The 57,671-nt window shown below is 32.2% G+C and carries 62 protein-coding genes and 1 pseudogene (1 of these 63 running past the window's edge); 19 read left to right on the forward strand and 44 right to left on the reverse strand.

Annotated features, from left to right (window positions below):
- Positions 1 to 587: 587 nt before the first annotated feature.
- From QZU75_RS04475 to QZU75_RS04485, 3 genes are all read right to left on the reverse strand, one after another.
- A complete protein-coding gene (locus QZU75_RS04475; protein WP_296881821.1) occupies positions 588 to 1,625 on the reverse strand; it encodes a TIGR01177 family methyltransferase in 1,038 nt (345 codons plus the stop codon).
- A 29-nt stretch (positions 1,626 to 1,654) separates the two neighbouring features.
- A complete protein-coding gene (locus tag QZU75_RS04480; RefSeq protein ID WP_296881822.1) occupies positions 1,655 to 2,707 on the reverse strand; it encodes a PH domain-containing protein in 1,053 nt (350 codons plus the stop codon).
- A gap of 145 nt (positions 2,708 to 2,852) precedes the next feature.
- Positions 2,853 to 4,118 carry a proteasome-activating nucleotidase gene (locus QZU75_RS04485; RefSeq protein ID WP_394350232.1) on the reverse strand — a complete coding sequence of 422 codons (1,266 nt, stop codon included), beginning with the start codon at positions 4,116 to 4,118 and terminating at the stop codon, positions 2,853 to 2,855.
- 153 nt (positions 4,119 to 4,271) lie between these two features.
- Between QZU75_RS04485 and QZU75_RS04490 the strand changes: the two genes are divergently transcribed.
- Positions 4,272 to 4,769 carry a multiprotein bridging factor aMBF1 gene (locus QZU75_RS04490; RefSeq protein ID WP_296881823.1) on the forward strand — a complete coding sequence of 166 codons (498 nt, stop codon included), beginning with the start codon at positions 4,272 to 4,274 and terminating at the stop codon, positions 4,767 to 4,769.
- Here the strand turns inward: QZU75_RS04490 and QZU75_RS04495 are convergent, their stop codons facing one another.
- The 11 genes from QZU75_RS04495 to QZU75_RS04545 form a co-directional block, all read right to left on the reverse strand.
- The gene (locus QZU75_RS04495; protein WP_296881824.1) at positions 4,770 to 5,201 is read right to left on the reverse strand and encodes a DUF356 domain-containing protein; all 432 of its coding nucleotides are present in this window, start codon (positions 5,199 to 5,201) and stop codon (positions 4,770 to 4,772) included.
- Between the two features lie 37 nt (positions 5,202 to 5,238).
- Positions 5,239 to 6,504: a hypothetical protein gene (locus QZU75_RS04500; RefSeq protein WP_296881825.1), complete on the reverse strand. Its 1,266-nt coding sequence runs from the start codon at positions 6,502 to 6,504 to the stop codon at positions 5,239 to 5,241.
- The gene (locus QZU75_RS04505) at positions 6,501 to 6,944 is read right to left on the reverse strand and encodes a hypothetical protein (RefSeq protein WP_296881827.1); all 444 of its coding nucleotides are present in this window, start codon (positions 6,942 to 6,944) and stop codon (positions 6,501 to 6,503) included. The genes QZU75_RS04500 and QZU75_RS04505 overlap by 4 nt, the downstream gene beginning before the upstream one ends.
- Before the next feature lie 77 nt (positions 6,945 to 7,021).
- Positions 7,022 to 8,452, reverse strand: coding sequence for a Mur ligase family protein (locus QZU75_RS04510; protein WP_296881829.1), 1,431 nt, complete (start codon positions 8,450 to 8,452; stop codon positions 7,022 to 7,024).
- Between the two features lie 23 nt (positions 8,453 to 8,475).
- Complete coding sequence (locus QZU75_RS04515; protein ID WP_296881970.1) at positions 8,476 to 9,558, reverse strand: glycosyltransferase family 4 protein; 1,083 nt, start codon at positions 9,556 to 9,558, stop codon at positions 8,476 to 8,478.
- A 63-nt stretch (positions 9,559 to 9,621) separates the two neighbouring features.
- Positions 9,622 to 10,716: an acetyl-CoA carboxylase biotin carboxylase subunit family protein gene (locus QZU75_RS04520; protein ID WP_296881830.1), complete on the reverse strand. Its 1,095-nt coding sequence runs from the start codon at positions 10,714 to 10,716 to the stop codon at positions 9,622 to 9,624.
- Complete coding sequence (hycI, locus tag QZU75_RS04525; protein WP_296881831.1) at positions 10,713 to 11,198, reverse strand: hydrogenase maturation peptidase HycI; 486 nt, start codon at positions 11,196 to 11,198, stop codon at positions 10,713 to 10,715. The genes QZU75_RS04520 and hycI overlap by 4 nt, the downstream gene beginning before the upstream one ends.
- Before the next feature lie 5 nt (positions 11,199 to 11,203).
- Entirely contained in the window at positions 11,204 to 11,977 is a 774-nt protein-coding gene (locus QZU75_RS04530; protein WP_296881832.1) for a 50S ribosomal protein L11 methyltransferase, read from the reverse strand.
- A gap of 15 nt (positions 11,978 to 11,992) precedes the next feature.
- Positions 11,993 to 12,445, reverse strand: coding sequence for a nickel-responsive transcriptional regulator NikR (gene nikR / locus QZU75_RS04535; RefSeq protein WP_296881833.1), 453 nt, complete (start codon positions 12,443 to 12,445; stop codon positions 11,993 to 11,995).
- Between the two features lie 117 nt (positions 12,446 to 12,562).
- Entirely contained in the window at positions 12,563 to 13,030 is a 468-nt protein-coding gene (locus tag QZU75_RS04540) for a hypothetical protein (protein ID WP_296881834.1), read from the reverse strand.
- Between the two features lie 56 nt (positions 13,031 to 13,086).
- Positions 13,087 to 13,731 carry a hypothetical protein gene (locus tag QZU75_RS04545; protein WP_296881836.1) on the reverse strand — a complete coding sequence of 215 codons (645 nt, stop codon included), beginning with the start codon at positions 13,729 to 13,731 and terminating at the stop codon, positions 13,087 to 13,089.
- 76 nt (positions 13,732 to 13,807) lie between these two features.
- On the opposite strand from QZU75_RS04545, the gene QZU75_RS04550 reads away from it, so the two are divergent.
- The 3 genes from QZU75_RS04550 to QZU75_RS04560 all read left to right on the forward strand — a co-directional run bounded on the left by QZU75_RS04550 (position 13,808) and on the right by QZU75_RS04560 (position 15,781).
- Positions 13,808 to 14,362 carry a DUF2115 domain-containing protein gene (locus QZU75_RS04550; protein WP_296881838.1) on the forward strand — a complete coding sequence of 185 codons (555 nt, stop codon included), beginning with the start codon at positions 13,808 to 13,810 and terminating at the stop codon, positions 14,360 to 14,362.
- A 9-nt stretch (positions 14,363 to 14,371) separates the two neighbouring features.
- A complete protein-coding gene (locus QZU75_RS04555) occupies positions 14,372 to 14,899 on the forward strand; it encodes a TIGR00730 family Rossman fold protein (protein ID WP_296881839.1) in 528 nt (175 codons plus the stop codon).
- Between the two features lie 204 nt (positions 14,900 to 15,103).
- The gene (locus QZU75_RS04560; protein WP_296881841.1) at positions 15,104 to 15,781 is read left to right on the forward strand and encodes a hypothetical protein; all 678 of its coding nucleotides are present in this window, start codon (positions 15,104 to 15,106) and stop codon (positions 15,779 to 15,781) included.
- Here QZU75_RS04560 and QZU75_RS04565 read toward each other — a convergent pair.
- Positions 15,771 to 16,235, reverse strand: a complete 465-nt coding sequence (locus QZU75_RS04565; RefSeq protein ID WP_296881843.1) for a HEAT repeat domain-containing protein — start codon at positions 16,233 to 16,235, stop codon at positions 15,771 to 15,773. The genes QZU75_RS04560 and QZU75_RS04565 overlap by 11 nt on opposite strands.
- 168 nt (positions 16,236 to 16,403) lie before the next feature.
- Here QZU75_RS04565 and aksF point away from each other — a divergent pair, with 168 nt between their 5' ends.
- Both aksF and QZU75_RS04575 read left to right on the forward strand, forming a co-directional pair.
- A complete protein-coding gene (gene aksF, locus QZU75_RS04570) occupies positions 16,404 to 17,393 on the forward strand; it encodes a homoisocitrate dehydrogenase (RefSeq protein WP_296881845.1) in 990 nt (329 codons plus the stop codon).
- Positions 17,394 to 18,863, forward strand: a complete 1,470-nt coding sequence (locus QZU75_RS04575; RefSeq protein ID WP_296881847.1) for a class I adenylate-forming enzyme family protein — start codon at positions 17,394 to 17,396, stop codon at positions 18,861 to 18,863. It begins immediately after the preceding gene.
- A gap of 84 nt (positions 18,864 to 18,947) precedes the next feature.
- On the opposite strand, the gene argB is transcribed toward QZU75_RS04575, so the two are convergent.
- A complete protein-coding gene (gene argB, locus QZU75_RS04580; protein ID WP_296881849.1) occupies positions 18,948 to 19,811 on the reverse strand; it encodes an acetylglutamate kinase in 864 nt (287 codons plus the stop codon).
- Between the two features lie 100 nt (positions 19,812 to 19,911).
- On the opposite strand from argB, the gene QZU75_RS04585 reads away from it, so the two are divergent.
- Positions 19,912 to 20,586 (forward strand): reductive dehalogenase domain-containing protein, encoded by a 675-nt coding sequence (locus QZU75_RS04585; RefSeq protein WP_296881850.1) that lies wholly within the window; start codon positions 19,912 to 19,914, stop codon positions 20,584 to 20,586.
- 50 nt (positions 20,587 to 20,636) lie between these two features.
- Here QZU75_RS04585 and QZU75_RS04590 read toward each other — a convergent pair whose 3' ends face one another.
- The 4 genes from QZU75_RS04590 to QZU75_RS04605 all read right to left on the reverse strand — a co-directional run bounded on the left by QZU75_RS04590 (position 20,637) and on the right by QZU75_RS04605 (position 23,391).
- Entirely contained in the window at positions 20,637 to 20,885 is a 249-nt protein-coding gene (locus QZU75_RS04590) for a hypothetical protein (protein ID WP_296881851.1), read from the reverse strand.
- Positions 20,886 to 21,392: 507 nt separating this feature from the next.
- Entirely contained in the window at positions 21,393 to 21,980 is a 588-nt protein-coding gene (locus QZU75_RS04595; RefSeq protein ID WP_296881852.1) for a DUF998 domain-containing protein, read from the reverse strand.
- 2 nt (positions 21,981 to 21,982) lie between these two features.
- On the reverse strand, positions 21,983 to 22,918 hold the full coding sequence (locus QZU75_RS04600) for an SAP domain-containing protein (protein ID WP_296881854.1): 936 nt from the start codon (positions 22,916 to 22,918) through the stop codon (positions 21,983 to 21,985).
- A gap of 215 nt (positions 22,919 to 23,133) precedes the next feature.
- Positions 23,134 to 23,391 (reverse strand): hypothetical protein, encoded by a 258-nt coding sequence (locus QZU75_RS04605; protein WP_296881855.1) that lies wholly within the window; start codon positions 23,389 to 23,391, stop codon positions 23,134 to 23,136.
- A 48-nt stretch (positions 23,392 to 23,439) separates the two neighbouring features.
- Between QZU75_RS04605 and QZU75_RS04610 the strand changes: the two genes are divergently transcribed.
- Entirely contained in the window at positions 23,440 to 23,604 is a 165-nt protein-coding gene (locus QZU75_RS04610; protein ID WP_296881857.1) for a hypothetical protein, read from the forward strand.
- Between the two features lie 55 nt (positions 23,605 to 23,659).
- Here the strand turns inward: QZU75_RS04610 and QZU75_RS04615 are convergent, their stop codons facing one another.
- On the reverse strand, positions 23,660 to 23,986 hold the full coding sequence (locus QZU75_RS04615) for a hypothetical protein (protein WP_296881859.1): 327 nt from the start codon (positions 23,984 to 23,986) through the stop codon (positions 23,660 to 23,662).
- Positions 23,987 to 24,176: 190 nt separating this feature from the next.
- Here QZU75_RS04615 and QZU75_RS04620 point away from each other — a divergent pair, with 190 nt between their 5' ends.
- Positions 24,177 to 24,701, forward strand: coding sequence for a hypothetical protein (locus tag QZU75_RS04620; RefSeq protein WP_296881861.1), 525 nt, complete (start codon positions 24,177 to 24,179; stop codon positions 24,699 to 24,701).
- Here the strand turns inward: QZU75_RS04620 and QZU75_RS04625 are convergent, their stop codons facing one another.
- Genes QZU75_RS04625 through QZU75_RS04635 form a run of 3 tightly spaced genes read right to left on the reverse strand, consistent with a single transcriptional unit; the run spans position 24,702 to position 27,016 of the window.
- A complete protein-coding gene (locus QZU75_RS04625) occupies positions 24,702 to 25,718 on the reverse strand; it encodes an alcohol dehydrogenase catalytic domain-containing protein (protein WP_296881862.1) in 1,017 nt (338 codons plus the stop codon).
- A complete protein-coding gene (locus QZU75_RS04630) occupies positions 25,711 to 26,421 on the reverse strand; it encodes a 2-C-methyl-D-erythritol 4-phosphate cytidylyltransferase (protein WP_296881864.1) in 711 nt (236 codons plus the stop codon). The genes QZU75_RS04625 and QZU75_RS04630 overlap by 8 nt, the downstream gene beginning before the upstream one ends.
- 4 nt (positions 26,422 to 26,425) lie before the next feature.
- Positions 26,426 to 27,016 carry a class I SAM-dependent methyltransferase gene (locus QZU75_RS04635; RefSeq protein WP_296881866.1) on the reverse strand — a complete coding sequence of 197 codons (591 nt, stop codon included), beginning with the start codon at positions 27,014 to 27,016 and terminating at the stop codon, positions 26,426 to 26,428.
- Positions 27,017 to 27,184: 168 nt separating this feature from the next.
- Between QZU75_RS04635 and QZU75_RS04640 the strand changes: the two genes are divergently transcribed.
- Positions 27,185 to 28,369, forward strand: coding sequence for a coenzyme F420-0:L-glutamate ligase (locus QZU75_RS04640; protein ID WP_296881867.1), 1,185 nt, complete (start codon positions 27,185 to 27,187; stop codon positions 28,367 to 28,369).
- 81 nt (positions 28,370 to 28,450) lie between these two features.
- On the opposite strand, the gene QZU75_RS04645 is transcribed toward QZU75_RS04640, so the two are convergent.
- The 7 genes from QZU75_RS04645 to QZU75_RS04675 form a co-directional block, all read right to left on the reverse strand.
- Positions 28,451 to 29,041, reverse strand: coding sequence for a class I SAM-dependent methyltransferase (locus QZU75_RS04645; RefSeq protein ID WP_296881869.1), 591 nt, complete (start codon positions 29,039 to 29,041; stop codon positions 28,451 to 28,453).
- Positions 29,042 to 29,351: 310 nt separating this feature from the next.
- Positions 29,352 to 30,575, reverse strand: a complete 1,224-nt coding sequence (gene argJ, locus QZU75_RS04650) for a bifunctional ornithine acetyltransferase/N-acetylglutamate synthase (protein WP_296881870.1) — start codon at positions 30,573 to 30,575, stop codon at positions 29,352 to 29,354.
- Positions 30,576 to 30,587: 12 nt separating this feature from the next.
- On the reverse strand, positions 30,588 to 31,070 hold the full coding sequence (locus QZU75_RS04655; RefSeq protein ID WP_296881871.1) for a hypothetical protein: 483 nt from the start codon (positions 31,068 to 31,070) through the stop codon (positions 30,588 to 30,590).
- Positions 31,071 to 31,091: 21 nt separating this feature from the next.
- Positions 31,092 to 32,294 (reverse strand): hypothetical protein, encoded by a 1,203-nt coding sequence (locus QZU75_RS04660; RefSeq protein WP_296881873.1) that lies wholly within the window; start codon positions 32,292 to 32,294, stop codon positions 31,092 to 31,094.
- Entirely contained in the window at positions 32,287 to 33,312 is a 1,026-nt protein-coding gene (locus QZU75_RS04665; RefSeq protein ID WP_296881875.1) for a Zc3h12a-like ribonuclease, read from the reverse strand. Before QZU75_RS04665 ends, QZU75_RS04660 begins: the two co-directional genes overlap by 8 nt.
- Before the next feature lie 73 nt (positions 33,313 to 33,385).
- Positions 33,386 to 34,129 (reverse strand): metallophosphoesterase, encoded by a 744-nt coding sequence (locus QZU75_RS04670; protein WP_296881876.1) that lies wholly within the window; start codon positions 34,127 to 34,129, stop codon positions 33,386 to 33,388.
- 5 nt (positions 34,130 to 34,134) lie between these two features.
- On the reverse strand, positions 34,135 to 34,485 hold the full coding sequence (locus QZU75_RS04675) for a nascent polypeptide-associated complex protein (RefSeq protein ID WP_296881877.1): 351 nt from the start codon (positions 34,483 to 34,485) through the stop codon (positions 34,135 to 34,137).
- A 107-nt stretch (positions 34,486 to 34,592) separates the two neighbouring features.
- On the opposite strand from QZU75_RS04675, the gene QZU75_RS12740 reads away from it, so the two are divergent.
- The gene (locus QZU75_RS12740; protein WP_363139638.1) at positions 34,593 to 34,697 is read left to right on the forward strand and encodes a hypothetical protein; all 105 of its coding nucleotides are present in this window, start codon (positions 34,593 to 34,595) and stop codon (positions 34,695 to 34,697) included.
- Here QZU75_RS12740 and QZU75_RS04680 read toward each other — a convergent pair.
- A pseudogene (locus QZU75_RS04680) lies at positions 34,656 to 35,720 on the reverse strand (aldo/keto reductase); the annotation flags it as partial. The gene QZU75_RS12740 and the pseudogene QZU75_RS04680 sit on opposite strands and share 42 nt — an antisense overlap.
- A 199-nt stretch (positions 35,721 to 35,919) precedes the next feature.
- Between QZU75_RS04680 and QZU75_RS04685 the strand changes: the two are divergent.
- Positions 35,920 to 36,456 carry a DNA-3-methyladenine glycosylase I gene (locus QZU75_RS04685; protein ID WP_296881880.1) on the forward strand — a complete coding sequence of 179 codons (537 nt, stop codon included), beginning with the start codon at positions 35,920 to 35,922 and terminating at the stop codon, positions 36,454 to 36,456.
- 175 nt (positions 36,457 to 36,631) lie between these two features.
- Here the strand turns inward: QZU75_RS04685 and QZU75_RS04690 are convergent, their stop codons facing one another.
- The 3 genes from QZU75_RS04690 to modA are packed head-to-tail and all read right to left on the reverse strand — an operon-like array spanning position 36,632 to position 39,247.
- Positions 36,632 to 37,669: a sulfate/molybdate ABC transporter ATP-binding protein gene (locus QZU75_RS04690; protein WP_296881881.1), complete on the reverse strand. Its 1,038-nt coding sequence runs from the start codon at positions 37,667 to 37,669 to the stop codon at positions 36,632 to 36,634.
- A gap of 25 nt (positions 37,670 to 37,694) precedes the next feature.
- Positions 37,695 to 38,369: a molybdate ABC transporter permease subunit gene (modB, locus tag QZU75_RS04695; RefSeq protein WP_296881883.1), complete on the reverse strand. Its 675-nt coding sequence runs from the start codon at positions 38,367 to 38,369 to the stop codon at positions 37,695 to 37,697.
- Between the two features lie 53 nt (positions 38,370 to 38,422).
- Positions 38,423 to 39,247 (reverse strand): molybdate ABC transporter substrate-binding protein, encoded by an 825-nt coding sequence (gene modA / locus QZU75_RS04700; RefSeq protein WP_296881884.1) that lies wholly within the window; start codon positions 39,245 to 39,247, stop codon positions 38,423 to 38,425.
- 272 nt (positions 39,248 to 39,519) lie between these two features.
- Here modA and QZU75_RS04705 point away from each other — a divergent pair, with 272 nt between their 5' ends.
- Positions 39,520 to 39,933 (forward strand): pyridoxamine 5'-phosphate oxidase family protein, encoded by a 414-nt coding sequence (locus tag QZU75_RS04705; RefSeq protein ID WP_296881886.1) that lies wholly within the window; start codon positions 39,520 to 39,522, stop codon positions 39,931 to 39,933.
- 14 nt (positions 39,934 to 39,947) lie between these two features.
- On the opposite strand, the gene QZU75_RS04710 is transcribed toward QZU75_RS04705, so the two are convergent.
- From QZU75_RS04710 to QZU75_RS04720, 4 genes are all read right to left on the reverse strand, one after another.
- Positions 39,948 to 40,667, reverse strand: coding sequence for a carboxymuconolactone decarboxylase family protein (locus QZU75_RS04710; RefSeq protein WP_296881887.1), 720 nt, complete (start codon positions 40,665 to 40,667; stop codon positions 39,948 to 39,950).
- A 72-nt stretch (positions 40,668 to 40,739) separates the two neighbouring features.
- Positions 40,740 to 40,853 (reverse strand): symporter small accessory protein, encoded by a 114-nt coding sequence (locus QZU75_RS12745; protein ID WP_363139637.1) that lies wholly within the window; start codon positions 40,851 to 40,853, stop codon positions 40,740 to 40,742.
- The gene (locus QZU75_RS04715) at positions 40,853 to 42,463 is read right to left on the reverse strand and encodes a sodium:solute symporter (protein WP_296881888.1); all 1,611 of its coding nucleotides are present in this window, start codon (positions 42,461 to 42,463) and stop codon (positions 40,853 to 40,855) included. Before QZU75_RS04715 ends, QZU75_RS12745 begins: the two co-directional genes overlap by 1 nt.
- A gap of 102 nt (positions 42,464 to 42,565) precedes the next feature.
- Positions 42,566 to 43,357, reverse strand: a complete 792-nt coding sequence (locus QZU75_RS04720) for a lipopolysaccharide assembly protein LapB (protein ID WP_296881890.1) — start codon at positions 43,355 to 43,357, stop codon at positions 42,566 to 42,568.
- Positions 43,358 to 43,572: 215 nt separating this feature from the next.
- Between QZU75_RS04720 and QZU75_RS04725 the strand changes: the two genes are divergently transcribed.
- Together QZU75_RS04725 and QZU75_RS04730 are read left to right on the forward strand one after the other, a co-directional pair.
- A complete protein-coding gene (locus QZU75_RS04725) occupies positions 43,573 to 44,874 on the forward strand; it encodes a phenylacetate--CoA ligase family protein (RefSeq protein WP_296881892.1) in 1,302 nt (433 codons plus the stop codon).
- Between the two features lie 8 nt (positions 44,875 to 44,882).
- Positions 44,883 to 45,314 (forward strand): amino acid-binding protein, encoded by a 432-nt coding sequence (locus QZU75_RS04730; protein ID WP_296881893.1) that lies wholly within the window; start codon positions 44,883 to 44,885, stop codon positions 45,312 to 45,314.
- A gap of 108 nt (positions 45,315 to 45,422) precedes the next feature.
- Here QZU75_RS04730 and QZU75_RS04735 read toward each other — a convergent pair whose 3' ends face one another.
- The 5 genes from QZU75_RS04735 to QZU75_RS04755 form a co-directional block, all read right to left on the reverse strand.
- Positions 45,423 to 45,701: a hypothetical protein gene (locus tag QZU75_RS04735; RefSeq protein WP_296881909.1), complete on the reverse strand. Its 279-nt coding sequence runs from the start codon at positions 45,699 to 45,701 to the stop codon at positions 45,423 to 45,425.
- A gap of 54 nt (positions 45,702 to 45,755) precedes the next feature.
- Positions 45,756 to 46,340: an indolepyruvate oxidoreductase subunit beta gene (locus QZU75_RS04740; RefSeq protein WP_296881910.1), complete on the reverse strand. Its 585-nt coding sequence runs from the start codon at positions 46,338 to 46,340 to the stop codon at positions 45,756 to 45,758.
- 4 nt (positions 46,341 to 46,344) lie between these two features.
- Entirely contained in the window at positions 46,345 to 48,237 is a 1,893-nt protein-coding gene (gene iorA / locus QZU75_RS04745; protein ID WP_296881911.1) for an indolepyruvate ferredoxin oxidoreductase subunit alpha, read from the reverse strand.
- A gap of 237 nt (positions 48,238 to 48,474) precedes the next feature.
- Positions 48,475 to 50,094, reverse strand: coding sequence for a right-handed parallel beta-helix repeat-containing protein (locus QZU75_RS04750; protein WP_296881913.1), 1,620 nt, complete (start codon positions 50,092 to 50,094; stop codon positions 48,475 to 48,477).
- Positions 50,075 to 50,452 carry a right-handed parallel beta-helix repeat-containing protein gene (locus tag QZU75_RS04755; protein WP_363139639.1) on the reverse strand — a complete coding sequence of 126 codons (378 nt, stop codon included), beginning with the start codon at positions 50,450 to 50,452 and terminating at the stop codon, positions 50,075 to 50,077. Before QZU75_RS04755 ends, QZU75_RS04750 begins: the two co-directional genes overlap by 20 nt.
- Before the next feature lie 1,279 nt (positions 50,453 to 51,731).
- Here QZU75_RS04755 and QZU75_RS04765 point away from each other — a divergent pair.
- From QZU75_RS04765 to QZU75_RS04780, 4 genes are all read left to right on the forward strand, one after another.
- Positions 51,732 to 53,570, forward strand: coding sequence for a YhgE/Pip domain-containing protein (locus tag QZU75_RS04765; protein ID WP_296881917.1), 1,839 nt, complete (start codon positions 51,732 to 51,734; stop codon positions 53,568 to 53,570).
- A 50-nt stretch (positions 53,571 to 53,620) separates the two neighbouring features.
- Positions 53,621 to 55,114 carry a hypothetical protein gene (locus tag QZU75_RS04770; protein WP_296881918.1) on the forward strand — a complete coding sequence of 498 codons (1,494 nt, stop codon included), beginning with the start codon at positions 53,621 to 53,623 and terminating at the stop codon, positions 55,112 to 55,114.
- A gap of 262 nt (positions 55,115 to 55,376) precedes the next feature.
- Complete coding sequence (gene tfrB, locus QZU75_RS04775) at positions 55,377 to 56,855, forward strand: fumarate reductase (CoM/CoB) subunit TfrB (RefSeq protein WP_296881919.1); 1,479 nt, start codon at positions 55,377 to 55,379, stop codon at positions 56,853 to 56,855.
- A gap of 12 nt (positions 56,856 to 56,867) precedes the next feature.
- Positions 56,868 to 57,671, forward strand: partial view of a TrmJ/YjtD family RNA methyltransferase gene (locus tag QZU75_RS04780; protein WP_296881921.1) — the 5' portion only. The gene runs 105 nt beyond the window's last position; the window shows 804 of its 909 coding nt (coding positions 1-804); its start codon is at positions 56,868 to 56,870; the stop codon falls past the right edge of the window.

Genomic DNA, 57,671 nt, shown 5'->3' on the forward strand with positions numbered 1-57,671 from the left:
GGCTTAATCGAATCCCAATAGCAGTAGCATCTGCCAGGATCAAACAGAATTGAACACATAACAGAACATAATAATAAGTATTATGAAGTACGCTAAAAATATAGACGAGTATACACTAAATTTGAAACAAATTATTTGTAACTAATTCACCACATCTACAAAACCAACATCATACTCGAAAAAACTCAAGTACTCACAAATGTATAGCTACATGCGGAAAGCAGCCATCATCGTCATAATTGTTAATACAATAAAACTTAGGCCAACGCCATAAAAACATATAGCACATCTATTAGACAGACAAGTTTTAGTAACAAAGTCAATTAAAAAATATTGCAATTAATATCCAATAACAAAAATAAAATCTAACAGTATTATAATATTATATTTTAGCAAGAATATTGCCTAAATTAAATATTAATTAGATTTTATAAAATAATTAAATTAAAATTTTAACACTGTTAAAAAATTGAAATAAAAAATTATTGTAGAATAAAATAATAAAATAAGAAAGAGTAGTTAATTTCAATGAAAAATCAGCGTAACTGAAAATAACTACTATATAAATGTAACTATAAAAAAAGTAATTAGTCTAATTTTTTGCGGATTACAGAAATAATTCTTGTTAAACTTCTATGCATTTTTATTCCATATTGTTCAACAATTTCAAACCCAACTTCATCTGCAAAGGGTTTTAAGTCCACATAATGAGGACTGGCCATACAGAGGTATGCGTCATCCTTCATATTATCATAGATTGAATAGAAAAATTCCCTAAAAATATCATTTCCTTCTATATCCCCTGTTGAAGTTGAGATTCCATATGGAGGATCAGTGACAACTGCCGCCACCTTTTCATACATCTTAAGTTCACGAACATCTAAATTGAAAGTTCTATAATCAGTAATTCCATAATAATCCAGATTGATAGCAGTACCATTCTTCATTTTCCAGTAGATATCAGACCCTACAACTTTACATCCAATTAATCCTGCTTCAATCAGTATTCCTCCGGTTCCACAAAACGGATCAAGAAGCAATTGCCCTTCTGTAACCCTTGAGAGATTGACCATGCATCTTGCCAGTTTTGGACTCATTGATCCAGGATAGAAAAATGGTCTTTTATGAGGTTTAGAGTCTTGAAAATGCTTTTTATTTAATTTAATTTTTTCAACTGCTATATATACATCATTTTCAAATGCAACTAGACGAACCAAAGAATGAGGATTTCTTAGTTTAACTTTAATATCACTATAATTTTCCAATATCAGAGAACCTGCTTTTCTTTCTGTTGCAACAGTATCAATTTCAGATTTGAATCTTTTAACCCTTACAGCAAATGTTTCACTGATATAATCCTCCCAATCAATAGATGAAATGTCTTTATCCAAAGATTCAACTGTAGATTTTTTGATAATTTCATGAACTTCATGAGTATATCCCAGCCGTTTAGTTAAAATTCCATAATATTCATCAAGTTTATCTGATGGGATGTCATCTAGAACTACTAATCCTTCAGTTATAACTTTAATTTCCGCCTGAATGTTTTCACATTCCATAACTGCTTTGAGTTCAGCCTGAGGCAAAAGCGGATGTTCCTGAGATTGTATACATAATAACTGCATTAAAATACACCTAAAATATTAAAAAAAAATTATTTTTTGAATTTATCAAAATGTCTTTTTATAGCACTTTCACTAGAATCCTGTTTTTTCTCTACATGTTCAGGTTCACTTTGATTGATATTGTCTGCCCTGTCATCATAATAGGTTCTAGGTTCATAATTCTGATAGTTTTCTTCATCACTATGCGAATAATTTTCCCTTACTTCATTATAATAACTTTCATTTGAAAATGAATTTGGCTTTTCTGAATAGTCTATATCACGAGTATCATCTGTGATCTTACTTTGAGTATTTACAAAGTCTTCATCATAAGGTTCATATTCATATTTTTTATTTACTGGTTGCTGAAATGAAAATTCTTCTGGATAATATTCATATTCCCTAGGGTGATAACCATATCTATCATGATTTATAGGAGTTATTGGCTCATATTCATCATAATACTCGTCTGAGTCTCTGAATTCATTCTGATTTAAATTTTGGGCATAACCTCTGTTCTCAAGACCCCTGTTTTCAGGACCTCTATTGACATAATTTCTGGGAGGTGCCTGAAAGTTTCTACAGTTCATCATATTAGAAAAAATAATTTCTTCTACTTTGGAGGGATTGGAAATATTTTCAAGTTTCATCTGGTTATTGTCATATGCACTGAATACTGAAATTGTACCCACATTAAACATTCTTGCCAAAATGCCCTGAGATGAATCAATATCCTGAATAGTTGAGTAAGGCATATAGTTTTTCTTGGAAGATAACAATCCTGATTTGATGATAATTCGAGTATCTGTTAGAGTATATTCCTTTGAATACCATTTAAGAAGTTGCCAAATGATATATACAATAACAACAAGCATTAAAACAAAAAAGCCAACTGCAGCGTATCTTGTCAGTGGCAATTGTATTTGAGAAATTAAATAAACTTGCATTTTACCTATGAATTTGATTACAATAGGTGAAACGAAAAAAATAATAACTAATAAAACAACACCTAAAATAGCTTTCTTACAACCTAAAAACATGTTGGGTTTTGTTTTATAAAGAACTCTATCATTAGCTCTTTCATCATCATTTCCAAATAACATGATTATAATATTAAACTTACTTTTAAATAAAGTTTTACAAAAAATAGATTAAAAAATAAGCCTCAGCTCGCCCATCATTCATCACTATTCAGAGCTCATAGGGTTCATCATAGGCTTATTTTTAATTAGAAGTGAATATAAAATTTTAACCGAACATTACTCCGGCTTCAGTTTGATACAATTCCTCTTCGTGAGATTTGCTCATCACTTTGTCAACTGCATCCATGAAATCATCAACAGTGATTTTATCACGTTTGTCACGGATGGCAAACATACCTGCTTCAGTACATACCGCTTTTAAATCGGCACCTGAAAGACCATCAGTCAACTCGGCAAGCAAATCCACATCCGCCTCTTCTTCAAAGGACATATTTTTGGTGTGGATTTTAAGAATTTCTTTTCTTCCATCAATATTTGGAAGAGGAACTTCAATAAATCTGTCAAAACGACCAGGACGTAATAAAGCAGGATCCAGGATATCCGGTCTGTTGGTAGCTCCGATAATACCTATGTCTCCTCTTGATTCAAATCCGTCAAGTTCAGCAAGCAATTGCATTAAAGTTCTTTGAACTTCCCTGTCACCACTTGTTGAACTTTTAAGTCTTTTAGCTGCAACAGCATCAAGTTCATCGATAAATATAATTGCAGGAGCTTTTTCTTTTGCCAGTTCAAATACTTCACGAACAAGCCTTGCACCTTCACCAATATATTTTTTAACAAATTCTGATGCGACAATCTTAATGAAAGTAGCGTTGGTTTCATTTGCTACAGCCTTCGCAAGTAAAGTCTTACCTGTTCCAGGAGGACCATATAACAAGATACCTTTAGGAGGTTCAATACCTACTTTTTCAAAGAGTTCAGGTTCGGTCAATGGAAGTTCAACAGTTTCTTTAACTTCAATGATTTGTTCTTCCAAACCACCGATTTTATCATAGGTAATGTCAGGTTTTGTTTCAATTTCCATTCCTGAAACATTTGCATCTTTTTCTGACGGCAGAACTTCAACAATACCGAATGTCTGTTGGTTGAGTGCTACCCTTGAACCAGGAACCAATAATTTTTCATCTAAGAATTTTGAGTAATTTACAAGAAAACTAGGTCCTGTACTACTTTTAACAGTCATTCTATTATCATCTAAAACTTCAGTAATAGTAGCCAAAACTAAAGGTGGAGATCTGAATCTATCCACTTCAGAACGTAATGATTTAGTTTCTCTTTCTAATCTAATCTTTTCATTTTCTATTAGGACTTTATCCTTTTCTAATTTCCTAACTTTCCACATTAAGTTACTTTTAGCTTTGGATTTTTCTTCTCTTAAAATATCAATCTCTTCTTGAAGATATTCTACTTTTTCAATTAATTGTTCTTTTGAAGAATTTTCCAAATCGTTGAAATCATCCATGTGAATCATCTCCAGTTAGTTAATAATTTCATACATCATGTTACTTTAATAACCATTTGTAATTTTAAAGTATTTAAAGGTATTCATTTTAGGGCATACTAACAAATATTAATAAGTAATTTCATATAATATAATTAAATTAAATAAAGGAAACTGATTAATATGGAATGTGAAATTTGTGGTAAACCAGTACCAGAACATAATCCTATAAGAGCAAAAATTGAAGGATCAGTTATGATTGTTTGCAAAGAATGTTCAAAACTTGGAAAGATACAAAAAGCACCTCCAAAACCTAAATTCGTGCAACAGAAAAACAAACAAAGAAAAAATAATAGTACAACTAAAAAAAGAAATTATTCACGAAATGATGAACCTAGCGAAGAATTGGTTGAAGACTTTGACATTAAAATCAGAAGAGCTAGGGAATCAAAAGATTGGTCTCGTGAAGATTTAGGTAAAAAAATCAACGAAAGGGTTTCAGTTATTTCAAGAATTGAAACCGGAAAAATGACACCTGATATAAAATTAACTAAAAAACTAGAAAAAGCATTGAATATAAAATTGCTTGAAGAAGTGAATAATGTTGATTTAAATCAGTTTGTAAACAGTTCCTCAGGTGAACGTACCCTTGGAAACATAATGAAAATCAAAAGAAAATAGTTATTTAAGATAACTATTTAATTTTTCATTTTTAACATATCTGTTTTTTCCTTGAATTTTATAATCAATCATTCCCTCATTTGTAGCTTTGCTTGAATGATAACCTTTAAACATGCTTGCATCATCTAAGATTTTTTTCAATTGATTATAACCTTCATATTCATTACTTACAACAACAACATGAGCTGGGGGATGAATTTTTTTAACCTGCATAATGCTTAATGTAGTATCTTCTTTTACAAAAAAAGCTGTTGCAACATTAGATTTGGTTTTTAGTTTTGCATTTAATATGTTTTCCACCAGATTATCAGCAAATTTTGAATCGACTACTTTCGGTTTTGTCACTAAAGTCAAATTAGCATGCTTCTCAATATCTGTAATTGCACTAAGTAATTTTGAATTGTTTTCTCCCCTTATTAAAATTAAAGCCATTTTATCACTATATAAAAAAAATTAAAAAGGTGAAAATTCACCTATTTTGGAAAGATTTTAGTAATCTGCTTCTAAATACAACCAGTAAAATTAAAATAATACCAACTGCCGTTTGGATACTGCCCAAAATATTTAAAATATTACCATCAATAGGCAATTCCCAAGGAGGAGCTGATCTGTCTCCAGGCAATGCATTATAATAAACACCAACTGCTTTAGAACCTTGTTTTACGTTAATATCCTTAGGTTCGACATGGTCAACACCCATTAAAAGACCATTATCAATACCTCTATTGATTGAACCTGCAATAGCTGATGCATCATAACCATTTTTAGCAACTGATGCTTCAACAATTTCTTTGGTAGTGGAAGCCAATCCTGACTTGTCACTTCCATAAACCGATACACTCACTGCATTAGGACTAACCGTCAATGCATCACCTAAAGCCTGATATGCATAGATTGTTTTTAAGTTACCTCCACAAACAGGACATTTGTCGTATCCTTCAGATGCAGGATAACCGACACCCCATCCACATTCTTCACAGGATTTGGAGTATTCTTCATCCATAGGATAACCGGTTTCGTTCATGTCTCTAGGAGTAAACATATCACCAGTAGAAATACCTGAAACAAGGTTTACTCCACCCCCACCGTATTTTTCACCGGAATCATTAGCTACTTCACCCATAGCCTCTGATAAGATAGTGGTTGCAGGATAACCATCCCTAATCATTTTTCCAATGTTCATAGCAGTTTCTTTTCTAACAGAATCCGCAGTACCATACATTGGGTTTCCATCAGTATTTCTCAAGTGAATAATAGCTCCTTTCTGACCTGGCTGTAAAGTAGCTATACCACTATTATAAGGAGTAACTTTAATAGTATTAGTTGCATCTTCAACAGTGATTACATATGCATCATAAGACCCACCAATCGCTGCACCTATTTTAGGACCACCAACGACAAGACGAGCCCCATTATATGCAGAAGCAATAGATGCTGCAGATGCTGCAGATGCATTATTCTCCAAGGTAGCAACCGCTTCAACAATAGAATCCAACCTTGTATCTGAACTACCGGTACCCCCTGAGAGTACGGCAAATTGATTGTTTTTAGACATTAAAAATGTTGATTGGAACATGTTTTGTGCAAAGGACATACTCCCTGCAGCTGCACCATTAGGATCTTGACCTGTAGGGTCAGTAATAATAATAATGTTACAAGTAGCAGCGACACTGCTCATTGTCATTAAAAGTATTACCAGAAAAACTATTGATACTTTAATATTTCTAGATATCATTTACTACCCCTAGTCTTATTTTCTAATTCAACAGACGAAAAGTCCTCTATAACTGTAACGGTAACTACTCCAGTATTTTTATCAACCTGTACATCCGCAGCAGTAATAGGTGTTACAGATGTACCGGGTACCGTTGACTGTACTGCAAATTCCTGAGCCGTCTGCAGCGCATCTTGAAGCGATACCTCCCTTTTGGAAGTCTTTAATATGTCTCCATAAATTACACTACCATCCCTAAAACCGGCTTGCATTACATTTCCTCTAATTGTATCTACGGGAACAATATCATTTCCCTTAACAATAATTCCAGAAATTGGAATACCTTCATTCATCTCAGCAGAGGATGCAAAAGCCACGTAAGTGATTAAACGACCACAAAGAATCAAAATAAATGCGAGTAATAAAATAATTAATGTGTCTCTTCTAATCTTTATAAACATGTTTATATCCTCATAAGCATATTCTTCTTATTAAAGAATTATACATTTATTATATTACATTAATATGATATTTAAATTTATATAATATCATCCAAAAGTGATTCCGCAGGATCCATTCCCTGAGCACCAATCAATAATATAATGTCTTTTTCATCAGCTTTTTTATAAGTGTCAGCCAAACATTCATTTAAATTGTCATAATGGATAAATTTGATGTTGTTTTCATTTAATGTATTGAAAAATACTTCTCTTTCTTCCTCTTCAACATAATTTAAGTCATTTACTACATCATTACTTGAAGATAAAATAAGTTCAATATTGTCATCCATAGATTCAACAAGAGCCTCAACATTAAGCTGGTTGATTTCAACCCCTCTGGAACCTCTGATTGAACATACAACATATAATGTCTGATTTGGGGCAAGCAATTTTTTTGTCTCTGAAATTGTAGCCTTGATACCATCCGGATTATGTGCAAAATCATCTAAAATCAATGGAGAATCATTTAATTTTGCAAAACGTCTGTTCAAAGCTTTATAAGATTTAACACCTTCAGCAATGACATCAGTGTCCAAACCTAAAGAGATTGCTGCACCGACCGCAGATAAAATATTCTGTATAAAATGAGCACTTTTAAACGGCAGTTCATCATTAGTTAAAATTACTTCATCTCTATATACAATATCACTGCCGTTAAAGTAAACGGAATTTTCCTCGTCAATTTCAGACATTGATGTATAAAACGGATTTTTTGCATCAAGTTTCATTACCAGTTCATCATCATGATTTAATATGCAAACACCATCACCGATAGCTTCAGGAACCGCTGCAATTTCATCAAATACTTCTTCAATTGAATTTACAAGACCGATATGGTCCATGGCAATATTTGTTATTACTCCTACTTTAGGGTTTACTGCTTCACTCATTAATGCAGCATGATTTTTCATCAGGTTTCCAAGCCATCCCTGAACTTCAGATATTTCAATTACCAAATAGTCAAGTTCTCCATTTTTTATGACTTCATCTGAAATCAATTTGGACACCATCGGATCAATAAGTGTATTGAATTCTGATTCACTATCCGTATTGGTAAGCACACGATAGCCGGCAGTTTCCAATATATGATAAATTAAATGAGAAGTAGTTGATTTTCCGTTTGTTCCGGTAATCACCACATTGGTTGATTTAGGAGAATACTTTTCTATTGTATGTGAAAGTGCATAGGCATTTGCAAGTTCAATATTATCAGTAATGATTAATGGGAAATTTAATTTTTCCGCCATCTGACAGGCATCATCCTTAGGAGTCTGAGTAATTAAACATGCAATATTTTTCTGGAAAGCCATTTGAATACCCACTGCATTAATCCAGTGCCTTATTACAATATCTCCAGTATGAGCATCATTTAAAAATGTAAATTTTCCAGTAAATCCATCAATAGAAAAAAAATCATCATTTCCTATAAGTTTTCCATTAATATCCCTAGCCAAATCTTGAATATCCATAAAATCACCATAAAAAAATAAAATTAAAATAAGTACATCTTAGCCAAGATGCCGATAACACATAATAAAAATGTAGCTCCCCAGTAAGTCAAAATAATTTTTACTTCAGACATGCCGTAATGATTTAAAGTGTGATGTAAAGGCTCTACAGGCAATTTAATGATGTGTGCCCTGTGAAGCAAACTGACTATGACTGAAACAATAGGGACGCCTAAAGCAAAAACACCGAAGTAAGGAATATCACATACCATAACTGCAGCAGCATAACCTGTTCCTAAAACAAATGACCCAGTATCTCCCATAAATATTGAGGCAGGATACTTGTTAAATACTAAAAATCCTAAACATAAACCTGACAAGATTAAAAATGGCGGAATAATTGTTGCAGGACCAAATAAATATCCATATACACAACATGCAATTGAAGCAATACCCACTATACCCGCTGCTAGACCATCCATACCATCAATTAAGTTGACTGAATTGATTGATCCTAAAACACCAATTATAACAACAGGAATAGCAAAAATACCCAATTCAAAACCGCCCAGAGTAGTTATTGCTCCAGTTAATGCCAAACATAATCCTAAAACGATTTGACATACGATTTTTTCAAGCTCTTCAGGTTCTGTTTTGATCGGAACCTCTCCAATAACTTCCACTTTACCTTGTTTAAGCAAGTCTTCAACTTCTGCTTTTGCTTTTGGGGTGGCAACACGAACTTCCTCGTTAGGTTGTACATCTAACCTACCAAGAGTAATTACTTCATCAGAAACATTAACAACAAGCTTTTGAACCTCTTTAACTTTTAAACCAATTAAATCATCCACTAAACCAACAATACCTCCTGTAAGCATAATAAATGACACTATTAGTATAGGAGTATTCTGATAGTATAATGCAATGATAAAAGAAATTGTGAATAAGAATGCAATACCGCCCATAGTAGGAGTACCGCTCTTATGTCTATGTTCACTAACTATAGGATTATCAGCAATCCTTGCTTGAATCAATATTCTTTTTACATACCAAGTGAAGAATACTGTAGCAATAAATGTTGCTAAAAAAAGCATTAAAAAATCCGTATTAATCATATTACCCCACATAAAATATTCTAACATTAGACTATTTGTAAATAATAGTATATAATTATAACTTATAACGGATTTTTATGTTAATTTATTTACTAAATCTTCAAGCTCTTTTTTAGAATTTGCTCTTGCAGTAACTCTTTGATATCCTTCAGGACCATGAACAACAAAATCATTGTACTCAAAAGATTTTACAGGTTCATTAGGAGACGGACCGCAATAATTGCCAATTGGAATCTCAGTTGAATAATAATATTCAAGTTTGTCTGAAATATCAGCCAAACTAAATTCCCCAATTGCCATGTTAATTAATTCACATAATGAGTTAACACCGCAGGTAGCGGTTGTTAGATATCTTGTACCGTTTGGACGTGTGTTGACTTCAATTGCATATAACTGATCATTTTCAGGAGAGTACATGAAATCCATTTCAAAAATACCATCTGAATTCAAGTTTTTAGCTACATTATATGCAGTATGCTGAACCAGATTATTGTCAAGGCCTTCGACCATACAAGGACCTGTTTTAACTTTATTTAAAGGATGTGTGCCTTCAATTGTTGTTTCACCCTTATAGATTGGAGGAAGAGCAACAAATTCACCATTAAAACCCAATACTTCTATTGAAATTTCAGACCCTTCAATGAATTCTTCACAAAGCGCATAATCAAACTCTTTAAAGTAATCTTCAACGTCTTCCATTGACATTGCAACTTTAATGTCTTTTCCACCCTGACCCTGACCCTGCTTTAAGACCACAGGAAATTCCAAGGTCAATTCATCGGGACTGTTTAAAATTTGATAATTTGGAGTCACAACACCAATTTCATTGTAAAACTCTTTAGTTTTAATTTTATCAGATGTTAGTTCTACTGCCCTTACATCTGCGGCTATTACAGGAATCCCATGTTCTTTCTCAACTTCCTCTTTCATATATGCAACATCAATTAACGGAGGGTCAATACCTATCAGAGGCACAATTGCATCAACATTCTGCATCAATGCAACCTGTTTTGGACCATCCATTCCACGAGGAACAATAAATACCTGATCAGGTAAATCCAGATTAATAGCTTCCTCATTAGATTCAGTTAGAACACTTTCTATGCCTTTCTCTTTGACATACCAGTCAATATCATCATATAATCTTGAGCCAATAAATAAAATTTTCATAATATAATTCCTTTTAACGTATTTATAAATTCATTAGCAGCATTTTCAACATTTTGTGTTGGTTTATCTGCATAATCCATTGATTTCGGTTCAATTCCAACAAAAATAATACTAATTTCAGTATCCTTTTCCAAGTATCTTACAAAAAATGATAAGGACATTGAATGAGTTGAAATTCCGATATCTGCAAAATCCTTTTTATTAACAATCTTCATATCACCAGGTTTGCCATCCATCAAACATGCATCAACGATGATTAAATGAGAAGGATTTTCCTTTCTGATTTTGCCTGTAAAATTTTCAGGGACTGTTTTTGCATCAATAAAGAGCAGTTTTTCATTGTCTTCAATGTTTTCATCTTTCAATTTTTTAATTATATAAGGACCTACGCCATCATCACATTTAAGCTCATTACCTACTCCCAATATGATTAATTTTTCAAAATCATCTAAGAAAGTTTTTAATTGAGATTCAAAAGACAATCATTTCACCTCTTTATTAATTCAGTTTGAATACTCTCAATCCCATTTCCCATAATATATTTTAGTTTTACATTAATAAAGTCATTTGCTTTTACAGAAGCTTCTTCCAACGGGATTAGCAAAGGTGGATTTAACATTGGTGTAGGACCACATATCAAATTATCGTTAAGTTTTGTGAATGTGGTTATTTTTACTCCATTGACTCTTCCATCCTTTTTAACTTCAAAACAGATTTCTGATTCAAAATTAGGATTTATATCCTCTAAAAAATCAAATTCAGAATAGATTATAGAATTAGACAACACATCATATTTTGCCTGCTCGTCCCAGTGAATATATTCCCTCTGCATATCAACAAGCTCGGCAGAGTTGATAATTCCCCGAGGAATTATTTTACCGTCCTCTTTAAGGAATTTTTTGGCATGATTTAAGACTGGAACCTCTTCCTCATCAATTAAAGCTGTGTCCATCATCTCACAAACAATTAAATCTGCTTTTCTATCCGAATCATATACCAAAACATCACTATTGACTACATGGATACTGTTAAAATCAGATAAATTTTCCTTTGCACATTCAAATGTGCTCTTTTCAATTTCAATAGCTATGATTTCTTTAAAATAACCACTTAAAAAATAAGATAAAACTCCACTACCACAGCCCAAGTCATATGCCAAATCATTTTTTCCTTCATATTCTTTAATAGCTTGTAAAAATCCAGATAACCTATCGGAATCCTTCAATAAATCAAAATGATAGGGAGTAGTTTTGAATTTCATGACAAAGCAAAAGGATTAATGATGGTGGTGAGTGTGGTCATGGCTATGACCAGGTTCATTAAAATCTTCCCCATTTGCAGTACTGGTAAGTTTTACATGTTCAACACCTTTAAGTCTCATGATTCTTTCGGTTAAATCACGAATCTCAGCAATATCCCCGTTTACAACTACAATTTCCATACAATATTTATCGGTCATATGAATGTGCATACTTGTGTTGATTTCATTTCTGAAACTGTGTTGAATTTCTGCAAGGTTTTCCATAACTCCAGTATAATGATGATCATAGATAATTGTTATAATACCAATTCTTTGACCTTCCATGGAATTCATCCATTGGTATCTTACAATATAATCTTGAAGTGCATCACGAATTCCTTTTGAACGTGACTGATAACCCCTTTCTTTTAATACTTCATCAAAATCAGCCAATAATTTTTTTGGTAAAGACATACTAATTCTCATCATAAAAAACACATCTACTTTAACATTTATTAATACCTATTATATTTTATAAAATATATAAATGTTATGATTAATTAGAAAAAAAATATTACTAACTTAATAGAAAAATCTAAAAAAATATTAATCAACTAAAAGATAGTATTCGCCATCATTTTTAGTAATATGTTTTAGAAGACCCTTATTCTGCAGGGAAAGAATGATATGATACATTCTAAAATTAGTCAACTTTAAATCCCCATACAACAAATGACCTTCTAAAGTATATTTGGAAATAAGATTCTTATCATCAGCCAACTCTTTAATAAGATTATAGGATTCTTTTTCCTTCATGTTTAATTCTAATTCTTCAACATCCTTTTTAGAATTAACAGTGTTAATTTCTTTTTCATGCTCAGATAAACTAGCTTTGTTATCTTTAAATACAACCAAATCTTTAACCTGGAGCTCCTCTAAAATCTCTACCAAATCATATTCATGAAATCCAAGCTCTTTTCTTAAAACAGAAATAGGAATACCCTCAGGATATTCAATATTGAATATTTTTATCTGGTCTAGAACAACTTCTTCTTTTTTAGTAATGGTAATCATATAATCATTGAGTCAGTTAATTAATAATATCTTATGTTTTGATATTACTTAAACATTTAGGTTAACTGCATTTCATTTTCCAATGCTTTTGCTTCTTGCCTGTTTTTTTCTGCATTCTCTTCAGGAGTCAAATCATAAGGCCTTGTAAAGAATAAATCAATATCATTTACCACCTGACAAATTGACATATGCAATAACTCTTTAAGAGCCAAACTCTTTTGCACCCTATTCAATGAGTCATCAGAATAAATTCTATCGTGGTCCTCTTTATAATCTCTGCGAATCTTTTCAGGATCCAAATCAACTTGAAGTTTGTCTTCCTCATATTCTTCAGTTAAAACTAAAAAATTAATCAATTCCTCTTTTTCATCTGAAAAATCATTTTCTTCATCTGCAATCACTTCATGGAAATATTGATAAACAGATTGGAAAACATCTCTTGAAACATTTCCTCCAATGATATTGTCAATGAATAATTCAAAAGAATTGGATATATAATATTTGCCGTTTTCCTCTTTAGTTTTAAAGACAAGTTCGTTTTCCACATTAGCAACATATTGAATAATAACAATATCCTGACCTTTTTCAAAGGTATTAATATTAAAATTTGTATTATTTAATTTGTAATCTGCATTGACTTTTAAAGCATTTGCAACATTTTCAATTTCTTCTTTTGAAATTTCCATATATTCTTCAACCATATTTTTTCCCCATTATTTGTTTATATTTTTTTAATAATTAAAAGTATTTATTTATTAATATTATAATAATAAAATCATGGAAAGTGAAGACATTTTAATCGAACTTAAAGAATTGTCCGCAAATGATGAAATTACCAAAGAGGAACTGATGACAATTCTAAAAAAATATGCCAGCATCATATCAGTATACGATTTAATGATGGCTACAGCTTACATGAGAAAAGACGGAGAGTATATTCAAGCACAATACCGTGAAAAATACTTAGAAATCTATATAAAATATTTTATTATGCGTATGAAAGAAGTTCTTGAAAATGAAAGTTATAACAAGGACATCACAATTGATAAAGAAAGATATGACAACTCATTCTACCTGCTTGAGAGAACCTTTGAAAATGAAAGGATATCAAACTCAAAAGATGATAAATTTCCACTGATTTATGTTATTACATCAGTGTATACAACATTCATTTTAGAAGAGCCAATTCACCCGGTAGGTAGTGAATTTCCGGGAAATTTAAAAGTAGAAAATAGAAATGGGCAATTTTTATGTCCTGTAAAAGATAATCAGAAAGATAATGTAAATGCAATTTGCCATTTATGTCTTGCAGAGCAGACACCAGATATTTAGGAGATTAAAATGAACATTTGTCTTTACGGATCAGGAAGTCGAAGAATCGATGAAATTTATACAGATAAAGCATATGAATTAGGCTGTGCTATTGCTAAAAAAGGCCATACACTTGTTTTCGGAGGAGGCGATACCGGAATGATGGGAGCATGTGCCCATGGAGTCCATGACAATAACGGAAGGTCCCTAGGTATCGCACCACAATGGATTGGAGATTTTGAACCCTTGTGCGAGAATTGCAGTGACTTTATTTATGTCGATTCAATGGATGAGAGAAAAAAGGAATTTGAAAAACATTCTGATGCATTCATAATATCCCCAGGAGGAATAGGGACATTAGATGAATTTTTTGAAATAATTACTCTTAAAAAATTAAAACAGCACAATAAGGAAATTATAGTTTTCAATATTGATGGCTTTTTTGATAAAATGTTTGAAATGATTGATGAAATGGATAAAAAAGGATTTTTATATAAACAAGAGGAAATATTTAAAATAGCTAACAGTATTGATGAAATATTTCAATGCCTAAAGTAATAACAAGACATTATGGAAAATCTCAAAGAGAAGTATAATCCTCTTAATTGAGAACGGAGGCTGACTGGTACTTAATAGTTTGTTCGAATTATGTGCGGAAACATAGTACTTTGATGATATATTCCCTTTCATACTGTTTAGGTATTGTCAATACAATTAAATAAAATAATAAAAGAAAATTTAAGAAAACAAAATGGGATGCAAATGATTAGTGACAGCGAAGTATTAAAAATAGCTCAGAAATTAGAAAATGCAAATAATATTGACATTAAAAAAACCATTGAAAAAGCCACTACAGCAGGATATCTTGGTGAAAAACATTTTTATTGTACAGTTATTGAAGATGGAGGTCTGACACATCCCGTTCCGGAAATTTTCGGGGATATAAATAAATCAATGCCTCTTGACAACTTATACTTTGACATCATATCAAAAGCTCTCGACCATGATGGAATCTATATATCACTGGGTTATTGCACATTAAATATAATGATTCCAGATGAAGAATGTGATGAAATAATAGAATATGATGATTACGATTTGGATGAAGATGAATATGAATATAAGATTGAATATGCTCTGATTACTGCAGATAGTCTTAAAAAATTCAGAGTTTATGCTGAAGAGGGTATTGCCGCACCTGAACGAACACAGGATGTAGGACTTATGATTAACATTTTTGATGGAAATTATAAAGCTTATTTTGCACTCAGGTCTACTGATCAGTGCATGTCAAGCTTTAGAGTGCTTCCTTTTAGTACCGACTATCAAAAAGAGCACCCATTATCCCTTAAAAATCCGATAAATAAAATTTTAATAGAAATGATTGATAAAACAATTGTTTTAAAAAAAAGAAGATTAAGAAATAAATCTATTTCTTAATTGAGTTTAATGCACTTTGTGCACCTTGTCTTACAAAGCCACTTTCATCATCAAGTAATTTTTCAAGAGCAGGAATGGCTTTTTCATCACCTATGTTACCAAGTGCCCATGCAGCAGCTCCTCTTACTCTCCAATCTTCATCATCTAAAGTTTCAATTAAAGGATCAACAGCAGGTTGGCCCATACGTGACAGTGCTGTAGAAGCTTCCCTTCTAACCAATTTGTTATTGTCTTTTAATGTATCAATTAAAGCAGGAATAGCTTTTGGATCATTAATAGCACCTAATAAAGTAGCAGCATTTAATCTGATTTGTTTTTTCCTACTGGATAAAGCATCTATTAAAGGGCCTACTGCTTCATCTGCTCTTAATTCTAATTCTCCAACAGCATCTTCAACAACAAATTCATCTTTGTCATTTAACAATTCAATTAATTCATCGATACTTCTTTCCATTTAAATCCCTCTTTTATAAAGAAATGGTATTTAACTACTTTTTACTATGTAATTACTATGATTTATATTTACATAGTATAAAAGTATTTCGATAGTATACGAACAAAATTAAAAATAAATAATATGACACAAATATTAATATACAAATAAATTTTTTTAAGTGAAATAATGTATAATATTGCAATCATTAGTGGAGACGGAATCGGTCATGAAGTAATGAATGCCTGCGAGTTTTTACTTGACAAACTCGACTTGGATTTTAGTTTTGAATATGGTGAAGCGGGTTTTGACTGTTATAATAAAAATGGAGTAACATTACCTGAAGAAACAATAAAAATAGCAAAAAAAAGTGATGCAGTATTGTTTGGAGCATCAACATCAACTCCAGGACAACCCAGCCCAATTATAAATTTAAGACAAGCATTGAATGTATATGCAAACATCAGACCAATAAAGTCATATAAAGGAGTTAACTGCATTCGAGATGACATTGACTTTGTAATAGTTAGAGAAAACACTGAAGGACTTTATTCACAAATTGAATACGGAAATTGTGAAAAAATGATGGCTGAAAGAGTCATTACTCGAAAAGCTTCTGAGAGAATTTCAAAAGCAGCATTTAACTTATGTATCAAAAGAGGACAAAGCAAAGTCACATGCGTTCACAAAAGCAATGTCTTAAAAAAGACCGACGGCGTTTTCAAAGAAAGCTTTTATAAGATAGCTAAGGAATATCCTCAAATTAAAACTGAGGATTATTACGTTGATGCAATGGCAATGTATTTAATCACACAACCTCAAAACTTTGATGTTATTGTTTCAACTAACCTGTTTGGAGACATCATATCTGATGAAAGTGCAGGTTTGGTAGGTGGACTTGGTCTAGCACCATCCGGAAACATAGGAGATCACAACGGATTATTTGAGCCAGTTCATGGTTCCGCACCAGATATTGCGGGAAAGAACATTGCAAACCCATGTTCCATGATTTTATCCGCATCAATGATGCTTGATTATTTAGGAGAATGGGAAATATCCAACGACATTAAGAAAAGTGTTGAAAAGGTAATAGCCGATTGCAAAATTAGAACTCCTGACCTTGGAGGAGACGCATGTACAATGGATGTGGCAAAAGCTATTGTTAAGGAGTTAATTTAAATGTTAAACATTACTACTTTTTTAGATGCAAATTCAAAAAGATTAGATAAAAATGTATTATACAACCCGACAACCGACCATAAATATAATTCAGGCGAAATATTATCAATTGTTTCAAAAATAGGGCGAGATTTAAAAGAATTAAAAATCAAAAAAGGAGATAGAGTTTTAATTTATTTAGCAAACTCTGAAGAATACCTGTTTTCACTTTTTGCAATCTGGAGAATAGGAGCAATCGCCATTCCAACAAACAGAGTTTTTACCGCTTCCGAACTTGAATACATTGTTAGCGACTCACAAGCAAAATTAATGATTACTGACAGTGAAGCCCAAAATATTATTGACATTGACACATACATTCCCCCAAACATTATCGAATTTAAGGATTGTGAAGTTTTAGATGCGGAATCAACTGATTGGGACGATTTATGCCAACTCCAGTACACCTCAGGAACAACAGGTAAACCTAAAGGTGCAATGTTAACTCATGGAAATTATTTCACAGCAATCCATAATGAATGTGATGTTTTAACTTTTAAACAGGACGATGTATTTTTAGGAATCTATCCGATGGCACATGTAGGTTTGTCCTGGGCGATTTCTGCCCTAAGAGCTGCAGCTTACTATATTATGATGGAACAGTTCAATCTTGATAAATATCTTAAACTATGTGAAAATGAAAAAGTTACAGTTTTAAGTGGAATGCCTCCAGTAATACACTCACTGACCACAATGGATGCAAGAAAACATCTAAAAACCGTGCGCGAAATAATATCCGGTGGAGGGCCGCTTCATAAAAAAATATGGAAAGATTTCCACCAGACATATCAGATACCTATCATTAACGCTTATGGCTTGTCAGAGTCCATTGTAATTGGAACCGGAACAGTTATCAGACCAGAAGATTACTGGGAAGCAGACAGATTTGAAAGTGTAGGCCATCCTGTTTGTTTTTCAGAAGTCAAAATTGTTGATGAAAGGGATTCCTCAAAAACCCTGCCTCAATATGAACAGGGCGAAATTGCACTTAGAGGACCAGCTATTGCAAAAGGTTATTGGGGCAATGAAGAAAAAACAAAGGCATCCTTTTTGGATGACGGATGGTTTTTAACAGGAGACGTCGGATATCTTGATGAGGATAATCGTTTATTTATTACTGACCGTAAAAAAGACATGATTGTAATGAGCGGATGGAAAATTTATCCAACAGAAGTTGAAGAGGTCCTGATAAAATATCCTGAAGTTAAGGAAATAGCTATTTTCAGTATTAATGATTGTCACAGGGGAGAAATTCCTGTTGCAGCAGTAGTTTGGGAAAATAATGCTGATGAGGAGGGTTTGATTGAATTTGCCCGTGAAAACCTATCCAGATATAAGGTTCCAAGAAAAATATTTGCTCTCGATGAACTTCCAAGAGTAAACGGCTGGAAATTACTTAGAAGAGAATTAAGGCAAATGTTTAAAAATTAAAAAAAAGTTTTAAAATAATATGATAAAATCAAATGATTCTATGCATTATATTTTAAAAGTTCTAAAAAAGATTAATGTATATTCTTATTTGCAAATCATAGTTCCGATGCCTTCAGTTGTGAAGATTTCTAAAAGTAAAGAGTGCTTTTTACGTCCGTCAATAATATGGCATGATTCAACACCATTTTCAATAGCACCAACACAGGTTTCTATTTTTGGAATCATTCCTCCAGTGATAATTCCTTCTTCAATTAACTTTGGAACTTCATCAACATGGATTTCTTGAATTAATGAAGACGGATCGCTAGGGTCTCTTAAAACACCCGGAACATCAGTTAAAATAATGAATTTTTCAGCGCCAATTGCAGATGCAATTTCACCTGCTGCAGTATCAGCATTTAAGTTTAAACTTGTTCCGTCTTTTGCAATACCAACTGGAGATATTACTGGAATATACTCATTTTCTATAAACATTTCAAGTAAATCAGTATTTATACAGTCAACTTCTCCGACAAGACCCAAATCAACAAGTTCCTCATCTATTTTACTTGCCTCTTTTTTATGTGCAAAAATTAAACTTGAGTCTTTACCTGATACACTAATAGCATCGCCATCATGTTTAATGAGTTCTGATACGATTTCAGTTGAAATTTTACCAACTAAAACCATTTCAATAATTTCCATAGTCTCTTCATCAGTAACTCTTAAACCTTTAATGAATTTTGATTCTTTACCAAGTTTTTCCATTGATCTGGAGATTTCCGGACCACCACCATGCACAATGAGAGGTTTCATTCCAACATATTTTAATAAAACTGTATCACGAGCTGTTGATGATTTTGCTTCATCATCCACCATCGCATGTCCACCATACTTAATTAATATTTTTTTATCATGAAACTTTTTAATATAAGGTAAAGCTTCAATCAATACATCTATATCTTTCATCGAATCACTACTTTTAATATTACATTTAATTATTAATAAGTGTTAAAGTTAAAAATTAATTATCGCACTATTTATATATTTCTAAAATATAACCATTATCATGTCTGAAATGAATGAACTTAAAGAATACCTGTTGGATTTGGGTGCAAGCAAAGTTGGTTTTGCAGACGTTAACGGCCTTGCAAGTGAATTTATTGATTATCCCAATGGAATAAGTCTTGTTTTAAAAATTCCCAAAGAAACTATACATTTAGTAAAAGAAGAGGAATATGAAGAGTACTGGAAAGCTTTTCATAGAGAAATTGGAAAATTGACTAAAATATCCCGCAAAGGGGAACGATACATAAAAAATCTTGGATATAATGCATTTGCACTGACAATGAAACGAAATGAATGCGATATGGAAAAACTGTTAAGCATTCTTCCATATAAAACAATAGCTACCAAATCAGGGCTTGGATGGATTGGGCGGTCAGCATTATTTGTAACACCAGAATATGGGTCTGCCGTTGCACTTGGAGGTATCCTTACTGATATGCCATTAGATTTTGGAAAACCTGTTACAGATTCCCAATGTGAAGACTGTACAAACTGTCAGGAGGCGTGTCCCGTTGATGCAATTAATCCCCAAAAATGGAATGACAGACTAAATCGTGAAGACATTATTGACATTCAGACATGCGGAGAATACATTATAGACCAGTACAAAAACGGTTTGGGCTGTACAAAATGCATGAGTGAATGCAGACTCACCCAGGATTATCTGAATCGTTGAAAATTTACAATCAATAATTTAAAAAAAGTAAAAAAGGAGTTGAAAAACCCCTATAATCCGCATTTGAATTTGAATCTGTATTCTTGGTTAACAATTTCCATTCCGATGAATGAACCTTTTAATATGTCTGCAACTTTTTGCAAGTCTTCAGCAGTTATAGCTTTACCGTTTGCCAATGGTGAGAAAAAGGTAATCTCATCATCAGTTATTAGGTAGTTTAAAAGTTTGGTGTTTTCTTTTTGGTATTTTTCGACAATTGCTAAGATTTCTTCTTCAACATTTTTATCCAATTTTGCCATAATATCACCTTTAATCTTGAACTACCTCAACTTGTAGAAGTTGAGGATTCTTACTTCACGGGCTGTATACTCTAATGAGTATAGAATTACCGTGCTATCCCCCTCGTTGCGAAGGTTCAGGCAATTTTATACGTGTTAATGTTTACTTTTTTATCGTTGAAAAAAAATTTTTATTAACCCTTTGTCATTGCCATTTATTAGTTTTATATTAAGACTATTTAAATTCATCAGAGAGCATTTGATAACTAATCTCCATTTGTGCAATTCATCCATGACTTATAGAAGTCATGGTATTCTCGCATTATTTAGATAATTAAATTATATCCTATTTAAAGTTTTACTTACCATTTGGAAACCAGTCAATATGAGATTAGATGAAAGTGAAAATTATCATTCAAAAAAAAAATAGTCGTTTAAATTATTAAATTAACATGAAATAACTGATGAGAAAACAATTAGACTAATAAATAACAGACAATAAAATAAAGGAAAGAGTATCCTAAAAATTTAGGATTTTATCAAATATACTCCACTGATAAAAGACCAGATTATTAATGTATAAACAGAAAGTCTTTCAAAAACAGGCATATAACTACTTTTGATATTGAAAAACATTACCCAAAAAACAATTATCCCTAAAAGACCTAATGTTAATGTTGCTTTCTGATATATATGGAAATCTTCCATTGATTTTGAAATGAAAACAAGCAACAAGTTACCGCCAAGGATTGCCATTATGGCACCCAATGTATGGTATCCCGAAGTTAAAGGATTGCCTCCATGAATCATTCCAACAATAACAACACCCAATCCAGTAACAATAGTTAAAATATAAATTATAAGCTTATTTTTAATTAAATAATCTTTAAATTTATAAAAAACACTGAAAATAACGGCCAAACCAATTAAAATAAAAGCTGAATTCATTAACCAAAATAAAGGAGAGTTCCCATTTGGAATTCCAAGTTCTGAAATCGTATGAAAAACATAAGTATTAAAAATGGAATCATTGAAAAAAGTTGCAGAGATGACTTCAGCTACAATATAGTATAAACTACCAACTATAAAGACAAATCCAGCAACTCTAGATTTCATTTTTAAATACCGAATTTTTTATTGAAGTATTTTTCTTTTAAATCAAAGTTAAGCTCTTCAATATCAGCACCGGCAAGTGCTTTTTTTAGAATCTTAAAACAAGACTTTTTAGGCACAGTAATATTGTGAATATTAGACAAATTCCAAATTCTATCAAATCTTTTCTTTAAGTTGCCCATGTCCAATGCTTCCACAACCCTTCTTAAATTGAGGATATTTGCTTCATTTATAACATCATATGTAGCATAAGTTTGCGCATCTAAAGAAATAGGGTTTAAACCTATTATATATCTTTGCAAATCATAATCCATGAATGAATTATAATCTCCATCATATGCATAAACATGTGCTTTTGCTGATAATGCATCTAAAAACACTAAAAAATGATTGGCAACTAATGATCTGGACAGAAATTCATCACAAAAGTTTAATGCAGTTTCAATTTTATCTACATTTGATGATTCGACATATGTTTCATAATCTTCAAATCTAAATGCAACAAGTGCAAAGTTGTATAAATCTATCCAATCATTTTCTTTTAGGAAATCCTTTGCCTTATCAGTTAATTCTAGATTATCATAAGAATTTTCTTTATTAACAGCCACATTTAAATTACTTGCATCTTTTGCTTCTTTCAGTAAAGGTAATACTCTCTCTACTAATTCACTTTTTTTACCTGAAACTTTTAAACCGTTTTCCCTTAAGATATCTTTAAGCTCGGAAACTATATATTTTTTAGATATTGTCTCAGCAGTTATTTCCACATTAGCTGAAACCTGAACATCACCTTCAAGATACCCTTCATCAACTAAATATTGAATACATTCCTCTGCTGAAGAAAAAGTTCCAAATTGATCCTTTTTTAAAACATCTTCTATTTCATTTCCATCGTTTAAAAAATTTAAAATATTATATACTTCTAATTTTTGTTCACTCACTTAAACACCCTTTATACTTCTCGACAATACATAGAAATTGCCGAATATTATATTAAACTTTCAATTAAGAAAGCATATAAATCTGAAATAAATAAATAGTCATTTATTTTGTAACTATTATCCTAATATATCTTTTTTAATTATTTTAAATATTTTGCATTTCCGCAACTTTTTATCACTATGATTAAAATAATTTAACAATTTCAAAAAAAAAATTATGGATTGCATGCCTCATCAGCCGCACCCATAACTACACTAATTTCATCTGACAGATTAATTTCAGAAATATTTTTTGGAGAGTCTAATTTAGCAGTATAATAAGCTTGAGCATAATTCATTGTTACAAAAATAACATCCTTAAAATCTATAATAAAAGTTTCCTCTGGAATTTTATTTAGAATATCAATTAGTTCCACTGCATCATCACTAGATTCTAAATGTGTACTAAATTCAGCACCAACATTAATAATCATTTTTCAACACCTACATTAATATTTAAAATTAATTACTAAAATAATTATATGAAAACTTGCCCGAAATGTGAGAGGGAATTGAAAAAAGTATTCCATGATACAACTGAAGAATTAGCAATTGAATCTTTAAATGGCGAAATAATACTTGGAAACTGCTGCAGTAGCGAATACAATTATTACTGCGAATACTGTGATGAGTTCTTTAAAGTCTAAATACTATCAAAAAAAGAGGATTTTGGAAATTTGTTTACAAAATTCAATCTAATAGTTATAATCCCAAAACATCTTTATCGGGGTCCGCATTTTTGAAGAGATTAATTTTAACATCACTTTTCCAAGTGAATTTCAAGAGTCCCGCATGAATTGTTTTTAAATCATCCTCTGAAAAACCGTCCAAATAGTAAATTTTACCAGTTTTACCTACATTCATCAAAAATCGTATCATATGCCGATATACCATTATTGAAAAAGGTTTGTATACTACAATATCGTCAGTAATATATTCAACCAGCTGATCGATTTCAAAAACATCCGGAGTGATAATCTCAACATTGCAATTTGGAAATTTTTCACAGATAATTCTTTCATAATCCACACTATCACCTATGAATATATTCTTCCTTGAAATATTTAAAACATAGTCAGTTTGAAAAAATCCAATATTAAATAAAAATTGTTTCTAGCATCCAAAATTGATTTAACCTTATTAAATTGCTTTAAATTAATACTAACTAATTTATAAACTTTAAAAATAAATATAACAAATACTAATTAAAGGTTATACTATGAATAAAAAAGATTTTGAAATAAGAACAGAAATAATAAAAGAAACATTTAATGATACTAGACATATTATATGCCACATCCCCATAGATGAACTCGAATTAGACGAAAATATTCGTCAAGAGGGTGATTTCTTTTTAACCGAAGATGGAGGAATTGTTGATTTGGAATTCCAATTAACTGATTTTAGAGAAGAAGAACTTGCAAAATATGTTGAACTTGCCGAAGATTTATATGAAAAACATGGACAAAAAGTTTCAATATACATAATTTGCCCAAATGAAATAAATGTTTATGTAAATGAATTTGAAATCCCGTCTGATGCTGATTTCACCATACGTTTAGCTCGTGTACATCAAGACATGTGTAAAACTATTCTGGACGGCATTAAAGAGAAAATAAAAAAAGAAAAAATCACCGAAGAGGATTTATATGTTCTTTCAAGACTTCATAAAATATGTAAAAAAGAAGAAAAACATTATTATATGTTGGAATACCTCAAAATAGCTAATCGTACGAGATTGTAATTATTTATTCCATTTTAAAATTGTTTTTCCAAAATTAGAAATATAATCATTATCAAAAGCTTCCTTCAAATCGTTTAAAGAATTTATTTCACATACATTGGTAATCAATTTTTCCAGATAATCAAACAAATCATGATTTTTGCTGAGAAGTTTGACAACACCAACAAAATCTTCCCTCTCCGATCTGCTGTTTCCCTGTACAGTCAATCCTTTTTCTAAAATCATCCTTGTGTTGATTGGAATTGGATATTCACTTACTCCAAAAAGATTTATTGTTCCCTGAGGATTAATCAAATCTATAATCTGGTCAATAGCTGACTGTGAAGCGCTTGAGCCTACACATTCAAATCCATGATCAACTGTCAGGTCATTTGGAACGTCGTGAATCCTATATATTTCATCAGCAAATGAAAACAGATTAAGGTTTTCCTGATGTTTTCCAAATACGATGATTTTGGAGTCTGGAAATTTTTCTTTTAAAAGAAGGGCAGTTATAAAACCCAGGTTTCCATCTCCCCAAACGCCCAGTGTATTTTTAGAAACAACATTCAGCTCTTCAAATTTGCATATTCCCTGAAAAGCAACAGTAATCAATTCTATAAATGCTGAAACATAAAGGTTAAAATCATCCGGAAGTTTTACAACACGGTCTTTATCAAGTTTTATCAAATCTGAAGTAAATCCATCAAATCCGCTGCCTCTGAATTTGGAATTATAAGAATAATTAGCTCTGCAAACATCTTCACCACAAGGAGTGTTCGGTATCATTACCACCTTATCGCCAGATTTAAAACTATTGGAATTATCAAAGACAACTTCTCCAATACCTTCATGAATCAAAGCCATCGGCAGTTTTTTATCTAAAATCTCAGCAGGTCGTGACCCCTGATAATATCTTTGATCTGCCTGGCAAATTGACAGAAATGTCGGCCTTACCACAACTCCGTCCAACTCCATCTCATCAATTGACTCTTCAAAGAATTTTGGAGATTTCAGTCTATAAACAATATTAATCATGTTTATCCTCAAGTATTGTATTGGCTAATTTTAAATCATAAGGGTATGTAATCTTAATATTTGTCACTTCACCCTCAACTAGATATACATCTTCATCTTTAAGAGTGAATATTTTGCATGCATCTGTTAGAATATTACTTTCATCTTCTGTTAAACTATTGATTAAATTGAAAAGTTTCTTTATATTGAAGCTCTGTGGAGTTTGGCCTTGGTAATAATAATCCCTCACAGGAATACTTTCAATAGTTGTAGCATTGATACTTTCAACAATGGTATCTGTAGCAGGAACAACAGTATCACATGCACCATATCTTTTTGCAGCTTCAATGTTATCTTCAATAATCCTATGAGTGACAAATGGCCTTACAGAGTCATGAGTGATTATTATAGACTCATCATCTATTCCGAAATTCTCATCAATATATTTTATACTATTTAACAAAGTATCGTTTCTTGTTTCTCCTCCTTCAATAACAATAATATCATCATTGGCATCAATATACTCGTCAATCAAGTGATTAGTATGATTTATAAAACTTTGAGGAGTTAAAACTATAATCTTATCAATTTTACTGTTTATTACAAATTTTTCAATAGTGTGAATGATTACAGGCTTATCGCCTAAATCCAAAAACTGTTTTGGAGTATCAGTTCCTCCCATTCTGGAACCAATTCCTCCTGCCAAAATAGCTGCAAAAATCATTTGATTACTCCTTTTCAAATATTATCAAATAGTGAGATTTTCCTTTTGGACTATCCATGCCCAATTCTTCATTCAGATATATTTTCTTAAATCCGTGGTTATTGAATATGTTTTCTAGCTCATCCGGAGCATATTTAATTTCAAGGGGAGGTCCAACATCCAAATCAATAGGATTGAAATCCACAACAGCGAATTTACCATTATCTTTAAGAATTCTGAGGAAATTATCAATAACCTCATCAATATTTTCAGCCGGTTTAAATCCATGAACAACATTAATCATTAAAACAATATCAATAACATCATCTTCAATTTGGACAATATCCCGTGTAATGTCTGCATTAACACTGATTAAATTTTCAATGCCCTTTTGAGAGATAAACTCTTCCAATTCATTGATAGCAGGTTCATAATTATCTACTGCATAAACCATTCCATCAGGAAGATAATTTTTGACTGCAGTTATTGCAATGTGGCCATCACCACATCCAGCATCCATGAAAACTTCATTACCCTTAAAATTCAACAGTTTCAATATTTCATCTGAATTAAAAAATTTGACACTTGATTTTGCATGATGAACATGTTCTTTCATTATCTCACCCTCATTAATAATAATCTTTAAAAAATAGTATTTAATGATTTTCAAGAAAAATGCTAAAAAAACTTAACCTATAAATAATTAAAGAAATAAAAAATAAATAGGTTGTTGGAACTAATATTCCGACAAAGGAATTTTATGATTTTATAGGAGCATAAAAAAATGAGATGCGTTGGTACGGTAGTACGCGGTATAAGAACCCCGATTATTAAGGAAAATGATGATTTAGCCACAATTGTTGTAGATTCATTGATGGCAGCAAAAGAAAGCGAAGGATTTGAATTCAGAGACAAGGATGTTGTTGCAATTACAGAAGCAGTTGTAGGAATTTCAGAAGGAAACTATGTAACTGTGGATGATGTAGCAGAAGACTTGAAATTAAAATTCCCATCCAAAAATATTGGAGTGGTAAATCCGATTTTAAGCAGAAACAGATTCTCCATTATCTTAAAAGGTATCGCAAGAGGAATGGACAAAATCACACTCTTAACATCTTTCCCATCAGACGAAGTAGGAAACGGAATATTGGATGAATCAATATTAGAAGAAAGCAAATACCACTTGGGAAGCATAATCTCTGAGGACGAATACAAAGAAACATTCGGATCATGGATTCACCCGTTCACCGGAATTAACATGATTGACTTTTACAGAGAATTAATTGAAGAAGAAGATTGTGAAGTCGAATTCGTATTCTCCAACGATATCAAAACAATTCTAGACTACAACACTGACGTATTAACATGTGACATCCACACAAGAGAAAAAACCACAAAATTACTCAAAGACGAAGGAGCACACGTTTACGGATTACATGAAATTTTAACCGAACCTATTGGAGATTCAGGATTTAACCCTGACTACGGACTGCTAGGTTCCAACAAAGCAACAGAAGAAAAATTAAAATTATTCCCAAGAACTGGAGACGCAATAGTCACTGAAGTACAAAAAAGACTAATAGACCTCACCGGAAAACAAATTGAAGTAATGGTTTACGGTGACGGAGCATTCAAAGACCCTGTTGGAAAAATCTGGGAATTGGCAGACCCTGTTGTTTCCCCTGCACACACAAGCGGACTTATCGGAACACCAAACGAAATCAAACTAAAATACGTTTCCGACAACAAATTCGCAGACCTAAAAGGCGACGAACTAAAAGCCGCAATCAAAGAAGAAATCAAACAAAAAGCTGCAGACTTAACTGGACAAATGATTACAGAAGGAACCACACCAAGAAGATTAACAGATTTAATCGGATCATTATGTGACTTAACAAGCGGTTCTGGAGATAAAGGAACACCAGTTATATTCATACAAGGATACTTCGATAATTTGTCAAACGACTAAATAATCGAAACCTTTTTCTTTTTTTCTTTTAAAAATATACAAAATAAGTTTTAGGGAATTGAATTCCCATTTTAATGAAAATTATTCTTTTTGAAACATGATTAAATAGTGGGACTTACCCTGAGGAATATCTTCACCTATTTCCTCATTTAAATAGATTTTTTTAAGACCATGTTTTTTAAAGAACCCTTCCAATTCCTCAGGAGAACTTCTAACTGGAGTTGGTGGTCCTTTTGGAACATCCCATGCTTTATAATCCATAATTGCAATCTTACCATCTTGTTTTATGATTCTAGCAAATTCACTAATAGCTTCATCAATCTTTCGGCTTGCTTTAAATCCATGGAAAACATTAACCATCAAAATAACATCGACAGATTCATCATCAACACCAGGAATTCCTTCGGTTATATCGGCTTCAATATTGATGAGATTTTCTACATTATTTTCAATTTTATATGTTTCCATATCTTCAATTGATGCATCATAAACATCAACTGCATAAACAGTACCATCCGGAAGATATTCTTCAATTACCTTAATAGCATTATGACCATCACCGCAGCCGGCATCCATAAATACTTCATTGCCCTTAAGATTTAATTCGCCTAAAATTTCATCAGAATCTAAAAACAATGCACTGGAAAATCCATGTGCCCTATGTCCATTCATAAATTTCACCTTAAATAATAATATTTAAAAAAATAGTATATAAAATTTGTCAATGTGAAATATAGTAAATAACAATCAAAAAATAGTTAGAATAATAAAAAAAGTTATAAGAGGATTATTTTTTCCAGGTTTGTTTTACTCCTCTTCCTCTTTTACTACCAGGTTTTGTATAACTTCTTTTTTGTCTGGTTCTTCTGTTAGTTCCTTTAACTTTTGCCATATTTTCCCCTCCTTGTAAATTGATAATAATAAAATTAGAAAATTTATATTACAAAAAAATATATGTTTTCAAGATATTTAAAGGTTTTCTTTAAGTGGTATATTCTGCATTAATTTTAACATAATCATAAGTTAAATCACAACCCCATGCAGTAGCTTCACCATCACCTAAAAACATGTCAATATTAACTTTAATGTTTTTTGACTGCATTATTTTTTCTGCTCTTTCAAGATATGGAGTACCCTCAAATGCCAATATTTCACCTTTTCTGACAAGATCCACATCATCAGTATCATCAGCAATAGCGATAGTCACTATATCAGGGTTTAAATCACAACCAGAGTAACCTATAGCTGAAACTATTCTTCCCCAGTTAGGGTCACCACCAAATACGGCAGATTTAAATAAGCTTGAAGAAATAATAGATTTTGCTGCAAGTTTTGCATCATTTTGGTCTTTAGCACCACATACATTAGCTTCTATGAATTTTGTAGCACCTTCACCATCACGAGCCATTTTCTTAGCCAAATCTATACATAGATAATTTAATGCCTCTTGGAAATTCGGATCAATTTCGCCATCATTAACAACATTAATGCCTGATTCTCCGTTAGCCATCATCAAACATGTGTCGTTAGTACTTTCATCACCATCAACAACAATCATGTTAAAGCTAAGGTCTACAGCTTGTTTTAGGGCATTGTTAATATCTTTAGATGGAATTATTGCATCAGTCACAATATATGATAACATTGTTCCCATATTCGGAGCAATCATACCGCTTCCTTTTGTAATTCCTGCAATTTTAACTACTTCCCCATTTGTTAATGTCACTTCAACAGCACATTCTTTCGGGAATGTATCAGTTGTCATGATAGCTTTGGCAGCTGCAAGGGAGTTTTCAGGTTCACTTCCTAATTTTGAAAGTGATTCATAAGCTACTTTAGATATTATATCAATAGGCATTTCACGGCCAATAACACCTGTTGAAGAAATTGCAATTTCCTCTTTAGGTATTTTTAAATCTTTAGATACTAATTCAACTAAAGTTTCACAATCTTTTAATCCTTGCTCTCCTGTAAAGCAGTTAGCATTACCACTATTTACAAAAACAGCAGAAACGATACCATTTTTAACTACATTTTTTGTGTACTTTACTGAAGCTGCAACAACTTTATTTTTAGTAAAAACCGCTGAAGCAGTACTATTAGGGCAAAAAATAATAGTTACGCCGTATTTTCCTTCACGAGCTCCTGATACTTTAAGATTTTCAATTACTGAAAATCCTCCATCCAAATATTTAATATAATCCATAAAAATCACCAATTAATATAAATGTTCAACTTTGTTGTAATAAGGATTATCTTCAACACCTAAAATTTCAGCTGACTTATTTTCATTAAAATCAACAGCATCTGATTCATCAAAGGTCACATCTTTTGATTTATTTAAATTAGATGTCATCTCTACTGTAACATTTTCAACATGTGGAGCATCAGTAGTATTATTAGTAATGTTTGTTGCATTGTTTTCTGCTTCAAAACTCATGAAAATACCCGCACCCGCCCCAACAATAAATGCCAACAATATGATAACCATTATTAAAACAGATTTTCCGCTACGCTTTTTCTGATTATTATAATTATTATTTCGAGAATATTGACGATTATAATTGTTATTATTATTAAAAGAATAACTTATATTCCTTTTATTATTGTTTCTTTTAAAAGAAGGTAAACGACTCTTTTTTTGATTATTTCTGCCATTACCCGCCCTTAAAACTCTCTTATCGTCTTTTTTTCGCCTCATATTACGTACTCTTTAAGTTCATTATGCAAAAAATGCATATATCAAAGCTATTAAAATTCCAACAAAACTGAACATGCCCAGTCCTAAAATAGACATTAAATATACAAATATAAACACAAATGCAAAAACACCGATTAATTTAGCTTTTTCATTTTCAACTAAGTTAATCAGAGTTCTTGAAAATTCTGATGGAATATTGTAAGCATATAATCCATTAGCTAATTCGAATACAACCAATGACAAAGGAGATGATGAAGGTAAACTGTCAACCAACTGTGCCCTTTCACCGGCTTCACGTCTGCTTCTGCCCACACCTGCTCTTATTTTTGCCCCATTATCCAAGGCAAACCAAGCAGCATCAAGGCCTGCACGAATAGCTAAATCTTTTGATGGGAATCTCGCAATGAAATCATCCCCACCTTCCCTATAACCTTCAAGTTCACCCTCACACTCTGTTTCGATGAAGTTTTTAATTCCAGTCATAAGGTCAACAAGCTGATTCCTACCGTTTTTATCAATGAATTTGGTGGAATCGATTAAATCAATGAATAAATAATTTTCCAAATCAACAGGATGAGATTCCTTAAGTAAAAATGGAGCATCGAAGACCAGAGCATATTCTCCTCCAAGCTTTGTAAATGCAATGCCTGGAAAACTACCTACATTTTGAGTGTAATGAATAGCTCTTTCAATGGAAGCTGCACCAGTCATTCCTACAGCAGAAATGACCTGAATACCTTCTGATAATCCAATACCTATAAGTTCAATAGCTACACGAATTGCATCGTTTTTGCTTAACATTTTTGCAACAAGTTCTGTAGCTGTTTTTTCAACAATTTCTCCTTTTTCTGTTTGTATGATTTTAACAAATATATTAATAAGATTGGAAGGACGTTCCAGTTCCACATAAAGATAACGGTCACTACCCATAATAATATTACTTACAAGAGCATATTCCTCAACCCTATTTTCAGCAGGAGTCAATTCATAGAAATTATAATCTTTAGGAATATTCTCTTCACCCACATCACGAACCAGATTTTCCAATATTGTATCTGAAGTGATTTCAGCTTTTTCAAGCTCGAAAAGAATAGTTTGAGTATAGTTAAATAACTCTACATATTCTGTTTCCAGATTGTTGGTTGGAAAAAATTTGGTTCCAACAGCAATTGGATTAAGTTTTGTGGTCAACTTAATGTAGGCCCTAGTTAAAAAACTAGTCATCGAATGCATCTCCCTGTTCAAGCTCTATTTCAAAGTCACCTGGTTTTTCTAAAAGCATGTCAGGTTTAACTGATACAAATGGGAATTTCCAAGATCCGAGCCTGCCGGCAATTGTACTTGCAATATTTCTTGAGTTTCTTTTAATGAACACCTCATCATGTGCGCTTACACGTATTAAAATATTATATGGAGCGTTTTCTGTTACTTCATCGGCAAGCAAAATATTTAATTCAAAATTACCTGGTCTTGTGAATAAATCATTACGCACAGCAATTAAAGGTTTTTTCTCAAGACCCAACCTGTCAGCCACAGTTACGGAAATATTTCCTGCATTTTTAACAGCTAATTTATAATCTTTAGGATGCACCAATACAAAAATCACATACGGAGCCGCAACTTCAACATCATCAACCATTTCTACAATTTTATTAAACATAGGTATTTTAGAGAAAATATTTTCAAGCTTTGATTCCGCATTGTTTTCATTGTCAATACGAATAATAGCCTGTTTTGCAATGTTTAATGGGGAAATTTCCAATCCTTCCTTACCAGTATATATTTCCCATCTTTTAAAGTTTAACTCTTTGATAATTTCATCACATATGTGTTGAAGAATATTCTTATCTTTTTTAGGTTTGTTTGGTTTTCCAAATGTAAGTCTTCCATTATCAATGATAAAAGGAATTCTCATTGAGGATACATTTTTAAATTCAGCAGCATAATCTCTGAATTTATCATTAGATAATACTTTTGCTTTTTCAGCTGTAGCAATTTCCAAAATAAAATGATCAGCATCATTACCTGCCGGAACTTCTTCTACATTATCACTTTCCAACAGTTTCAAGAATTTTTCCTTATCATCAATATCATGACGAAGTGATGCGTCAGCAATAATTACAAACTCATGCTCACCTTCTTCAAGCGCTTTAACCGCTGCTAGAATATTAGCCATTTGTGGTTCGCCATTTTGATTTTTAACATGAAAAGCTACATTAGAAGCATCAACTACAACTTTCATAATATCACCTAACATTTAACATTTTTTAATTCAGTATACTATATTTGTACGATTGTATTATTTAAACTTATATTTATAATGAATTTCTTGGATATTTTCCATATAATAATTTTTCGCCACCAACATAATTTAGGAAAATCTTTATTTCATCCTCTGAAATATCATAAACAATGTAAGAATTTTTATTTTTTCCTCTTAATTTATTAGAACATAATGACCCTGCATTAACAACAATAGTGTTGTTTATTTTCCAGATATTAGCAACATGCTTATGTCCTGATATGACAAGATCCACTTCATGAGTTGTTAATGTCTTTAAAATGTCTCCAGCATCAGATAAAACATTACGTTCACGTCCTGTTTGAGGAATAGAAATAACATGATGATGCAAAGCCACAATAGAAAAGTGATTATTAATTACACATTCATCCAATTGATGTTCAAGCCACATGTGCTGAGGACTTCCAATATGCCCATTGTCCACATCTGGAGAACTGCTGTCAAGACCTATAATTGTGTAATTTTCGCCAAATGTTAATTTCCAACTTTTTTCACCTATCAGTTCTTCAAAAGTCTGATAACCAAGGTTACGTGCATCATGATTTCCGGGAATGGCGAAAAGAGGTGCCTCAAACATTTCCAGATATCGGGTTGCCTGTTTGAATTCCCTATAATAACCATCATTAGTGATATCACCAGTTAATATAATCATGTCTGGCCGCAATTCATTTATTTCAGTTACAGCCTGCATAAACAAGTCCTCATCAAAAGTCAATGGGCTTAAATGCAAATCAGAAATATGTGCAATAATTGTCATTTTATCTATTGATTTAATTTCATGATAGCTTCAGCTAAATCTCCTTTACATTCTTCAAGTGCTGCTCTTGCTTCATCTTCTGAAACGTTTGCACTGTTAGCTACCATTTCTACATCTTCATCAGGAATTTCAACTTCATATTCTAATTCAACTTCACGAGCCTTACCTTCAACTTGGTATGTTTCCTGACCCATTACATTCATTAAACTTACGCTAGGCTCATCAATGATTAATTCTTTGTCATCAAAACGGATAATTACTTCACGAACACCTTCAAGGTCTTCCATTTTCATACCCATCTTTTTCATTTGTCTTTCCATCTGTTTCATTTGTTTTTTATTCATACCAGGAATCATATCTAAAACCTTCAATAAATTAACTATTTATAAATATATAATTAATTATTATTAAAAGTTGCTTTAAAAAATTAAAAAAAAATAGAAATGGATTAATTAGTAAATCCATAACCTTCAGTTTCAAATGTTTTTGCAACGTCTTTCAAGACTTCAGGAATATTTATCTGCTGAGGACATTCCTCAATGCAGCTTTCACATTCGCTGCAGTCTGAAGCAATTCCAACATCAGGAAGCTTTGAATAATTCAAATAAGCATTTCCATACTGTGTCCATCCGGTTTTGTCATCGAGTATTTTTTCCTTATTATATAAATCAAAGATTTTAGCAATGTCAATTTCTTCAGGACATGCATCCACACAATATCTGCATTTTGTACAGTCAACGGTAATGTTGCTGTTAATGATTTGTGAAACTTCTTCTAGGAGTTTAAGCTCTTCATCATTTAACGGATCCGCATTTTTAATTTCCTCAATATTGTTTTCAAGCTGCTCCAGATTACTTGCACCTGTCAAAACAACACATGCATCCAGATTAGCTACAAATCTCATTGCCCATGAAACAACCGACCTATCAGGATTATAATCTTTCATGAGTTTTTCAGCTTCTTTTGGCACATCAGCTAAAAATCCTCCTTTATAAGGTTCCATAATCATTACTTGTTTATCATATTTTTTTGCAACTTCCAAACACTTTTTTGATTCAATTCCTTCATCTTCCCAGTCAAGATAATTTATTTGAAGCAGTACAAATTCCAGCTCAGGATGCATGAATAAAATTTCTTCCAAAAATTCGGCATTACCGTGAGTGGATATTCCAATATGTTTAATGAATCCTTCCTCTTTTTTCTTTTGGATAAATGAATATAAATCTACATTTTTCCATGCCTCTTCTGTAAATCCGCTTACGTTATGCAACATATAATAATCAAAGTAGTCTACTCCACATTTTTTTAGTTGATCAGCAAATATCGGTTCCAATTGTGATTCTTCGGTAATTACAAATAATGGTAATTTTGTTGCAATTTTAAATGATTCACGAGGATATCTTTCAACAACACATTTTTTAAATGCATCTTCACTTACTCCTTCATGGTAAATGTATGCAGTATCAAAATGATTGAATCCAGCATCCATATATGCGTCTACCATTTTATTTACCTGCTCATAATCGACACTTGTAAAGTCGTTTTCATCCAAAAGAGGAAGTCTCATCATTCCCATACCTAAATTTTTCATTTCCAATCCCTCAAAATAATTTTTTGCTCAGCATATAATCTTTAACATAACCCCCAGAACAAAAAAACAGTTTTATGTGTTATGTTAACTATCTTTAACATTATTTTATCCGTTATACATATTAAACTCTTTTAGCATATGTATTAATCTTAAGTTTTCTTAAGAATATATTTAAACAAAGTAATCAATAATTATTCCCATGAAGAAAAAACGATGCGAATGGGCAACTGATGATGAAATATATATGAAATATCATGATGAGGAATGGGGAGTTCCAACTCACGATGACAGAGAATTATTCGAATTTCTTGTACTGGAATCCTTTCAGGCAGGATTATCATGGATAACAATCTTAAAAAAGCGTGAAAACTTTAAAAAAGCTTTTGATGATTTTGATGTTGTTAAAGTGGCAGGCTATGATGATGCCAAAATCAACGAACTGAGGGAAAATCAGGGAATCATCCGCCATAAAGGTAAAATTACATCTGCCATAAATAATGCCCAGGTTTTTATTGAAATTCAAAAAGAATTTGGAAGCTTTGATAAATACATTTGGAGTTTTACTGATGGAAACATCATAAAAGCAGAATATTTAACCGAATCCGAGTTATCCAAAAGCATTTCAAAAGATTTGAAAAAAAGAGGTATGAAATTTGTAGGCCCTACAATCATTTATTCTTATCTTGAAGCTATAGGAATAATTGACAACCACCAGAAAAACTGCTTCAAGTTTTAACATTAACAATCCCATTTTAATTCAAAATTTGGTTGTGATATATACCATGCTGAAAAAAGCAAGTCAAAAAACACAATCATTAATGTTAATGAAAAAAAGCATCAAATAAATTGAAATAAATTAATCTAAATATTAAAATAAATTATCGAAAAATTTACTAAATCATATGATTAAGTTAATCCTCCAGTAAGATTATATTTTTAGGATCCACTTTCAGATAATCCGGAATCTCAAATTCATGTTCATGAATCTGCTTGTCGCATTTCCACCATAAACCGTTTGCCAGAGTAATTTCCCATTCAAAAGGCTTTTCAAATTTTGTTGAATTTCTAGTATCAAACACATTAATATCATCAACATTAGCTGGAGAAAAATCATGTGCTCTTATTCCCATATGAGTTATGTTAGGAGATATTTTTTGAGATACTTCAAATATTACTCCCCAATCCAAGGATTTGACATGATAATCATCAATAATTTCTATTTTAGATATATTTTTACAACCAGTTATTCTTGCAACCTGAATCCTTTTCGGATTTTCGAATAATTCATGAGTTTTTCCTTTTGCTATAACCTTTCCTTTATCCAGTATAATAAGTTCATCGCAAAACTGGAACACCTCATCACGGTCATGAGTAACCAAAATAGAAAATCCGTCAAAATCGTTTAGTAAATTAACAAGTTCAATACGTAACTGCTCTTTTAAAAAAGAATCCATAGCACTAAATGGTTCATCTAACAATATGACATCTGGACCATAAGCCAATATACGAGCTAAAGCTACTCTTTGCTGCTGGCCTCCAGACAATTGTCTAGGGTATCTTTTTTCAAGCCCTTCCAAATGAAAACGTTTAATCATTTCAGATACAATATTTTCATCATGATTTTTAGAAAGACCTGCAGCAACATTTTCTTCAACAGTCATATTGGGGAATAAAGCATAATTCTGAAATAAGTAACCTACATTTCTTTTTTGAGGTTTTAAATTAATTTTTTTATTAGAATCAAAATAAATAGTTTCCTTATCTGTTTTGAGACTTACAAGACCCTTATCGGGATTTACAATACCTGCAACCGATTTCAATGTCATACTTTTTCCGCAGCCAGAAGGACCAAGAATACCAAGACATCCTTTTGTCAATTCAAAATCAACTTCCAAGTCAAATTCACTAAGTTCCTTTTGGATATTTACTTTTAACAGTTTATTACTCATAAATTACACCATGACATTGGAAAAATTATTTCCATTGTTTTTCTTTTCGTATAGTGACAAAATCCATAATAAAGATAGCTATAAATGCTATAATGACAATGAAAATTACATAGCCAAAAGCATCCCCCATATTTCCCGCAGCTACTTCTGAGTAAACAGCCATAGGGAGAGTTCTGGTTTGATTTGCAATATTTCCCGCAATCATAGCTGTAGCACCAAATTCACCTAAACCACGAGCATAAGCGAGAATTCCACCACTGATAATTCCAGGCAACGCATTTGCAAATAAAACTTTCCAGAAAATTTTCCACTCAGACATGCCCAATGTACGGCCGGCATCCAAAAGATTAGAATCAACCTGTTCAAATGCGCCCCGAGCAGACCTATACATTAAAGGAAAAGACATGACAACTGCAGCAATAACAGTAGCAGACCATGAAAAGGCTATTTTCACAGCGAAAAAATCAATGAAAAATTTACCGATTGGTCCCCTAACACCAAAAATCCACAATAAAAAGAACCCCACTACAGTAGGAGGCAATACAATTGGAAGTGTGAAAATTCCATCAAGTACAATTTTTATAGTGTCCTGTTTAATCTTAACAATGCCCCAAGCAACAATCAAACCTATAAAAAAGGTAATAAAAATTGATACACTTGCAGTTTTCATTGAAATGAAAATCGGAGACCAATCTGTCATGTCTTTACATCCCTCAACAATAATTAATTATTCATACTATATAAATACTGAACCTATTCGTGAATAGTGAAACCGTATTCTACAAAGACATCTTTAGCTTCTTTAGTTTGTAAAAAGTCCATGAATGCATCTGCACCAGCTTTATTAGTTGTGTTTTTAAGTTCAGCAACCGGATAAATAACAGAAGTGTTTAAAGATCCTTGAGGAGCTTCACAAACAACTTTTACATCCTTAGTTGAATTAGCATCAGTAGAGTATACAATACCACAGTCAGCAGATCCTTGAGCTACCTGATTTAATACTGCAGTTACATCAGTACCTAATGATAATTTAGACTGTACTGAATCCCAAGCACCTAAGTTGGTTAATACTTCTTTAGCATATTGACCTGCAGGTACAGATTCCGGATTTCCAATAGCTATGTTACCACTAACATTTTTCAAATCATCAAATGAAGAGATATTTGAATTTGAGTTAGCAGGTACAATTAAAACAACTTTGTTTTCTAAGAATTGTTTATTAGTGCTATTGTCAATATAACCTTCACTAGCTAATTTGTTCATCTGTTTGTTTGCAGCAGACATAAATATATCTGCTTTTAAACCGTTTTCAATTTGAGTTTGTAAATCCCCACTTGAAGCATATGTAGGAACAACTTTTGCTCCCGGATATTTTTTTTCAAACATTGGAATTAATTTTTCATCATAAACATTTTTTAAACTAGCCGCAGCCGCTAAATTAACATCACCTGTTACATTAGCATTAGTATTATTAGAATCATTGTTTCCTGAAAAATCAAATAAACCTGCAGAACATGATCCAATACCGACAACTGCAACAATTGCTAAAATTGCAATTAATAATATCTTTTTATTCATTTTATCCTCCATATATAATAATTGTCGTTGTGAATATATATTCACATATGCTATAATTTATTTGTGAACAATATATAAAAGTTTTGTTATGAAAACAAAATCAATAAAACATATCGATAAATTTAAAATTATTTAAAAATGTTATTATTAAAAAATGAACAATTTACGGCAAAATATCGAACATAAATAAAATTACAATCATAAATTGAAAAATCGAAAATAAAGTGAATTAATATAGATAATTTATATATTCAAAAAAACAATGTTATATTATGTCAGACATTAAAATAGTTGATGATTTTCTATCAAAGGCCGAAGTTTTTTATTTAGCAACAACAAAAGGCGATCAGCCAAAATGCAGACCGTTTGGTTTTCATTATCTTGAAGAAGGAAAAATTTATTTTACAGCTGCTACATTTAAAGAGGTATTCAAACAAATTCAAGAAAATCCTAAAGTAGAAATCGTTGCATATGATAAAGAGAATGATACATTCCTAAGATATTACGGAATTGCAAAAATAGTCAAAAAAGACAAAGTTGTTGAAAAGGCATTTGAAGAAGTACCTGAAATAAAAGAGTTTTTCGTTAAACATAACCTTGAATTAGGCGTATTCTACATAGATGATGCCACAGCAGAAATAAGAAACGAATTAGATATAGAAAAAAGTTATACATTCAAATATTAATTTTCTTCCATAATCTATTCACATATTTCATTTACAATTGCCAAAGCATTTAAAGATCTTGGAAAACCTATATACGGCATTATAACAGTTATTGCAGAAATTAACTTTTCTTTGTTATTGCCTACTGTCAAATTGCCTTGAGTATGGCCTCTTAACTGATTTTCACATCCGCCTAAAGTTGCAATGAAAACAAATGTAATTAATTCCCTTAGTTGGTCATCCAAACCATCACGTGTGTAAAAATCGCCAAAACAAAATCCTTCAAGAAATCTATTGAAATGTTGCTGGTCCACGGGAGTGTTTTTGTTCATTATTTCAATCATTTCACTTCCAAAATATTTATCCTGAAGTTTGCGGCCTTCAACATATCTGTTTGAAGCATCAGTATTTGACCTTGGAGGTAAAGGCATTTCTATTTCTTTTTTCTCAAAAACTTTAATTACAACACCAAAAAAGTTATGTGCCCTTCCAAAACCGACATATGGAACTGACTGATAGAGCAATTCCTTAACTTCTACAGGAGTTATATCACAATCCAAAGCAGACAATAAAATTTTTTTAAATGCTTTAGGAGATTGACATGCAATCAAACTGGCCAAGGTTACTAAAATAGATTCTTTTTCTGTTAATGTTGAATATTCAAACACTTCACCATAAGCAAAGTTCTTAAAGATTTCATAAAATTCGGGATCATTTTTTTGAATTCTTCCAAAATTGTCAAATAATTTTTTCATGAAAATAATTTTAAAAACCAAATATAAAAAAGTTATTGATTAAATAATTAAAAAATAAAAAAAAGTAGGAGATTAATCTCCCTTATTCCAGTTTACAATACCATAACCAACACATAAAAGTGTGGATAAGATAATTCCAACATAAACTCCCCAAATCCACGGGTCTTCTATACCAAAAACCATCATTATGCATCACTTCCTTTAGGGTCTATTTTTGAAAATGCTTTATCAACAACCTCTTCAGCAGGAGGTTTGGTAAGTAAACTTACAACAATAGTAAGTACCGCAGATACAGGTACTGCTATCAGCATTACATCAATAAATGGCCATGGAGCAGCAGGCAATAGGGTTTCTACACCAAATATGAATTTACAAATACCTAATCCCACAGCAGTCTTTTTAAATACAAATATCATCCAGAATAAACTTACAATTGTTCCGGATACAATTCCTGCAATAGCTCCAGGTCTTGTAATTCCTCTCCAGTAAAGAGCACCTAAAAATACAGGCAGGAATGCTGCTGCACAAATTTCAAAGAACAGACTTGTTCCAAGTGCAACTACACTTCCAGGAAGTGAAAATGCCATTATCAATGCCAATAAAATAGCAACTAGAATACCTATTCTTGAAATGCTGATTTGGTCCAGTTTTTGTTTGGATTTTTTTCTTATGGTTCCGTAAATGTCTACACCGAATGCAGTTCCCTGAGTGTGCAGTTGTGAAGATATTGTTGACATTGCAGCTGCAATCAGAGACAACAGGAATATATATACGAACCATTCAGGCAGCGCCATTGTAATGAATGTTGGAATAACCTTATCAATGTTTCCTCCAACAACATCAACTGCAATTTTACCTAATTTATCATAGAAATATACATTTGAAAGTGATCCGACAATATAAGCTGTTGTAGGCATGATTGCGATGAAAATTCCTCCAATCAAAACAGACCTGTTCAATTCCTTATCGGATTTTACTGTCATGAATCTAACAATTAATGAAGGTTGAGCAAGTACACCGATACCTACACCAATTAAAGTAGATGAAACAAGTGACCACCAGAACGGAGATCCGAACTGAGGGAATGCCGTCCAGCCCGTACCACCAGTTGCAATAGCATCAGCAGGATATAAGTTTACCATATTTGTCAATGCTGTGTTTGCAGTGCTTACACCGCCAAGCAACCAATAGACAAATACAAGCAGGAATACCATAGCAAAAACCATAATAGTTCCCTGAAGTGCATCTGTATACATTACACCACGAATTCCACCAAACAATACATAGAATGTAATAATGATTGATAATATTAAAAGTGCAATGCTGAAATCAATCAGCAATGAAGATTCTAAAAATCTTGCAGCTCCAATTAATACTACAGCCGCATAAAGGGGCATTGCACAAAAAATTATTAATCCTGAGAAATAATGAATAAATTTGGAGTCAAAACGTTTTCCTAAAAATTCAGGGAACGTCAATGAATCCAAAGCGTGTCCCATTCTACGAGTTCTTTTACCTAATAATACGAATGCGATAAATACTCCAATAATGATATTTAAAAATGCTAACCATAAAACACTCATACCATATTCACTAGCAACTCCTCCAAAACCAACAATAGCTGCCGTTGAAATAAAAGTAGCCCCATAACTCATTGCCATAATGAAGGGGTGTGTATCCTTACCAGCAATCATAAAGTCTTCAGAGGAATTAGTTTTTTTGTATGCATAATAACCTACAAAAACTAGTGCAAAAATGTAGATTATAAATACAATTGCTAAAATCATAACGTCCATAAATAATTACCTCTATGTTATTATTGATATGAAAATTATATAAAGCTTACTATAATACATTAAGGTACATTTTTGTACAACATCATTTTGAATCAAAAAAAATTAAACAACTATATAATCGGCATCTTTAAAAGTGCCGGATTTAACGCCGTCATACTTATATTTAAAAAGCAAATTCAAGATTTCATCAATATCAGCATTGACAGGAAATGAAAATCCTATACTGACATTTAAATCTTCGCACATTTGTTTATAAATAACTCCTTTTAACATCTCCTGATGTTCGCCGTCCACACCATTCATCATAGAGATAATTTCATAACTTCTCCTGAAATTACCTACAAAAAGATGCAGTAAAAATGGCAACATAAGCTTTATCATATTACCCTCTGCAAGCTGAATGAGTTTTTCGGCACATTCAACAACCATATCATTGTCATCAAGACTGCCTGCAATTTGAGATTTTAGCATAAAAGCTTCCTCATAATTTCCATCAAGCCCAATAGCTTTATTGCAGTATTTTAAAGCATTTTGTGAATCATCCAATAGGTCATAGAATTTTGCAACGGACAATACAAAATACTTATCGTCCTCATCAATCAGCCTTTCAAACTCATGCAGTGCATTTAATGCCTTTTCATCCTGGTCTAAAAGAATATGGCATCTTATTTTTTCATACCAGAATACCTCTTCATAAGGGTCATCCCCGATTAATGAATTAAGGAATTTCAAGCATTTTTCATATTCTTCAAGTTCCATCAAGGCATTTATTTTGAATATTACCAGATAAGCATAATTTTCATCATCACATGATACCTTATCAAAATAGTCCAATGCCCTTTTATAATTTTTTTCATCATACTCTTTTTTACCTTTTTCAATATTCACATTCATGTTAATCACTACTCAAATCTTTAATTAAAAGACTATAAATACTTTATTGAAAAAATAAAGTAAAAATTGAAGTGTAATTGTAATTTAACTAAATTAAAACAATATTTACATGGACATATTAAAAGTATATCGAAAAAAATAAACAATGCAACAAAGTTTTAAATTAAATGAATGCCATAACTAAACAGTGTAAAAATTTTTAAAATAGGGATAACATGTTTTGGAATGAAAAAGCCGAATGTATGGATAAAGAAGAAAAAGAAAAAATACAACTGGAAAGACTGAAAAAAACCGTAAAACTTGCATATGACAATGTTGAGTTTTACAAAAAACGATTCGACGAAATCGGATTGAAACCAGAAGATATCAAAACACTAAAAGACATAGAAAAAATCCCATTCACTACAAAAAGTGATTTAAGAGAAGCTTATCCATTAGGACTCCTTGCTGTTCCACGTGAAGAAATTGTAGAAGTACATGCATCTTCCGGAACCACAGGAAAACCAACCGTTACTGCATACACTCAAAATGATTTGGATATATGGGGAGAATGCATTGCACGTGGTTTGAAAATGGCAGGTGCTGAAAAAGACTATATTATTCAAAACGCATACGGATACGGTTTATTTACAGGAGGTTTTGGAATTCACCACGGTGGAAATAAAATGGGTGCAATCACAATACCAATTTCCGCAGGTAACACTCAAAGACAGCTCGACACATTTGTGGATTTCCAAAGTGACATTTTAACATGCACCCCTTCATATGCAATGTATCTAGGTGAATCAAGAGAAAAAGCAGGAATTTCATTAGATGACATCAATCTAAAAGCAGGAATTCATGGAGCAGAAATGTGGACCAATGAGATGAGAAAAAGAATTGAAACATCTCTTGGAATTAAAACCCACAACATCTACGGTTTAACAGAAGTTATGGGACCGGGTGTTGCACAGGAATGTAAATATCAAAACGGAATGCACATCCAAGATGACCACTTTTATCCTGAAATAATTAATTCTGAAACTGGTGAAACCCTGGATTACGGTGAAAAGGGAGAGCTTGTTTTAACTTCACTGACAAAAACTGGAATGCCTATTTTAAGATTTAGAACTAAAGATTTAACTTCACTTATTGGTGATAAATGTGAATGTGGAAGGACAACCGTCAGAATGACCAGAATTACAGGCAGAAGCGACGATATGTTAAAAATCAAAGGTGTTATGGTATTCCCATCACAAATTGAAAAAGCTTTACTTAAAGTCAGTGGCATCAGTCCTAATTACATGATTCATGTAACCAGACCTGACATTTTAGATGAAGTTGAAGTTAAAGTAGAAGCTACAAAAGAATTATTCTCAGATGAAATGAAAGAAATGGAAAGAGTAGAAAAACAAATCCAAGCATCAATTAGATCAGAAACCGGTTTAAGAGTAGACGTTACTATCGTAGAACCTGAATCACTTCCAAGAAGTGAAGGTAAAGCTGTTCGTGTAATAGATGAAAGGAATTTTGATTAGGTGATAAAATGACTGTTAAACAAATCTCAATTTTCGTAGAAAACAAAGAAGGAAGAATTAAAAAAGCTATTGATACATTAGCTAAAGAAAACATTAACATTCGTGCACTTTCAATAGCAGACACTACAAAATACGGAATTTTAAGATTGATTGTTTCTGACAATGAAAAATCCATTGAAGCACTTGAAAAAGGTGGATTTATTGTTAAAGAAAATGAAGTAATTATCTTAGCGGTTCCAGATGAACCTAATGGATTAAATTCTACTTTAGCTGTTTTCGATGAAAAAGACATTAATTTAGAATATTTATACGCATTTGCAAGCAATAAAACTGATGAAGCTATTGTAGTAATGCGATTAGAAAATATGGACAAAGCTATTGAAGCTTTAGAAAACAAAAACATTAAAATTTTAGATGCAAACGATATTAAAGAATTATAGAAAAGAATAACCTCTTTTCTATTAATTATTTTTATTAAAAATTACTTTTTTTAAAATATATCTGTTTTTCACAATTCACAAAAAGAAAAAAAATAGTTAAAGAAATAGCTATAATTCTTTTAATAAGTTAGCTATATCTTCTTTTGAATAACCTAAACGTACAAAAAGACTTTTAAGTGGTTCATTTTCAGGAATTACTCCCAATTCTCTCCAACTTTTAAAATCATTTTTCATTATTCCATTAATTAAAAGTTGAATAGTGATTAAGTCATCACTTTTAACAGCTATAAATGCATCTTCATCTTCAAAAACATTGTCTGGGTCAATTAGTGTTAATTTACCTGTTATATCCTTTTTTACAATTGCATTGTCAATTTTGTAAGCCATAATACCACAACTTTTTTATCTAATTAAAAATATATTGAAAATACTATTTATAATTTAACCTTTAATTGATTTATAACCACTTTCAATAGCTTTTAAATTCATTTCATGGAATTTAGGTTTTAAATTATTTTTCATTGCATCAATTACTGAATCTTTTGTAAGAGGAAATTTTTCATCAGCAGTTACTGCACCTAAAAGAACCATATTCAATGACAAAACACTTCCAGCATCAATAGCTAACTGAGTTCCATCAATTGGAAGAACATGCTTAAAATTCTCCTTTAATGTTTTAGTTATGCTGTCAACACTTGGATAAGGTTTATCTGTTGAAGACGGAATAATAGGATGAGTATTGTAAACAATTTTTGTATCTTCATTTACTTTATCAAGACCTCTTACTGCTTCTATAGGTTCAAAAGCAAGTAACATGTCTGCACCTTGATTTGGAATAATTGAAGAGTTATATCCTCCAATTTTCAGTTCTGTAGAAACAGATCCTCCCCTTTGAGACATTCCATGAATTTCACTCATTACTACATCCAATCCCTGATTCATTGCAGCTTCACCAATAATTGTAGAGGTTTTAATAATTCCCTGACCCCCTACACCACATATATAAATACTATAATGATTATCCATTTTCTCACCTACCTGCCTCTAAAGCACCATATTTACAAACCTGAATACATACGTTACATCCGTCACACTGAGCTTTATCCACAGCGATTTTTCCATTAACTTTTGAAATGGCAGGACATGCAAGTTCACTTACACATTTATCACAGTTATTACAGTTTCTTTCAACAAAATTAACAGGAGGTTTTTTAGTTAAACCTTTGATTAATGTACAAGGAGCTTTAGAAATGATTACTGCAGTGTCATCTCTTTTGAACGCTTCAGTATAGGTTTTTATTACTTGTTCCAAATTAAATGGATTGATTACACGAACATAATCACATCCACATGCAGCAGCCAATTTACGAATAGATACTTCAGGAGCTTCATCTCCCATTCCATCAACAGGAATTCCAGGATTTGGCTGACCACCTGTCATTGCAGTAATTCTGTTATCAAGAACTGTTAAAACAAAATTGTGTTTGTTATGAACCGCATTGATTAATGGTGAAATACCACTATGGAAAAATGTAGAATCTCCTATAAAGCTTGCAACCTTTTGATCTGTTGAAACTGAAAATCCACATCCGTCACCAACACTTGAACCCATTGACAATAAATAATCCGCTGCATTATATGGTGGATTGATTCCCAGTGTGTAACATCCAATATCTGATGCGAAAATAACATCTGAAGTTTTTAAACCCAATTCTTCAATTGCTTTGTTGATTCCATAATACATTGCCCTATGAGGACATCCTGCACACAGTACAGGAGCTCTTTGCGGAATATCCTCCCGCAATTTTTCCAAACTTGAAGAATAATTAATATTTTTGATTTCAGAAAAGTTTAAAATTTTATTCAAACCTTCAGCAACAATATCTGAATTGAATTCATGATAGAGAGGGAATGTTCCATCCAATTTTCCATGAACAATAACATCAAGGTTTTTAGCACCAATGGTAGCTAAAGTGTCTCTTTCTATAATCGGATCGACTTCTTCTACAATAATTACTTCATCCAAATCTTTTAAAAATTCGGCTACTTTTTCCTGTGGGAACGGATATGAAAATCCTAATTTGAAAATATTTACATTTAAATTATTGAATTTAACAACATCATGAGCATAATTATAAGCACTGCTTGAAGCAATTAAACCATATTTTTTATCATCTGAAAAGTCAATATTTTTGTTGAATTCACTTTTATTGCTTAAATCTTCAAGTTTGTGGATTTTATCCCATAATCTTACATGCATATCCCCTGCAAATGCAGGAACCGGAACATATTTTGAAGGATCTTTGTTGAAGTGACCTCTTTTCCAGTGATTGTCATTGTTTGATGAGTTATCCATGACATCGCCAAACTCAACAACTCCCCTCATGTGTGATACACGAGTAGTTGTTCTGACAATTACCGGCAAGCCAAATTGTTCGGATAAATCAAATGCATATTTAACCATGTCTTTAACTTCCTGACAATTGGAAGGTTCTAAAATAGGTATATTTGCCAATCTTGCAAAATTACGGGTGTCCTGTTCATTTTGTGATGAAAAGAGTGACGGGTCATCAGCAGTTAAGATAACCATTCCTCCAGTGACACCAGAATATGCTGTAGTCATGAATGAATCTGCCGCTACGTTCATACCTACATGCTTCATAAATGTAAATGACCTAAGACCAGAAGCAGCTGCAGTTGCTGCAACTTCCATTGCTACTTTCTCATTGGTTGAAAATTCAAAATAAATATTGGCATCCTTAGCCAATACTGATAATACATTTCCAATTTCTGAAGAAGGAGTTCCAGGATAGGTAGCTGCAATAGAAATACCGGCTTCTATAACACCTCTTACAGCAGCTTCATTACCTAATAAAAATTGTTTATCACCAGAGACTCCTGTGACTAATTCTTTTAAATTCATTATATTTCCTCAAAATAATCATTTATACATATATAATATTCTACTTCATAGTATAAATAATACAGTATGAAAAATATATCACACTTACATTTTCTAACACCATTGACTATATAAAATAGCCCATAAAATATAGTCCAAAAAACTGTTAATTAATAGCCAAAGAATTATATGTAAACTTTAACATCAAAACTTTGATGTTAATGTAAAAAAAAAGAATTAAAGCAGATGGGATTCCATCTACTTAAGTTTAATATTTACTTTTTTAGTTACTTTGTTGTAGTAACTGTTTCCTTTATATTTGATAACTGCTTTGTAAGTTCCTTTTTTAGTTAATTTGGTAATTTTAAATGTTGCTTTGCCTTTACTGTTTGTTATGGTAGTATATGTTTTACCTTTAACTTTTAAGGTAACTTTTGCTTTTTTCATTGCTTTGTTTTTGTTGGTTTTAAAAGTTATACTGTATTTTTTGGTTTTAATTGATTTCTTAAATGATTTCGCTTTCGCAGTTAATTTTGGAGTTGCTTTTTTAACAGTCACTTTGACAGATTTGCTTGAAGAACTGTAGTAATTGTCTCCTGCAAAGCTGATTGATGCAGTATAAGCTTTTGGAGTTAATTTGGAGACATCTACTGATATTTGTCCTTTGGAATTAGTTTTCAATGTTTTTGAAATTTTACCCACTTTAACTGTCACTTTTTTGTTTGCTAAAACTTCATCAGAATCTTTAAGTGTAACAACAAGTTTTTTAGCTACATTGTATGTGGTAATAACACTAGATGCAGTTAATTCTGTTGATTTAGTAACAGTACTATTAATGCCTTGATTATCAGTTATGTTAATGCTTGGACATACAGTGGATATCTCAACTAAACCTAAAGTATTGAACACATATTCAGCTTCATATCCGCTTATTTCTGAATTATATTTTGCCTCAACCAAACTGCCATTTACATTGAAGTATACAGGATAGCATTCTTCAATTAGATTTTCATTGTCATCTTTAATGAAGGAAATTAACTTGGTTTTAATCCCATAAATGAAAGGTTCATGTGACATGACTATTGCAGTGCATGGAGATGAAATGTTTCCACCATAATTGCGAATTTCACTTGACTTGGTGTTTATTGTATTGTTGTAAAGGTATATTGTACCATAGTTGTTGTCTATAGAGTAATTACCTTCATTATCTACATTGTTTTCAAATTTTGAATTGTCTATAGAGATGTAAGTACAGTTATTTACATATATTGCCCCTGCAGAGCTATTTGCACCATTATTATCAAAAGTACAATCACCAATTTCACAATTACTTGCATTGACAATTTCTATTGCACCACCTCTTCCAATAACATAATTATCATTGAATGTAGAACCAATAATCTTTCCTCCAGTTGCATGATCCCAGAATATAGCTCCACCATCTTCACTCGCAGTATTACTATCAAAAATTGAATTTAATATAGAAACATTAGTTGCACTATTCTGATAAATAGCACCACCTCTTGGCGCAGAATTATTACTCTTTTCAATATTTCCATTACCTTTTCTCTCCCAACCTAATGCACCCGCACTTTCAGTTGCAACATTATTAGTAAAAATACAGTTAATAACACTTCCACTTTCACCATTCACACATGCAGCACCATTATAACGAGCTTTATTATTAGTAAAGTTAGAGTTAGAAATTCTTCCATAGTCACATTTAAAGTAAATTGCCCCACCAGAGTAATTTACATTATTGTTTTCAAAATTTGAATTATCTATAGAGACATAAGTACAATTATTTACATAAATTGCCCCTGCAGACCTATTTGCACCATTATTATCAAAAGTACAATCACGCAGTATTACTATCAAAAATTGAATTTAATATAGAAACATTAGTTGCACTATTCTGATAAATAGCACCACCTCTTGGCGCAGAATTATTGGAGAATATACACTTTTCAATATTTCCATTACCTTTTCTCTCCCAACCTAATGCACCTGCACTTTCTGTAGCAACATTATTAGTAAAAATACAATTGATTACATTTCCATTTTCACCATTCACACATGCAGCACCATTATAACGAGCTTTATTATTAGTGAAGTTAGAGTTAGAAATCAATCCATTGTTACCATTGAAATAAATTGCTCCTCCTGAATAATTTACATTATTATTTTCAAAATTTGAATTATCTATAGAGACATAAGTACAATTATTTACATAAATTGCCCCTGCAGACCTATTTGCACCATTATTATCAAAAGTACAATCAAATTATCCTTGAATGTAGAACCAATTATCTTTCCTCCGGTTCCACTATCCCAGAATATAGCTCCACCATCATAAGCTTCGTTATTCTCAAAAAGACAATCTGTAATTTTTCCATTATTGGCATTGTCCCAGAATATAGCTCCACCATAAGATGCATTACCGTTAATGAAATTAATATTCTTCAAAGTAACATTAGTTGCTACAATATTAAATATTCTTGATTGGTGGTTAGCGTTAATGGTATAACCTTTTCCATCAATTGTTAAACTTTTGTTAATTAGAATTCCGTTTGCTGTAAAACCATTATCATAAGTATAATTATTTGCAAATATGATTGTGGAATTATCTACCGCATTGTCAATCTTTTGTTGTAATGCAGCAAATGTTCCATTATCTTCCTCATTAATTAAATTATTTTCTCCCAATAATTGATTTTCATCAATATTATCTCCAATTACAGCTAATTCAATTTGTGAAACGCCTTGATTGGATATCCCACTATCATTAACCTCTCCAGCACATACGCTAGACATAGTGAATAATACTAAGAAAATTAACGTAAAAATTAGTATTTTCTTTTTCATAATATTAAATCCTCCATATTCCAACACTGTGATTTTTTGATATTTCAAAGAAATGTTAAAAACCACCCTTTATCTAAAATAATTGAAATATGTTAAAAAATCTATCAAAAAATATATTTATATATACCTATTTTCAGAAAAATCGTAGTTTAAAAATATAAAAAAAAATAAATAAATTAGACAAAAATATGTTACAACAAATTTTAAAAATTAATTTAAAACAATCAAAATTATAAAAGAGTTTGAAAATAGAAAGCATTCAGCCTTCTAAAAAATACCAAGTATACTATATTTGTTGTAAAAAAATGATATAATAAATGAAAAATGCAAAAATGATTATAAAATCTGCATAATTTTTTCCATATTCATAAGTTTTCAAAAAAAAAACCATGAAATGAGGACAAAACACACCTTATTCTAATTATAAGTATTATACAATTTAAGAACAAATGAGACATAAATAAAATATTATTTAATCTTATCGCAAGATTTTATAAGATATTATGGAAACCATTATATAAAATTTTTTATAAAAATTAAGAATGTAACAACTTAAGGTAAAAAAAAGTTACAGCGTCGGTATGAGTCTAAGATGCAGTGACTTTAGATACCTTCACTTAAATTTCGAAATTTAATATTAAAGTGAGACTATGGCTAGTAAAGATTTAGGAAATATTGTTGAAATAACAAGAAACGATTTTAAATCAGCATTTTCAAATCCAATTGTAACATTTGTGTTAATTGCAATTATCATCCTTCCATCTCTTTATGCTCTTTTAAATATTCAGGCATGTTGGGATCCTTATGGAAACACCGGAAACGTGGAATTTGCAATTGCCAATCTTGATAATGGTACATCATTTAATGGTAGCAATATTAATGTTGGAAATGAACTTGTTAAAGATTTAAAAAATAATGATAAATTTAAATGGACATTTGTCACAGAAGATGAACTGCGGGACGGAGTCTATACTGGAAAATATTATGCCGGTATGGTAATACCCAAAAATCTAACGGAAAACGTGCTTTCAATTACAACAGATGACCCTAAACAGGCCAAATTAGAATATGTTGTAAATGTTAAGTCAAATCCGGTAGCTACCAAATTAACTGATACTGGTGCAAATACAGTTTATACAACACTTAATGCAAAAATTATACAGATTATTAACCTTGCAGCATACGGAAAACTTGGTGAACTGCAGGCAGGACTTGCAGCAGGTGCAAGCCAGTTAGCTGACGGAGGAGGTCAGCTCCAGGCAGGCGCTGCACAGGTTTCTGCAGGAGCAGGTCAAGTCTCATCAGGTGTCAGTCAGGTTCAGGGCGGAGCCAGTCAAGTAAAAGACGGTGCCAGTCAGGTCCAGCAGGCTTCGAGTGCAGTCGAACAGGGAGCAAGCCAGGTTCAGCAGGGTTCGAGTGCTGTCCAGCAGGGAGCAAGCCAGGTTCAAAAAGGTTCTGAAGAACTGGACTCTGCAGTAGATCCGTCATTAATTCCAGACGGACCTGTTAAACAGTATGTGGAAAGCAGTTCGGAACTTGCAAAAGGCAGTGGAAAGGTAGCCGACGGGTCAAGTCAAGTTGCTCAGGGAGCAAGCGATTTGGCAGGCGGTTCTGTGAAATTGGCTGAAGGTTCAAGTGAAGTTGCCGGAGGAGCAAGTCAGCTGGCAGACGGTTCAGTTCAATTAGCTGAAGGATCATTAAGTCTTGCAGCAGGTGCAGAGCTACTTGGAACCTCCGCAGCACAAGCATTGTTCACTGCTGCCGGTTCACTTGGAGCAAGTGCCGATCAGCTTGCAGCTATTACGGGTATTAACGAAAGTATTCTTGGAGATTATTTCTTCTCACCAATTAAATTAGACAGAAATGAAGTCTTTTCAGTTCCGGATTATGGATCTAATGTATCTCCATTTTATTTAGTACTGTCCATGTGGGTCGGTGCTTTGATTACCTGTGTAATGATAGAGCCTAAATCAAGTGTCGGAACAAAATATTCTCCATTTGAAATGTATGCAGGCAAATTATTATTCTATGTGGTAATGAGTATACTGCAGGGCTGTGTAACAATAATTGGAGCCCACCTTTTAGGAGTGCATATCGACAATTATCCGCTGTTCATATTTTCAGCGCTGCTGGTATCGTCAGTATTCATGATTTTAATATATTCAATGATATCTGCAATCGGAACAATTGGAAAAGGTGCTGCAGTAGTTCTTTTAGTTCTTCAAATATCCGCAACAGGCGGAATTTATCCAATCGAAATTATGCATAAAGTCTTCCAAACATTATATCCGTTTATGCCAATGACTTATGCGATTAAATTAATACGGGAAGCACAGCTTGGTGTTGTCTGGTCCAATTATTGGCCAGCACTGGTTATCCTGTTGGCAATAGGAATCATAACGGTTATTGTTTCCGTCCTCATTAAAGAAAAAGCAGATAAATCATCCAAATACTTTGAAGAAAAATTAAAAGGAAGTGGATTATTCTAGAAGTTATTTATTAACTTCTAGTAATTATTTTAAAAAAAGGAGCAATTAAAATGAAAAAAACAGTATTGTTTATATTAGTAGTTACTTGCATGTTGTTTAGTGTTTCAAGCGTTTTTGCAAGCGACATTAATGATACTGCCGTAGCTGATGAAGAAAGCAATTTGATTGCTGAAAATAACATTGACGATTTAGAATCAGCAAGTAATGATGAAAATCAGCCTGTGGGCGATGGAGATGACGGGTCATTTACTGCATTGCAATTGAAGATTAGTCTTGCAGGTGAGGGAAGTGAAATAAACCTAACACGAGATTACAAGTACAATAATGATTTAAACCTCACTACAGGAGTCTTCATCAACAAGGACATAACCATCAACGGTAATGACCATACAATTGACGGAGCAGGCAAATCCAGAATTTTTATTATTAACTACGGAAATCTATTAAAACAATATAAAGTTACACTGAAAAACATCAACTTTAAAAACGGTGCAGCAATAATTTACGGCGGCGCAATATTAAACTTTGCAGACCTGACTATTGATAAATGTTCTTTTTCAAACAATAATGCAGGTACTGCCGGAGGAGCTATAAATTCCTTAGGAGCTTTAACTTTAAAAAATTCCAAATTCGATAAGAATTCCGCAGGCGGAGATGCAGGCGCTGTCTTTTCCCTAACATTTAAAAAGAGTTTTGATTTCTACAGAAATTATTTTGCAGGCAAACCTATTACCGAAGATACAAACCTTCTTTTAACTATTGCAATGCAATCACTTCTTGAACATGGAAAAGACACAATAACCAACTGCGTATTTACCAACAATATCGCTAACGGTCGTGGCGGAGGAGCAGTTTATGCATTCTCACATATAGATATTAACTCCTGTACATTCACATCCAATAAAGCCGGTGAAAAAGGAGCTGGAGTATTTGGATGTAAAGACCTCTTTATTAAAAATTCCAAATTTAATAAAAATCAGGTAGGCATGTATGGAGGAGCAGTCTATTTCAAATGCCATGAACAATCAGGACATTATGAGAATGGAAAATGGGTTTCCAATCTCACATACTATACCAATTCAATTACAGGCTCAACTTTTGCAAATAATGTTGCAGGTGAAAGAGGAGGAGCAATTTACGGATTCAGAGCTTCTGATTCTGATACTGTTCACTGTGCAAAAGCTGTGAAATGTACTTTCAGCGATAACAAAGCACCTAAAGGTAAAGACATTTATGGCGGAACTGCTAAAAATTGTGTTTATAAAAATACAAAAATAACCTTAAAAACTGTAACTGTCAAAAAATCTGCAAAAAAACTAACATTGCAGGCTACACTTAAAAAAGGTTCTTCCCCGCTCAAAAGTAAATCTGTTACATTCAAGTTTAACGGCAAAACCTACAAAGCAAAAACCAATTCCAAAGGTATAGCAAAGGTAACCATTAAACAAAACATATTGAAAAAACTTAAAGTAGGTAAAATAGTTACATATCTAGCTAAATATAGCAGTTTCACTGCTAAAAAAACCGCAAAAGTTAAAAAGTAAATGCATAAGCATTTACTATTCTTCTTTTATTTTATATCAATTTTTTCTCAGGAAATCTAAAATTATTTCAGATATTCAACTCAACTTCAATTTTTACACAAAATTTAAATTTGCATTAGATGTAGTTCCATGAATATTGTATAGATTTCCAGATTCATTTGTCTGAAAATCAATATAATAATAGTAAGTATAATATATTTGTTAAGACACAAATATTATATTATAATATTTTATAAACTTTTGAAAATATTGGAGGGAAATGATGATTAAAATATATGTTTCAAGGTTTAATCCTGAAACCGATACAGAACCACATTTGGAGTGTTATGAAATAGAAAAAATACCCAACATGAAAGTTCTTGATGCATTGCAAGCAATTAATGACAAATATGATGCAGATATCAGTTTCAGAAGTTCTTGTAGGGCAGGGCAATGCGGATCCTGCGGAATTTTATTTAAGGGAAATGGAGCTCTGGCATGTCAAAAAGAAATTAAAGACGGTGCCATTATTGAACCTCTCAGATTCCCAGTCATTAAAGATTTGATAGTTGACAAATCAAGTATTGAAGCTAAAGTGAAAGACCTGGAATTATCCCTTCAATGTGACCACACATGCAGAGATGAACTTGACACAAGCATTACAAAAGAAGATACCAAAGACACCAAGAAAGTAAGAAGCTGTATCGAGTGTTATTCCTGCTATTCAACCTGTCCTGTTGTAAATATTGCAACAGAAGAGTTTGGCGGACCTTACTTAATGAGGTATATGCGCAAATTTGAAAGTGATCCTAGAGACAGCTTTGACAGAATTAAAGAAGCTTTGGATGAAGGATTATATAAATGTACAAGCTGCGGCAAATGTTTGGCAGTATGTCCTAAAAACATCAATACATTTGGAGATGCAATAGAAAAAATGAGAGCTATTGCTGTTGCAAATGGTTCAGGACCTCTTCCACAACATGTTGCATTTAAGGAAAATATTTTAGAAAACGGAAGATCAATTAAAACCGATAAAACTCCATTTATTGAAGAAGCTGAAAATTATACCGGTTCAAAAGTAGCTTTCTTTACAGGATGTATGATTGACTATAAATTCCCTGAAATCGGACATAAACTCGTTAAAATCCTAAAAGAAAATGGAATTGACATTGACGTTCCGCAAGGACAAGTCTGTTGCGGTTCACCATTGTTGAGAACCGGCCAAACCGATATTGTTCAGGAGCTTGTAGACAAAAATAAAGAAGTCTTTAAAGATTATGATACTGTTATTACCGTCTGTTCCGGCTGCGGTGCCACACTGAAAAATAACCATCCCGAATTTGGTTCAAAATTGCATGTAATGGATATAAGCGAGTTTTTAGTTGATAAACTCGACACAGACAAATTAAAAGAAGTTGACATGAAAGTTACATATCACGACCCTTGCCATTTAGGCAGAGGACAGGGCATCAAAGATGCACCTCGTGAAATCATTGAAAAAATACCTGGCGTTGAATTTGAGGAAATGCTATATCCATGCCAGTGCTGCGGTGCAGGAGGAGGTATAAAATCCGGAAAACCTGAAATTGCACTTGAATTATCACAATCTAAAGCAGAGATGATTAAGGATACAGAAGCTGATGCAGTTATTACAATCTGTCCATTCTGTCAATTGAATATCCAGGATGGACTGGATTCAATTGGATGTGAAGATATTAAATGCATGCATTTATTGGAATTATTGGATAAAGCTTACGAATAAATTGGAAAGGAGTTGATTGAAATAGGAGATGCTGCTGTTGACGAACAGAAAGTTGTTGAAACACAACCTATAAGTTCCAGTGAAAAAAAAGAGGAAAGTACTTCTGAAAAAAAATCAACTTCAACAAAAAAATCAAAGCCAAAGGTACAGTCCAGAGGAACCGTTAGAGAAAAACTTACAAAAGAACAGGAAGAAAAAGAAACCAGAATGTTTAAAGATAACATTTACATAGTATTTGTTGAATGTGAAACTCCTGGAAATGTAGGTTTTCTTGCAAGAACAATGGCGAACTTTGGATTGAAAAATTTAGTACTGATAAATCCTCCAAAATTAACAAATGATGCATATTATCAGGCTACACATGGAAAATACATTGTTGAAAATGCAAAAATTTACAAAACTTTAGATGAATTCTACCAGTCCCAGAGAATTGATTTTAAAGTGGCTTCAACAGGAATTGCCGGAGGAAGTTATAATTTATCAAGAATCCCCTTAAGGCCGGATGAACTCGGTAAGGCCATGAACGTTTCAAATAAAATAGCAATTTTATTTGGAAGGGAAGGAGACGGACTTTCAAATAAGGAAATTGAAGACTGCGATATTTGCGTGTCCATCCCTACAGACCCAACTTACCCCATAATGAATATTTCACATGCCGCTGCAATAATTTTTTATGAATTATTCAAAAATAAGCATGATTTCGGCGTTGAAGGTCTGGATGGAAGTACAGCACTGGAAAAAGAATATCTGGTTAAGGACATGGCAGAACTAATTGACAGCTTAGATATTCCAGACCATAAAAAAAGAAATGGTCTT

The sequence above is a fragment of the uncultured Methanobrevibacter sp. genome, assembly GCF_902764455.1.
Taxonomy (GTDB): domain Archaea; phylum Methanobacteriota; class Methanobacteria; order Methanobacteriales; family Methanobacteriaceae; genus Methanocatella.

Coding starts and splice junctions, on each gene's coding strand:
- QZU75_RS04475 (WP_296881821.1), bottom strand. CDS start 1,625: ATGCAGTTATTATGTATACAATCTCAGGAACATCCGCTTTTGCCTCAG.
- QZU75_RS04480 (WP_296881822.1), bottom strand. CDS start 2,707: ATGTTATTTGGAAATGATGATGAAAGAGCTAATGATAGAGTTCTTTAT.
- QZU75_RS04485 (WP_394350232.1), bottom strand. CDS start 4,118: ATGATTCACATGGATGATTTCAACGATTTGGAAAATTCTTCAAAAGAA.
- QZU75_RS04490 (WP_296881823.1), top strand. CDS start 4,272: ATGGAATGTGAAATTTGTGGTAAACCAGTACCAGAACATAATCCTATA.
- QZU75_RS04495 (WP_296881824.1), bottom strand. CDS start 5,201: ATGGCTTTAATTTTAATAAGGGGAGAAAACAATTCAAAATTACTTAGT.
- QZU75_RS04500 (WP_296881825.1), bottom strand. CDS start 6,504: ATGATATCTAGAAATATTAAAGTATCAATAGTTTTTCTGGTAATACTT.
- QZU75_RS04505 (WP_296881827.1), bottom strand. CDS start 6,944: ATGTTTATAAAGATTAGAAGAGACACATTAATTATTTTATTACTCGCA.
- QZU75_RS04510 (WP_296881829.1), bottom strand. CDS start 8,452: ATGGATATTCAAGATTTGGCTAGGGATATTAATGGAAAACTTATAGGA.
- QZU75_RS04515 (WP_296881970.1), bottom strand. CDS start 9,558: ATGTGGGGTAATATGATTAATACGGATTTTTTAATGCTTTTTTTAGCA.
- QZU75_RS04520 (WP_296881830.1), bottom strand. CDS start 10,716: ATGAAAATTTTATTTATTGGCTCAAGATTATATGATGATATTGACTGG.
- QZU75_RS04530 (WP_296881832.1), bottom strand. CDS start 11,977: ATGAAATTCAAAACTACTCCCTATCATTTTGATTTATTGAAGGATTCC.
- nikR (WP_296881833.1), bottom strand. CDS start 12,445: ATGATGAGAATTAGTATGTCTTTACCAAAAAAATTATTGGCTGATTTT.
- QZU75_RS04540 (WP_296881834.1), bottom strand. CDS start 13,030: ATGATTACCATTACTAAAAAAGAAGAAGTTGTTCTAGACCAGATAAAA.
- QZU75_RS04545 (WP_296881836.1), bottom strand. CDS start 13,731: ATGGTTGAAGAATATATGGAAATTTCAAAAGAAGAAATTGAAAATGTT.
- QZU75_RS04550 (WP_296881838.1), top strand. CDS start 13,808: ATGGAAAGTGAAGACATTTTAATCGAACTTAAAGAATTGTCCGCAAAT.
- QZU75_RS04555 (WP_296881839.1), top strand. CDS start 14,372: ATGAACATTTGTCTTTACGGATCAGGAAGTCGAAGAATCGATGAAATT.
- QZU75_RS04560 (WP_296881841.1), top strand. CDS start 15,104: ATGATTAGTGACAGCGAAGTATTAAAAATAGCTCAGAAATTAGAAAAT.
- QZU75_RS04565 (WP_296881843.1), bottom strand. CDS start 16,235: ATGGAAAGAAGTATCGATGAATTAATTGAATTGTTAAATGACAAAGAT.
- aksF (WP_296881845.1), top strand. CDS start 16,404: ATGTATAATATTGCAATCATTAGTGGAGACGGAATCGGTCATGAAGTA.
- QZU75_RS04575 (WP_296881847.1), top strand. CDS start 17,394: ATGTTAAACATTACTACTTTTTTAGATGCAAATTCAAAAAGATTAGAT.
- argB (WP_296881849.1), bottom strand. CDS start 19,811: ATGAAAGATATAGATGTATTGATTGAAGCTTTACCTTATATTAAAAAG.
- QZU75_RS04585 (WP_296881850.1), top strand. CDS start 19,912: ATGTCTGAAATGAATGAACTTAAAGAATACCTGTTGGATTTGGGTGCA.
- QZU75_RS04590 (WP_296881851.1), bottom strand. CDS start 20,885: ATGGCAAAATTGGATAAAAATGTTGAAGAAGAAATCTTAGCAATTGTC.
- QZU75_RS04595 (WP_296881852.1), bottom strand. CDS start 21,980: ATGAAATCTAGAGTTGCTGGATTTGTCTTTATAGTTGGTAGTTTATAC.
- QZU75_RS04605 (WP_296881855.1), bottom strand. CDS start 23,391: ATGATTATTAATGTTGGTGCTGAATTTAGTACACATTTAGAATCTAGT.
- QZU75_RS04610 (WP_296881857.1), top strand. CDS start 23,440: ATGAAAACTTGCCCGAAATGTGAGAGGGAATTGAAAAAAGTATTCCAT.
- QZU75_RS04620 (WP_296881861.1), top strand. CDS start 24,177: ATGAATAAAAAAGATTTTGAAATAAGAACAGAAATAATAAAAGAAACA.
- QZU75_RS04625 (WP_296881862.1), bottom strand. CDS start 25,718: ATGATTAATATTGTTTATAGACTGAAATCTCCAAAATTCTTTGAAGAG.
- QZU75_RS04630 (WP_296881864.1), bottom strand. CDS start 26,421: ATGATTTTTGCAGCTATTTTGGCAGGAGGAATTGGTTCCAGAATGGGA.
- QZU75_RS04635 (WP_296881866.1), bottom strand. CDS start 27,016: ATGAAAGAACATGTTCATCATGCAAAATCAAGTGTCAAATTTTTTAAT.
- QZU75_RS04640 (WP_296881867.1), top strand. CDS start 27,185: ATGAGATGCGTTGGTACGGTAGTACGCGGTATAAGAACCCCGATTATT.
- QZU75_RS04645 (WP_296881869.1), bottom strand. CDS start 29,041: ATGAATGGACATAGGGCACATGGATTTTCCAGTGCATTGTTTTTAGAT.
- argJ (WP_296881870.1), bottom strand. CDS start 30,575: ATGGATTATATTAAATATTTGGATGGAGGATTTTCAGTAATTGAAAAT.
- QZU75_RS04655 (WP_296881871.1), bottom strand. CDS start 31,070: ATGAGGCGAAAAAAAGACGATAAGAGAGTTTTAAGGGCGGGTAATGGC.
- QZU75_RS04660 (WP_296881873.1), bottom strand. CDS start 32,294: ATGACTAGTTTTTTAACTAGGGCCTACATTAAGTTGACCACAAAACTT.
- QZU75_RS04665 (WP_296881875.1), bottom strand. CDS start 33,312: ATGAAAGTTGTAGTTGATGCTTCTAATGTAGCTTTTCATGTTAAAAAT.
- QZU75_RS04670 (WP_296881876.1), bottom strand. CDS start 34,129: ATGACAATTATTGCACATATTTCTGATTTGCATTTAAGCCCATTGACT.
- QZU75_RS04675 (WP_296881877.1), bottom strand. CDS start 34,485: ATGATTCCTGGTATGAATAAAAAACAAATGAAACAGATGGAAAGACAA.
- QZU75_RS04685 (WP_296881880.1), top strand. CDS start 35,920: ATGAAGAAAAAACGATGCGAATGGGCAACTGATGATGAAATATATATG.
- QZU75_RS04690 (WP_296881881.1), bottom strand. CDS start 37,669: ATGAGTAATAAACTGTTAAAAGTAAATATCCAAAAGGAACTTAGTGAA.
- modB (WP_296881883.1), bottom strand. CDS start 38,369: ATGACAGATTGGTCTCCGATTTTCATTTCAATGAAAACTGCAAGTGTA.
- modA (WP_296881884.1), bottom strand. CDS start 39,247: ATGAATAAAAAGATATTATTAATTGCAATTTTAGCAATTGTTGCAGTT.
- QZU75_RS04705 (WP_296881886.1), top strand. CDS start 39,520: ATGTCAGACATTAAAATAGTTGATGATTTTCTATCAAAGGCCGAAGTT.
- QZU75_RS04710 (WP_296881887.1), bottom strand. CDS start 40,667: ATGAAAAAATTATTTGACAATTTTGGAAGAATTCAAAAAAATGATCCC.
- QZU75_RS12745 (WP_363139637.1), bottom strand. CDS start 40,853: ATGATGGTTTTTGGTATAGAAGACCCGTGGATTTGGGGAGTTTATGTT.
- QZU75_RS04715 (WP_296881888.1), bottom strand. CDS start 42,463: ATGGACGTTATGATTTTAGCAATTGTATTTATAATCTACATTTTTGCA.
- QZU75_RS04720 (WP_296881890.1), bottom strand. CDS start 43,357: ATGAATGTGAATATTGAAAAAGGTAAAAAAGAGTATGATGAAAAAAAT.
- QZU75_RS04725 (WP_296881892.1), top strand. CDS start 43,573: ATGTTTTGGAATGAAAAAGCCGAATGTATGGATAAAGAAGAAAAAGAA.
- QZU75_RS04730 (WP_296881893.1), top strand. CDS start 44,883: ATGACTGTTAAACAAATCTCAATTTTCGTAGAAAACAAAGAAGGAAGA.
- QZU75_RS04735 (WP_296881909.1), bottom strand. CDS start 45,701: ATGGCTTACAAAATTGACAATGCAATTGTAAAAAAGGATATAACAGGT.
- QZU75_RS04740 (WP_296881910.1), bottom strand. CDS start 46,340: ATGGATAATCATTATAGTATTTATATATGTGGTGTAGGGGGTCAGGGA.
- iorA (WP_296881911.1), bottom strand. CDS start 48,237: ATGAATTTAAAAGAATTAGTCACAGGAGTCTCTGGTGATAAACAATTT.
- QZU75_RS04765 (WP_296881917.1), top strand. CDS start 51,732: ATGGCTAGTAAAGATTTAGGAAATATTGTTGAAATAACAAGAAACGAT.
- QZU75_RS04770 (WP_296881918.1), top strand. CDS start 53,621: ATGAAAAAAACAGTATTGTTTATATTAGTAGTTACTTGCATGTTGTTT.
- tfrB (WP_296881919.1), top strand. CDS start 55,377: ATGATTAAAATATATGTTTCAAGGTTTAATCCTGAAACCGATACAGAA.